We start from the raw sequence: 55816 nt of genomic DNA, 5'->3' as shown, positions 1-55816 counted from the left end.
TACCAATGCCAGCGCCTCCCCAATGCCCTGATAGCGGATGTCCTGACTGTGACCATCCCGCAGCACCACGGCCGAGGCGCTCGGCCCGTACTGGGTGATGGTGCCGATGGGCAGCCCCAGGATGGCGCGTACATGGAGGGCAAATTCGGAGAGATCCTGAGAGATCAGGGTCACCATGCCGGTGTCGTGGGGGCGGGGGGAAACTTCGCTGAACCACACCTCGTCGCCCCTGATGAAGAGCTCGACCCCGAACAGGCCATAACCGCCAAGCGCCCCGACCACCTTGGCGGCGACCTCCTTGGAGCGGGCCAGCGCCAGGGTGCTCATCGCCTGTGGCTGCCAGGATTCGCGGTAGTCGCCATCTTCCTGGCGGTGGCCTATGGGGTCGCAAAAATGAATGCCATCCACGGCCCGCACCGTGAGCAGGGTGATCTCGTACTCGAAGGGGACGAAGCCTTCGACAATCACCTTGCCGCGACCGGCACGGCCACCCTCCTGGGCGTAGGTCCAGCTTTCGTCCAGTTTGGCGAGATCCTGCAGCACGCTCTGACCCTTGCCCGACGAGCTCATCACGGGTTTTACCACGCAGGGCAGGCCGATGGCTTCGACGGCGGCGATGAACTCCTCCTTGCTCTGGGCAAAACGGTAGGGGGAGGTGGGCAGACCCAACTCTTCGGCGGCCAGCCGGCGGATCCCTTCCCGATTCATGGTGAGCTGGGTGGCGCGGGCGTTCGGCACCACCTTGACCCCCTCTTGTTCAAGCTGTGCCAGGGTATCGGTGGCGATGGCCTCGATTTCAGGAATGATGAGATCGGGTTTGACCAGGGTGACCAGGGCGCGCAGGGCATTGCCATCGAGCATGTCCAACACGTGGGCTTGGTGCGCCACCTGCATGGCGGGGGCATTGGGGTAACGGTCGGCGGCGATCACCTCGATCCCGAACCGTTGCAACTCGATGGCGACTTCCTTGCCGAGTTCTCCCGAGCCAAGCAGCAGGGCGCGGGTGGCGCTGGGACGGGTGGCGGTTCCAAACATACGATCTCTCCTGATGTCGATGGTCACAATGTCGCTGTCGCTATTGGCAGCAATAGCAGGCAAAAAAAGAGGCACGCATGGCGTACCTCAGGAAACAGATTGATGGGCGCGCTGCTCCAGATGGGTAAGCAGCGTGATGGCGCCAATGATGATGGCAGCGCCGAGCCACAATCGGCCGGGGGGCGCCCAGCCAAACACCAGCCAGCCTGCCAGCACGTTCATGGGCAGCTTGGCAAAATCAAAGGGTTGTACGAACGAAGCCTCGGCCACGCTGTAGGCGCGGGCGATGGACATCTGGGCCAGTGCCGACAGTACCCCTGACACCGCCACCAGCAGCCACTGGGTTTCGCTCGGCCACTGCCACTCCGGCAGGGCCAGCATGGCGTTGAAGGGGGTGCTGAAGATGAGCAGATAGACCACTATGGTGTGGGATGACTCGCTTGCTGCCTGATAGCGCACCAGCAGGGAGTAACCGGCCCAGAACAGGGCGGCCGCCACCGGCAGCAGGGAGGCCCAGCTGAAATCATCGGTCCAGGGGGCCAGGATCACCATGGCGCCGACAAAGCCCGCCAGGGTTGCCAGAATGCGGGCCCGGCTCACCTGCTCCTTGAGCAGCAGGGCAGAACCCAGGGTTGCGAACAAAGGGGAGGTCATCAAGAGCGCTATCCCCTGCCAGATGGGCACGGGCACCGCCAGCGCCCACAGCCAGAACTGAATGCCGACCACGGCCAGGGCGACTCGCAGCAGGTGCAGACGCAATTGGTTGGTCATCAGAGATTGACGCAGGCCGTGGCGCACCAGCCAGGGCAGCAGACACACCAGAGCGATCAGGTATTGATGAAAGGCAACCTGGGTCGAGGGGAGGCCGAGCTTGAAGCTGACATATTGGCTCAGACTGTTGACGGCGGCAAAGCAGAGGCCTGCCACCATCATCCAGACTGCACCGGCAAAAGGAGAGTGCCTGCGCGAGGGTACCATGGGATCCGGGTCGCTGGAAAAAAGTGCGGCGGATCATAACGGCAATCGTTTGTTCTGCCAAGCATTGGGCAGTTGGCCATGGGGCCGTTGGCGATAGAATGAACTAAGGTCAAAATTTTTGAACAAGTTGAGCATCTATTTTCGCTATCCGCAGAGAAGCTCAATGTTTAGAGTGACCTCCATCGACAGCCAAGCTGTTCAACCGACAACCAAATGGAGTTTCACCATGGCCAATATCCTCGTACTCAAGTCCAGCATCCTGGGCCAATATTCCCAATCCAACGCCCTGATAGACGGCTTCCTGGCTGACCACCCGTCCGACACTGTCACGGTGCGTGATCTGGCGACCCTGAACCTGCCGGTGCTGGACGGTGAGCTGGCCTCGGGTCTGCGCGGTGGTGACAACCTGAACGAACGTCAGCTGGCCGTCATGGCACAATCCGACGAGCTGATCGCCGAACTCAAAGGGAGCGATTTGGTGGTGATTGCCGCCCCCATGTACAACTTCAACATTCCGACCCAGCTGAAAAACTGGATTGACCTGATTGCCCGTGCCGGCGTGACCTTCCGTTACACCGAAACCGGTCCGGTCGGTCTGGTGGAGAACACCCGCGCCCTGGTGATCAGCCCCCGCGGCGGCATGCACGTCGGCAGCGCCACCGATCTGGTGACCCCCTACATGCGCACCGTGCTGGGCTTCATCGGCATCAAGGACGTGGACTTCATCTACGCCGAAGGCATGGGCATGGGTCCGGATGCGCAAGCCAAAGGCATTGAGCAGGCCAAAGGCCAGCTGGAAACCCTTGCACTCTGATCAAGAGACTGGCCATGGCGGGTAAGGCATGGCGCAGTGCCATGCCGTACCAAACAAAACAACGCAGCCCAAGGGCTGCGTTGTTTTTTCTGTGCGGGCGAAGATGAGGTCAACAGGGGCAAAGGGGGCGAGTCAATCCCGAATGAAGCGGCGACAGCCGCTGCCCACCATCAGGCACACGGCAACCAGAGAGCCCAGCAACAAGGTGCTGAGCCACTGCTCGGCGCTGTCAGGCAGACTGGGGGAAAACAAACTGATCATGAGAATGGCGCAGAGGGTGATCAGCGTGGTCTGTCGGGTCAGGATCATCATGGGTCGTCCTTGGCTGGCGTGTCACGGGTCAGAGGCTAACCGCCGTGTATGACAGCTTGATGTATCCATACATGTCGCTGGGTGTCATTCCACGGTGTCATCATCACCATATCAGCTTTTACCGCCGAGGCCAGTGCCGTTGGCCGGGTTGTGATCCGGATCCCTATCTGAACTGTTTCTGATCCGGCAGGTAGTGGAAATCGCCGCTGGCAAGCCTGGCGACCAGGGCCTCCTTGTCGAGATCCTGTGCCTTGCAGAGATCGTCCAGATCATCAAAACGATCACGCAACTGCATATTGACCAGGCTCAGCAGCATGTTGACATCCATGGTGGCGAAATTGTTCAGGTTCATGAGGTGTGCTCGCTATCCAGCAGGTGCAGTTGTTCGATGGCGTCGCTGACACTTTGCAGGTGCAGACGAATGGACTGGCGCGCCTCGGCAGGCAGGTAATCGGTGAGGGTATGCTGCCAGCTGCCCGCTTCGGTCTTGAGCTGCTGGAACAGGGTGAGCCCGGCATGGGTGAGAGAGACCAGGCTGACCCGCTTGTCCTGTTCGCTGCTCTCGGTAAACAGTATCCCCTTCTCCACCAGTCTGTGGATTTCGCGGGAGATCCGCACCTTGTCCATCCCGCTCGCCTCCACCAGCTCTTTCTGGCTGATGGGGTAGTTGGGGCCGAGCACCATCATGAGGCGCCATTGGGGCACCGTCAGCTGATAACGCTGCTGGTAAAACTGCTCAAAGGTATCGCGCACCATCTCGGCGGCGTGAACCAGCTGATAGGGGGGGTAGTGCGCAAGCAGCTCTATGATCTTTGACATATGACATCCTGCTGTGACGGCTGCATCGGGTGCAGTTTCTCTTGATACTTTGACCTTGATGATACGTAACACAAGGGCGTTTGTCTGAACATGCACCAGAGAAATGTGCGGTTGCGCACGTCATACGCCGCAACCGGGTCTGTTCGAAGCTTATTAATACGACTGGCTGCTCAGCCTTTACGCAACCAGATCAAGGCGTTGTGCTTGAGCCAGGCCTCTCGGCTCTGCAGTGTGTAGAGCGCCGCTTCATCGCGACTGCCCGCCTGCCAGCTCTGTGGCTCCTGTTTGGGCAGCTTGCGCTGACCCAGCAGACAGGCCGGAGTATGGGCATTGGCCTTGATGGCGGCGTCCAGCTGCGGCTGAGCCGCCTCGGGGCCGTTACAGACAAATGCCATCAAGGCCCTGTTGTAAAGCAGCCAGCTGGAAGCCTCGTCGAAGCGCACCAGCAAGGCGCGCAGGGCGGCCCAATCCCCTTGCAGGGCATAGAGACTGGAAAGAGGATAACGGCAGCCCAGCTCGTCGGCTACGCAAAGCGCCAACAAGGCCAGATACTCGCTTCTGGCTTGATCCAGTTGACCGAGGCGCAGCAGGCAATCGGCGCGGCCTGCCCTGGCGGCGAGCAGCGGGCGTGCCTCGTGGGCACTCCAGCCGTGGCCAGCCATCTGCTGCCAGAAAGCGGCATCAAACAGCGGCTCGGCATTGTCAATCACCTTGTCAAACCAGCCAAGACGAGCCAGGGGATCGCGGCAGGCATCGGCCAGCTCGAACCACTGCTGCCACTGCTCGGCCTGCTCGCTATCGAGGGCTGCCTGAGTGCCGGGCACAGCTTGATACTCATCCAGTTGCAGCAGCTGGTTGAGCGCCGCCTTCATGTTCTGACGCTGGCGTTTGCAAAATTCCATGAAGGGCAGCTCGCTGCCGGCGGCCGCGTGCAGCATCTGGGCCATGGGCTTGTCGCGAAACAGACTGAGTTCGGCGGCGAGGCTGAAACGGTACTGGGTGGTGGGATCGTTCAGATCCTTGGGCTTGGGCCAGCTGGCAAATCCCTGACTGAAGCCGTAGCACCACTGGCCGAGGGGGTGACTCTGCTCGAACACTTGCTCCGGGCCGTCGGTAGAGAGGCGGCACTGGCTTGGCAAGGCCAGCTGGGCCTCGTCGGCCTGAGCTTCCAGCTCGGCGATCAGATGGTGCAGCGCCTCTGCGCTCTTCTCATCCAGTTCGGCGTCATGTGGCAACAGACCGGCCAGCGGGGCCTGCCAGTCAGGGGCATCCGGCCCCACCAGACGGGCGCACAGAAAACCGTGCAGCGCCGGGTAGGTCATGTCCTGCCCACTGTGGGTCTGGATCCATTGATTGAGATGACGGGTACGAGTGGATGGATTCATCGACAGTTCCTCAGGATTTGAACAGCGGCGCAGTCTACCCAAAAGTGGGGGTATTTGCAGTAAAGCACCGGCCGAATGACGATTATATCGCCATAAACCGTGAAAACGGCCTCGAAAATCATGCGGGAGCAGGGCAAGGGGCTAGGCCCTGTTGCCGCTCTTGGGGTAACATGCGCGCCCATACGGGCAATGAAAAATTGACCATCCGGATAATGAAAGAAGAGATCAGCATGTTACAGATTGGCAAGATGAACACCCTCACCGTAATCGAGCTCGAAGACAGGGGCGCCTGGCTGGCGGCCGACGAATATGGCGAGCTGCTGCTGCCCAAGCGTCAGCTGCCGGAAGGGGTGGCTGAAGGTGACGGTGTGGAGGTCTTCCTCTATCTGGATGCCGACTGTGAGCCTGTGATCACCACCGACAAGCCGTTTGCCATGGTGGGCGACATAGTCGGTCTCAAGGTGGTCAATGCCAACAAGATCGGTGCCTTCCTTGACTGGGGCATGAAAAAAGATCTGTTTGTGCCGACCCGTGAGCAGAACAAGCCGATGCAGGTGGGCCACGTCTATCTGGTGCATCTGATGCTCGACAACGAAGGCCGCATGGTAGGTACCAGCCGGCTGGAGCGGTTCCTGCGCACCGATAACCCCCCCTTCAAGGCTGGTGACGAGGTAACAGCACTGCCGGGTGAGCATACTCCGCTTGGCATCAAGGCGATCGTCAACGGTGAATATTCCGGCATGCTGTTCAAGAACGAGGTATTTGGCCGGGTGATGACGGGCCGACCGCTGACCGCCTGGGTCAAGCAGGTACGTGACGACGGCAAGCTGGACTTGACCCTGCAAAAGCCGGGCATGGATCGGATGGACGATGCCGGTGGCCGGATCCTGACCCGGCTGATGAAGCAGGGTGGCAGTCTGGCGGTGGGGGACAAGAGCGAACCCGAGCTCATCTACAAGCTGTTCAACATGAGCAAGGGCACCTTCAAGAAGGCCATCGGCGGCCTCTACAAGCAGGGCAAAATCGTCATCGAAGACAACTGCATCACCCTGGTTGCCACAGATACCGACTCGGCAGTGGACAGCGAGTAAGTGCCGAGCCCCTGTATCGGCCATTGTCAGGCCAAGGACGGGCTTTGCCTCGGCTGTGGCCGTACCCTGACCGAGATTGGTCACTGGTCGGCTATGGAGAGCGACGCCCAGCTGGCCGTGATGGCAGAGCTGGATGGCTCGAAAAGCACCCATGCGTGCCCTGGTTGTGGCGAGCCGGCATTTTGCGCCGTGTCGGCCGGTGCAACAATCGCACAGTGCTGGTGCAGCCAGTTGCCTGCTCTGCCCATGAGCGAGGCCAGCGCCTGCTGGTGTCGCCGCTGTCTGGCCAAGGCCATTGCAGCGCAGCCCTGAGCGGGGCATACCAGAAAAGAGAAAGGCGCCGAGGGCGCCTTTTTTATGCCTGTTGCTGGCGATGCCAGCGCACATGGACACCGTGCTCGTTGAGATAGCGGGGCAGCAGGAAGGTGGCGTAGATCACCTCAAACTCATCCTGATGGTCCAGCAAACCAACCCACACCTCGACCCAAGACTCCATGTCGACTGGTACACCGAGTTCGGTTGACCAGTCTCCATTGGGCAGGGTCGCCTCGACGGCGCCACGCTGTTCGAACTCCAGTGTGATGTCGACGATTTGTTCGGGGGCCAGCATGTCTGCGGCCTGCTCAAGAAACTGATCATAGGCCCATTCGACCAGCTGATCCGGGGTACGTTGTTCCATGAAATCACTCCAGATACATCGAGGTTCGCTACTGTAGCAAGTATTGGCGGTGGCGGCCAGACCGGTGCGGATACCGATCCGCCACCTGTCCAACGGCGCGGGTAGAAGGTATGGTTGAAGGGGGATCCACTGGAGGGGTGTCATGAAGCGACGAGTGCGGCGGCAGCAGATCAAACGACGACGGGAGGCCTGGTGGTGGCACTATCTGCCGCTGCACCAGAGCACGGTGGGCGGTCATCTGGGCCCGCCGGCAGAGACATTGCCGGCTGACCCCGATCCCTGATAGATGACTCTGATGCGCTCAGGGGCGATGTACGGCCATCGGGCATTGGTAGAAGTGGCTCTGTGCCCGATGCTCAATCGTCCTTGTATACCTTGTTGAGGGTAGCCTGGCCAAGTTGACCCATCTGGCGACGGATCCAGGCAGAGCGTTGCTGAACATAGGGGGAGGGAGGCTGGACCCGGTAGCGCCAGGGATTGGGCAGGGCGGCAGCCAGCAGAGAAGCCTCGTAACGAGTCAAGCGGGCGGCCGATTTGCCAAAATAGTGCTTGGCGGCGGCCTCGGCGCCATAGATGCCGGGGCCGAACTCCACGATATTGAGATAGACCTCGAGGATGCGGGATTTGTCCCAACCCAGCTCCATCAGCAGGGTAAACCAGGCCTCGATCCCCTTGCGCAGGAAGCTGCGATCGCTCCACATGAAGAGATTCTTGGCTGTCTGCTGGCTCAGCGTGCTGGCGCCACGTACCCGCTTGCTGCGCTGGTTGTGCTTGAGTGCCGAGCTGATGGCATCCATGTCAAAGCCGCTATGGTCGGCAAAGCGCTGATCCTCTGCGGCGATCACCGCCAGTTGCAGTTCCCGCGAAATGCGAGCTATGGGCACCCAGTCATGCTTGACCACGGCTATCTTGGCGGGCGGAAACAGGGCCCGTTCGATGCGCCAGGTCCACATGGGGGGATCGATGAAGCGCAGCAGCACCACCGAGACGATGGAGCCGAGCAGGACTGCCGCCAGCAGCTTGCCGAGCCAGCTCAGCATGCGCCGTCCCAGAGCCGGACGTGCCGGCTCGGGGGCATAATAGCGGGGACGCAGATCATCGGGATCCGGAATTATTGGGGCAACCATTCGATGTGGCAGAACTTCTCGTCAACACGGCGGGAGAGCAGCATGCGGGCAAACAGGTGCTCATATTCTTGTTCGGCATTACCAAGCCCGATCCAGATCTCGGCATACTCGGTATCGCTTACGGCAAATCCCACGTCCGCTTCCCAGTCATCGGCCGGATCGGTTTCCGCCAGCAGGCCGCGACTGTTGAACTCCCGGTTGAAGACGGCAATCTCCTGCTCCGGCAAGTTGTCGGAGGCCAGCTCCATGAAAAGTTCGAGTGCGGTGTCGAGCAGTTCCTCGACGCTGTGCATTTCATCGTTCAAAGACATAGATCGTCCGTTCCAGATAATAAAAATGAGACGCCCCGTCGGCAAAGCCGAACAGTGGCGCGCGGTATTCTAGCTGGCCCCCTCTTCCTTGGCGAGATCAGGCGTGTGGCCCGCCCTGTTTGCGGCAATAAAAAACCGGACCCTGGTACAGGATCCGGTCTTCATTGGGGGAAGGGGTCACGCATGTGGCGTCAGCTCATCCCTTTTTGTCATCGGCGAAGGTGATGTTGAGCTCCAGCACAGACAGCTCATCACTCTTCTTGTCCAGCTGGACCGTGATCTTGTCAGGGTCGATCTGCACATACTTGCGGATCACATCCAGCAGGTCCTGCTTGAGCTGGGGCAGGTAATCCGGCCCCCCTCTGGATGAACGCTCGTGCGCGACTATGATCTGCAACCGCTCTTTGGCCAGTTGTGCGGTGTTTTGTTTCTTGTTGGAACGAAAATAATCCAATAATGACATGTTTAACTCCCGAACAGTCGGCTAAAGAAGCCCTTCTTTTCTTCTTCCAGAAAACGAAAATCCTTGGTGTCGCCCAACAGGCGGGCAACGGCATCCTCATAGGCCTGACCGGCATCGGACTCCTTGTCCAGAATGACCGGCTCCCCCGAGTTGGAGGCGCGCAGCACAGCCTGGGACTCCGGGATCACCCCGAGCAGCTTGATGGCCAGGATATCCTGTACATCCTGTACGCTCAGCATGTCGCCACGGTTGACGCGGGTCGGGCAGTAGCGGGTGAGCAGCAGGTGTTCCTTGATCGGGTCTTCGCCGCGCTCGGCACGACGGGACTTGGAGGCCAGGATGCCAAGGATGCGATCCGAGTCACGCACGGAAGAGACTTCCGGGTTGGTGGTGACGATGGCCTCGTCGGCGAAGTAGAGCGCCATCAGGGCACCCGCTTCGATCCCGGCTGGGGAGTCGCAGACGATGTAATCAAACTTCATTTCCGCCAGCTGATCCAGGATCTTCTCGACCCCTTCATGGGTCAGGGCGTCCTTGTCCCGGGTCTGGGACGCGGGCAGGATGAACAGATTTTCGCAGCGTTTGTCCTTGATGAGGGCCTGATTGAGGTTGGCCTCACCGTTGATCACATTGACGAAGTCATACACCACGCGCCGCTCGCAGCCCATGATGAGATCCAGATTTCTCAGACCGATGTCAAAATCGATGACCACAGTCTTGTGGCCACGCTGAGCCAAACCTGTACTCAGGGCCGCGCTGGTTGTGGTCTTGCCAACGCCACCTTTACCCGATGTAACGACTATGATTCGCGCCATTCTCGCTTCCTTGTAACTCTATTTGATATGGTCTATTCGGAGTTGTTCGTTATCCAGCCGGACATGCACCGGCTGTTGTATCAGGCCTGCCGGCAGTGCATCGCTCAGTTGGAACGTGCCTGCGATGGATAGCAGCTCGGCCTGCAATTGCTGGCAATAGATCCGTGCCTGGGTGTTGCCCTTGGCACCGGCAATGGCCCTGCCACGCAGGGCGCCATAAATATGTATGCTGTCGTCGGCGATGACTTCGGCCCCCTGGCTCACCGAGCCCAGTATCACCAGCGAGGTGCCGGCGGCGTAGAGCTGTTGGCCGGAACGCACGGGGCCCACGTGCACCTTGCTCGGCACCAGAGGCGCCGGCGCGGCCTTCACCTCGGCCACCGGAGACGGGGTGGGTTCCGGCAGTGGCAGCGGCTCGACCTTGCGGCTCTTGCCAGAGGCCATTACCGCCAGCCCCGCGGCCTTGGCTGCCGTCTTCATTGCCTCATCCCTGGCGCCCGTGATCCCGACCAGCACGAAGTCCTCTGATTCGACCAGCCCTTTGAGCTGGTCAAAATCGGGGATATCCGCGAGTCGTTCCACATTGATGACGAGGGGGGCACAATTAAAAAACTGAGGCGCTTGGGCGACTTTTGCCGCCAGTAACTGACGGATCCGCTCAGGCTTGCCATCGCTGATATGCAACACAGAAATAGTGAAGGTAGTCCCTTTCAATTCGTTATCGCGCTCAACCATGATCTTCCCCGAGACAGAGACGGTAATCCGTTATTGTTATTCAATTCCTGATGTTATAGTTTGCCACCATCAGAGGCAATAAACCCGTCGGATTATATCAACTTCCATGTTATGTGCAGTCTATAAAAGTCGTAAAAAAGCCGAGACCTATCTTTTTGTTGAAAGAAGAGAGGATTTCTCCCGCGTACCCGAGGTACTGATGAGTACATTTGGTCGTCCCGAGCTGGTATTGATGACCAAGCTGGATCCAGCCAAGCCCCTTGGGATCGCCTCGACCAGCCGGGTCATGGAGGCGCTCGGCAGTCAGGGCTTCTACCTGCAGGTGCCACCGCCGCCCGAAAATCTGCTGGAACAGCACAAGGCACAATTAAAGGTCAGCCGCTGATGAAGGGTCAGCTGGCACTGTTATTACTGGGGGGACTGTTAAGTACTCCGTTGCAGGCCAGCCCCGATTTTGAGCGTTACGTGATTGGCCTCAAACAGGAAGCACTGGCGGCCGGTATCAAGGCCGAGACAGTGGCGGCTGCGTTTGCCGATATTCGGGTCATCGAACCTGCCATCAAGCACGATAAAAACCAGCCGGAATTTAAAGTGACGCTGGACACTTATATTCCCCGTGCGGTCCCGCAGTGGAAAGTCAATCAGGCCAGGGCCCTATATCGTCAGCATTTGCCGCTGCTCACAAAAATAGGGGCAGAATATGACGTACAACCGCGCTTTATTGTCGCCTTGTGGGGCGTCGAAACCAATTTCGGTAAATTGACCGGTAAATTCCCGCTCATTTCTTCGCTGGCCACGCTGGCCTGGGATGGTCGACGTGAGGCATTTTTCAAAGGGCAGCTGTTTGATGCCCTGCATATCATAGAGCAGGGACATGTGACCCCTGCGGCCTTCAAGGGTTCCTGGGCCGGTGCCATGGGGCAGGTGCAGTTCATGCCATCTTCCTTCCTCAAATACGCAGTCGATCAGGATGGTGACGGCAAGAAGGATTTGTGGGGCAATCTCGCGGATGTGTTTGGTTCGGCAGCCAATTATCTGCATCAGAATGGCTGGCACGGGGATGAAACCTGGGGCCGTCAGGTCAAGGTGCCCAAGACGCTGGATCCCGCCTTGCTCGGGCTGGAACAGTCCAGGCCGTTATCGGCGTGGCAGACACTGGGCGTGAGGCAGCTCGATGGCACAGCCTTGCCCCGCGCCGAGATAGAGGCTTCCCTGGTTCGCCCCGACGATGTGGAAGGGCGCGCCTATCTGGCTTATCCCAACTATCTGGTACTGCGCCACTGGAATCGCTCCCACTATTTCGTGGTGGCGGTGGGAACTCTGGCCGATCGTATCGTGGAGTAGCTGGTTCAGATCCTGGTACTTCTTCTGATTGGGCATTTCATACGATAAACAAGGGATGCGATTGCAGAGTGAATAAATCGCAGCGGTAATCCAGATGGCGGGCGTCTCCAAATAACAGGCAACAAAAAGGCGGGAATTCCCGCCTTTTTGTGTTTTTGGCAAACACTGCTTATTCGCAGGCAACCTGCATCACCTTGATGGCAAGGCCACCACGGGAGGTTTCACGGTACTTGGAGTCCATGTCCTTGCCGGTGATGTACATGGTCTCGATGACCTTGTCCAATGACACGCGCGGCTTGGAGGTGCGACGCAGGGCCATGCGGGAGGCGTTGACCGCTTTCATGGCGGCGATGGCGTTGCGCTCAATGCAGGGGACTTGCACCTGACCGGCCACAGGATCACAGGTCAGACCCAGGTTGTGCTCCATGCCGATCTCGGCGGCTTCACACACCTGTTCCGGGCTGCCACCCATCAGTTCGGTCAGACCGGCGGCGGCCATGGAGCAGGAGACACCCACTTCACCCTGGCAGCCCACTTCGGCGCCGGAGATGGAGGCGTTCATCTTGTAGAGCATGCCAACGGCGGCGGAGGCCAGATAGAAGCGTGTGTATTCGTCACGGCCGACCGGCTGGATGAACTTGTCGTAGTAGGCCAGCACGGCCGGTATGATGCCCGCGGCGCCGTTGGTCGGCGCGGTCACCACGCGGCCACCGGCAGCGTTCTCTTCACTCACCGCTAGGGCAAACATGTTGACCCAGTCGACGATGCTCATCGGATCGTTGGAGAGATGTTCATTGGTGGTCAGCTGACGGTAGAGCGGGGCGGCACGACGGGGTACGCGCAGCGGGCCGGCCAGGATCCCTTCGGTACGGCAGCCGCGTTCGATCCCCTCCCGCATGGTGGTCCAGATCTTGCCAAGTTTCTTGTAGATCTCTTCCGGGGTGTTGAAGCACTTCTCGTTTTCCAGCATCAGGGCGGAGATGGAGAGACCGGTCTGGCTGCAGTGGGCGAGCAGCTCTGCCGCACTCTTGAACGGATAGCTCACCGACATGTCGCCGCTGTCGGCCTTGCCGAAGTTCTCTTCGTCGACGATGAAACCGCCACCGATGGAGTAATAGGTCTTGCTGTAGGTAGCCTCATCTTCGATGAAGGCGGTCAGCTTCATGCCGTTTTCGTGCAGCGGCAGCGCCTCGTCATGGAACACCATGGCGCCCTGCGGGAAGCTGACGGTGTGGCAGTGCAGGCCGATCGGCAGGCGGCCGGTCTGCTCGACACGGGAGATGAATTCGGGGATGCCGTCGATGTCGACGTTCTCGGGCAGGTTGCCCGCCAGACCCATGATGATAGCGGTATCGGTGTGATGACCTTTGCCGGTCCAGGAGAGCGAGCCATAGACATCGACCTGGATCCGGGTGATGTCACGGATCTTGCCGCCAGCACGCAGTTCATCCACGAACTGTTTGGCAGCTTTCATCGGGCCGACAGTGTGGGAAGAGGAGGGGCCAACACCGATTTTGAAGATATCAAAAACGCTGATCATGTAACAATTACCTCAGGATAGAAGGGGGCGCCATGCCCACTCGCAGAAACGGGGTGATCCATGGGACGAGGGCGTCGTCGCCGAGGTCAATGAACCAGATAACCCTAGTGTAACGATTCAAAGCCTAAAAAAAGTTGAAATAGATCTATTTTTGTTGAATCAGAGGGGCGAGTATAAAATTTATTTTGATGCTTATCCATTTTGTTAAGCACTTGGCAAACGTTTTGCAAAAAAATACCCGGCCAGGCCGGGTATTGCGGGAAAAAGTGGAGTCAATTGGCTGTTTTTAACATTCTGTAATGTTAACCGCCAGGCCGCCGCGGGCTGTCTCCTTGTACTTGGTCTTCATGTCGTTGCCGGTTTCCCACATGGTTTTGATCACCTTGTCCAGTGACACCTTGTGTTCACCTGTGCCACGCAGGGCGAGGCGGGCGGCATTGATGGCCTTGACTGCACCCATGGCGTTGCGTTCTATGCAGGGCACCTGCACCAGCCCTCCCACCGGATCGCAGGTGAGGCCCAGATTGTGTTCCATACCTATCTCGGCGGCGTTTTCGACGATGGCGGGGCTGCCGCCCAGGATCTCGGTCAGGGCGCCAGCCGCCATGGAGCAGGCGACGCCCACTTCTCCCTGACAGCCCACTTCGGCTCCCGACAGCGAGGCGTTTTTCTTGTACAGGATGCCGATGGCCGCCGCGGTGAGGAAGTAGCTCAGCAGAAGCTCGTCATCCACCTTGCGCACGAAGCGGTCATAGTAATGCAGCACGGCCGGAATGATGCCTGCGGCGCCGTTGGTAGGGGCTGTGACCACACGGCCACCGGCAGCGTTCTCCTCGTTGACGGCCAGCGCAAACAAGTCCACCCACTCGATCACCATCAGGGGATCCTTGTTGAAGTTGGTCTCGCAGTTGAGCTGGCGATGGAGGGCCGGGGCCCGGCGCTTCACTTTGAGGCCGCCCGGCAATACCCCTTCGCTGCGACAGCCGCGTTCGACACAGGCCTGCATTGCCTGCCAGATCTTGCGCAGACCGGCTTTGATTTCCTCTTCGCTACGAAATACCTTCTCGTTGGCCAGCATCAGACCCGAGATGGAGAGACCGCTCTCCTGGCAATGGGCCAGCAGCTGGGCGCCGCTCTCGAACGGGTAGGGGACGGGATGGGCTGCATCGAAGCGGGCCGCCTCTTCCTTGGCGTTGGCAAAATGGCTCTCCTCTATGATGAAGCCGCCGCCGATGGAGTAGTAGGTCTGTTCAAGCAGCAGAGCATTGCCTGCGAATGCGCGCAGCGTCATGCCGTTGGAGTGAGCGGCCAGGGTCTTGCGGCGATTGAAGATGATGGCTCCGACCCGGGCGAACTGGCTCGGCTGCTCACCCGCCAGCAGCAAGGACTGGCTGCGGTCCACTTCGCTCAGGAAGGCGGGAATGGCTTCGATATCCACCGATTCCGGTTCAAAGCCAGCCAACCCCAGAATGATGGCCTTGCCTGTGCCGTGACCCTTGCCGGTCTGGCCGAGAGATCCGTAGCACTCTACTTCCACCCGTTCTGTGCCGGGCAGCAGACCCTGCTGCTTGAGCGCGTTAACAAAGGCGTAAGCGGCCCGCATCGGCCCCACCGTATGGGAAGAAGAAGGGCCGATCCCGATGGAAAACAGGTCGAAGACACTGATCATGACACCACTCCGATTATGGGTTTCGTCTAAACATTGTAAATTTTTTGTAGTCGATGGAAAGCGGGGAAGCTGAGGCGTGTGATGGCGGCATACAAATGAGTGGCTGGCAGCGGGCAAAGAAGGTTGGAATGAGCGCACTGGCATCAAACAGAAGGAGCGAGACCCGGGCCCGCTCCTTTGCACTGTTCAGTCAATCATCTGCGTTCGGTCACTCAGTCGAGGAACTCGCACAGATAGGCGGTGGGGGTTTTCACTTCCAGCTTGAAAGAGGAGTGGCCGGCCACCTCGAAGTATTGGCCTTGACTGTAGGTGTGCCATTCGTCCTCATCGGCCAGCTGTATGGTGAGAGCACCCTTGACTACCGTCATTCGCTCGGGGGCGGCGGTATTGAACTGGTAGTCACCGGCTTCCATCACGCCAACGGTCGCTTTGTCACCTTTTTGCTCGAAACCGATGGATTTTACATTTCCGTCAAAATATTCGTTAACTTTCAGCATGTTTTCATCCCTGTATGCACGTTTGCCCAGCAAAAGTAGCACAATGTTTTGTCAGTTGTCATGAATAAAGCTGGAAAAATCGTCATGTTCCTTTTGAATCTTCACTTTGTCGCAAAGTTATCAATAAGTTCCGTTAACGATTTGTCGATTTAAAACAGCAGATAAATATGAGATAAAACGCGCGCTCAGGGGAATGAACAGGTGTTTTTCCCCTGTCTGGTTAATTGCACTGGGAAAGTGTGAATTTTTGCTAAATAAAGGAACATTCTGTGTTAACAAAAGGACTCATTAAGAACATTGGCTTCCAGGTTGTGGTTGCCATGGTGCTGGGCGCATTGGTGGGGGCGTTCATGGGTGAACAAGCCAGCATCTTTGCACCGCTTGGTACCCTCTTTATCCAGCTGATCAAGATGCTGGTGATCCCGCTGGTGGCAGTTGCCATCCTGTCGGGGGCCGCCAATCTGGGCGCCAGCCCGGCTGCGGGCAAGATAGGCGTCACCACCCTGGCTTTCTTCCTCGGCACGTCGGCACTGGCCGTGCTGCTGGCGCTGGTGATGGGGCAAGTCTTCAAACCCGGTGTCGGCGTCGAATTTGGCTCCATGGCCTCCATGTTCTCCGGCGACTACGCCGACAAGGGCGCCCTGCCGGATGCGGTATCTACCTTGCTTGGCATGATCCCGACCAACGTCTTCCAGTCATTGAACGAAGCCAACATACTGCAGATCCTGGTGTTCTGCATGTTCCTTGGCATCGCACTGGCCAAGCAGCCCCGTGAGCGAGCCAAACCGCTGATAGATGGGCTCAACACCCTGGTGGACGCTTTCGTCTGGATGATCAACAAGGTGATGCTGATTGCACCGCTCGGTGTGTTCGGCCTGATGGCCGAGGCCATTGGGACCTACGGCTTCGACGTACTGACTCTGGTGCTCAAGTTGTTCGTGGTCTATGTGGCTGCCATCCTGATCTTCGGGTTCGTGGTCTACCCGCTGCTGGTTGTGCTCTTCTCCAACACACCGGTGCGCAAGTACTTCTCCGCCATGAAGAAGCCGCAGATCGTGGCTTTCTCCACCGCCTCTTCCATGGCGACCCTGCCGGTGACGCTGCAGACCTGCGAAAAAGATCTAAAGGTGAGCAATGCCACCGCCTCTTTCGTACTGCCACTTGGCGCCACCATCAACATGAGTGGCAACGCCATCTATTACGGTCTGGTTGCCATCTTCTTTGCCCAGGTGTTCAACGTTGACCTCGGCGTGGGGGCCTGGGTGGCCATCATCCTTACCTCTACTCTGGGGGCGATTGGTCAGGCCGGTGTGCCGGGCCCGAGCTTCCTGGTGGTGGCCGTGTTGCTGGCTGCCGGTATCCCCATCGAGGGTCTGCCGCTGTTGTTCGCTCTGGATCGTCTGTTCGACATGATCCGTACCGCGCTGAACATCACAGGGGATGCGGCCTGCGCTGTCATCGTCGACCGTTACAGCCCGGATTACGACCCGGATCGCTGGTCAAAATAACAGCTACACAGACGAGTCAATGACAAAGGGGCCTGCCGGCCCCTTTCTTTATGGTGTCTCACCCGTGTTTCGCTGCAACTGGGCCAGCGCCTGCTGGCAGCGCTGCTCGGCTGCGTCGAGCTCCAGCAACACCATCTTGATGTCTTCCAGCTGCTGTTGCAGCGTTTCCCGCTTGTCGGCCACCAGTCCCAGCATGGTTTGCAGCTGGGTACGGCTGCTCTTGTCTGCATCATAGAGATCAAACAGATCCCGGATATCTGCCAGGCTGAAGCCCAGCCGCTTGCCGCGCAGGGTCAGTTTGAGGCGCACCCTGTCCTGCTTGCTGTAAATCCGTGTCTGTCCCTGGCGGGCAGGATTCAACAGTCCCTGATCTTCATAAAAACGAATACTTCGGGTCGTAACATCAAATTCACGGGCCAGTTCACTGATGCTGTAGGTCCGCGAGTCATCCTTGTTTCGGTTCATGGCGCTATCTTGACTGTCATTTTGTTGTCAATGCAGGCTGGCACCTTACCCAAACGTCAACTGCCCCGCAAGTCTTGTTCCAACAGCGGGAGCAGCATATGTTATGTCCATGTAACAAGGAGAGTGCAATTGATGGATATTGTGATTGTTGCGGCCAAGCGTACCCCCATGGGGGCCTTCCAGGGAGCCTTGGCCAACCTGACGGCCCCCGAGCTCGGCGCTTGCGCCATTGCTGCCGCCATGGCACAAGCCGGGCTCAAGGGGGAGCAGATCGATGAAGCCTACATGGGCAATGTGCTCAGTGCCGGGGTGGGGCAGGCGCCCGCCCGTCAGGCTGTGTTGAAGGCAGGTTTGCCGGAGAGTGTGCCATGCACCACTGTCAACAAGGTGTGTGGTTCCGGCATGAAGGCGGTGATGCTGGCGGCAGACAGCTTGCGTCTGGGTGACACCGACATAGTGATCGCCGGCGGCATGGAGAGCATGAGCCGGGCGCCTTACCTGCTCGACAAGGCGCGCAGCGGTTTTCGCATGGGGCATCAGAGCGTGCTGGATCACATGTTCCTCGACGGCTTGCAGGATGCTTACGAAGGCCAGTTGATGGGGCATTATGCCCAATTGAGTGCGGATCGCGCCGGTCTGGCTCGCTCCGACATGGACGCTTTTGCCATTGCTTCCCTGACGCGTGCGCTGGCGGCCCAGCAGAGCGGTGCTTTCAAGGCCGAGCTGGCCCAGGTTACTGTCGGTGACACCCTGCTGCTCGCCGAGGATGAGCAGCCTGCCAAGGCCAGGCCCGACAAGATCCCCCATCTGAAACCGGCATTCAGCAAGCAGGGCACCATAACGGCGGCCAATGCCAGCTCCATCTCGGACGGAGCGGCGGCGCTCATCCTGATGCGAGCCGAGACGGCGGCGCAGCTGGGCCTGCCCGTGCTGGCCCATCTGGTGGGTTATCAAAGTCATGCCGCTGCGCCCGCCGAGTTTACCAATGCGCCCATCGGCGCCATCAATGCCTTGCTATCCAAGATCGACTGGCGGGCGGAAGAGGTCGATCTATTCGAGATCAATGAGGCGTTTGCCATGGTCAGCATGCTGGCCATGGCGGGTTGCAACCTGCCTCATGACAAGGTGAACGTGAACGGCGGGGCCTGCGCACTGGGGCATCCACTGGGGGCGAGTGGTGCCCGTATTCTGGTTACGCTCATTCATGCGCTGCATGCGCGCAGTCTGAAACGGGGTGTGGCAAGCCTGTGTATCGGTGGAGGGGAGGCGACTGCCGTCGCCATCGAGTTGAGCTAATCTGTTTCCGCCATGGCCTGGAATTGCTGATTGACCCAGGCGGTGGCGGCCAGATAGAGCTGGCTGACCTTCTCTTCATTGAGCCCGAGTCGGGCCGTTCTGGCGGTAATGCGCTGCCAGTTCGCACTCTCATAATCTTCACAAAACGAGAGATAGAAACCCAGGTTGCCCTTGCGTTCCAGCAGGGCGACCCGGATCTCCTCGATCAGGGGGATAGTGCCGAGCAGCCTGTCCATCGGCTGCTCCATCAAGACATCCAGCAAAGAGAACAGACCCGTGATAAAGGCTTGCTGCGCCTCCTGGGTGGGGGCATGGGTGTGCGCCAGCAGCTCGCAAAAGCGGGCCCGGATCATGGACATCTGATAGAGCTCGGCACTCTTGCCATGGCCCGCGCTGGTGGCGGCGACCAGGGTCACGAAGCGCTTGAGCTGGGTGTGACCCAGATAAACGGCCGCCTGGCGAAACGAGGAGATGGGGTTGGCGTGGCTCTTCAGGTGATTGACGTAACGCAACAGCTTGAGGGATAGCGAGATATCCTGACTCAGCAGCTGTTCGATACGATTGAGATCCGGCTCCTCCTGGTTGACTACATTGAGCAGTTGCATCACCACCACCTGGGCGGGCTGCATTGTGGTCTGCCTCACCATTTCGGGACGGCTGAAGAAGAACCCCTGGAACAGATCGATACCGAGCCGCTTCACCCGTTCAAACTCCGCCTTGTCTTCGACTTTCTCCGCCAGATAAGTGAGCTTGAGATGCTGGTGTTGCTGGATGAACACCTTGATCCGCAACAGCGAGGTGGCGCGCAGATCGAACTTGATGATGTGAATATAGGGCAGGAAGCGCTCCCATTCGTCCGACATGGTGAAGTCGTCCAGCGCCAGCTGATAACCAAGCTCATGCAACTGCTGCACTTTGGCCAGCAAAGCATCGTCAGGATCTGCATCTTCCAGGATTTCGATGACGACCTTCTCTTGTGGCAGACATTCCGCCAGCCCTTCGAGCAGAAGGGAGTGGGGAAAGTTGATAAAGCAGGGCCGCCCGCCAAGCAACTGATCGATGTTCTGTTGCAAAAACTGCTCGACCACCAGTCTGGCCGTGGCCTGCTGTGAGGAGATCACCGGAAACACATTATCCAGACTGTCGCGAAACAGCAGCTCATAGGCATAGGTGTTCAATTCCCGATCCAGAATGGGCTGCCTTGCTACGTATGAATACATGCATCTCTCCAGCGTGAGTACTGGATTGATTTTATTGTGAAGATGAGCACTATGCCAGCGCGGCGGGACCGGAAACAGTCAATAACTGGCATAGTGCTTGAATGGAAGGGCCGGGGTTGGAAGAGCCGGGTTAGAAGAGCGGGGTTAGAAGAGATAGTTCAGCTGCAGGCCAGCCAGCCAGGCATCCCCTTCCGAGGTGCCCTGGAAGGTAGAGGTGGTTTGCGGGATCCCGGGCTTGAGCTCCATGGTCTCGGATACATCCACTTTCTTGCCGTCGATCAGCGTCAGGCCCAGATCCAGCGAGAGGTTGCGATCAAACTGATAGCCCACACCGGCGCTGTACCAGACCCGGTCCGAGTCAGGGATGGAGATGGTGCGGCGATCGGCCGGGACCGGGCTGCGATCGTAGGCAATACCTGAGCGCAGTTGCCATTGTGGTGCCAGCTGATAGGTCAGGCCCAGCGCATAGCGCCAGCTGTCTTCCCAGTGCTCATCCTTGATGTGCATGATGCCGTGATTGTCGAGCTCGGATTCGAGCTGCACGAATTTACTCCAGTTGGTCCAGTTGATGCTTGAGTGCAGCGCCAGGGTCGGGGTCAACTGATGGAACAGAGCCAGCTCGGCCGTGGCGGGCAGGGGCAGATCCAGGCTGCCGGTGTCGGTAAACGCCTGACCATTTTGCTCGATGCCGATGGCATCGCCGGAGAGTGTCAGGGTCACATCATGCCGGTAAGAGAGACCAAGGCGGGTTGTTTCTGACAGCTCCAGCAAAGTGCCAAGGTGCCAGCCCATGGCCCAGCCATCCCCTTTCAGGTGTTTGGCTATCTTGTTGTTGGAAGGGAAGGTGCCACCCACTTCTCCCTCACCCTGAATGGCGGAAAGGCCGCCGCCGACAGACCACATCTGATTGATGCGATAGGCCAGCGAAGCACTCAAATCCAGGGTCTTGATGTCCGAGATATTGCCGAAGTGACCGGCATTGTAATTATCCGGCATCTCGACGCCGAGGCCGTAGTAGGAGGTGGCTGCCAGCCCCAGTCGCCACTGCTCATTGAGCGGCACTATCAGATACGCGTTCGGGACCCAGGCATCGCCAGCAATATCGTGGGCTGCTGCATCCAGATTGACCGGACCCATGGCGGTAGGCACCCGGGTGGTCCCCTCTATGTTGACGTCGGGGCGGACATAGATGAAACCACCAGAGAAAGCCACTGTATCGAAACGAGTCATGGCGGCCGCATTGCGGGAGAGCACGCTGGCGTTGTCAGCGATGGCTGCCTCGCCTGCGAAGGCGCGGCCCATGCCGGTAGCGGATTGTTCGGCCAGCTGGAAACCTGCTCCCTGGGCCTGGCTTGACAGTACCAGCAGGGCGACAAGAGATGGCTTCATAAAGGAGTGCATTGCGTTGTCCTTGAAAATGAACGCTGGGTTCAATCGGTCTTATGGTCGGGTGCAGGATTTTATATGGTATGACCAGTAAGGCAACGGGCTCAGCCCTGTAGGGTGTAAAACAAGATTAAATGCTGAGAAGTAGGGGGCTAACGGCTTGATAAAAAAGGAAATGTGAACAGGTGTTTGCTACAGCTGTACGCTGAAAACAGGATGTTGAATAAAAAAAGAGCGCCCGTAGGCGCTCTTTTAGTTCTGCAGATAATCAGAATTTCATGTTGAACTGAGCGGAGGCCAGCAAAGCAGTACCGCTAGAAGTACCCTTCCAGCGTACCGGATCGGAGTGGCTGGTAAGGCCCTCGTTCACGTCCACTTTCTTGCCGTCCAGATAGGCCATGCCGAAATCGACACTCATGTCCTTGTCGATGTTGTAGGTGGCACCAGCGCTATACCAGACGCGGTCGGAGTCCGGAATGCTCAGGCTGCGATATTCAGCCTCGATCGCGGTCTTGTCATAGGCGAAACCGATACGGGCTTCCCAGGACGGATTGATGTACCAGGTTCCGCCCAGAGCGTAACGGGTGGAGTCCTTGAACTTCTCGTCTTTTTGCAGACAGACGCCGCCGGCGCAGGAGTTGCTGGTGGCCTTGAGCTCCTGGAAGGCGCTCCAGTCAGTCCAGTTGACGGAGTAGTGCACGGCGAACTGCTGATTCAGACGGTGGTAACCGGCGAACTCGGCCTGTGCCGGCAGATCCAGTTTCAGATTGCCATCAACGGTGTTGTAGCCTGAGCTCAGGCCCTTGAAGTCACCGTCAAAGCTCAAATCCACCTGGGAGCGATAGGTCAGAGCGAAACGATGATCCTCGTTTACCTCGTACATGGTACCGACGTTCCAACCAAAGCCCCAAGTGTCGCCTTTCAGGTGCGCTATGGCGGTGTCACTGTTGTGGACTATACCTGTCTTGGCAGTCAGGGCCGGGGCGAGGGCACCGGCATAACGGTTTAGCTCGGCCTTGGCGTAGACTGCGTTGATGCCAGCACCGACGCTGAAGTTTGAGTTGATGCGATAGGCGATATTCGGGTTGATGTTGAAGGTCAGCAGCTCGGTATCACCGGCACCTGCACCGGCAGCGAAGTTCTTGGAGTACTCGGTCGCCAGACCGTAGTTGGAGAACATGCCGATACCCCAGGCCCACTGATCGTTCAGTGGTTGGATAAAGTAGGTAGCAGGGACGAAGGCATCCGGTGCGATATCAGACTGGCTGGCGCTGGCCATTTTAGCGGGGCCTGCATAGATATCACCTTCAACATCCACATCCGGTTTGATGTAAGTACCGGAAACGGAGAGTGCCATCTTGTCAAAACGGGTCATGGCTGCCGGGTTGCGTGACAACACGGAGGCGTTGTCGGCAATGGCGGCTTCCCCTGCATACGCACGACCCAGACCGGAGGCCGAGTGTTCGTTCAGCTGGAACGCGGCAGCGAAGGTTTGGGTACTGGCCAGAGTAACGGCGGCCGCGATCAGGCTTTTTTTGAAAAAGGCAGTTGTCATAGTGTTCTCTCTTGTAGGCAGATTTTCTGTCAGCATCAGGGCTTTTTTGCCACCGTATACGACAAGATCTGTTGTTATTTCAGCTTCTTCCCATTCAATTCTGGCGTGATTCTATGGATCTGGTAGGAGGTAAGAAATCAGACCAGTGACAGCAGAATACATAAAAGTGTCTATTGTGTTAATCATTTGTTTTAACTTGGCGTTTAAACAGTCTCTTTTGCCAGTTATTGAGTGAAAATTGAACGTTGATGCTGATCTGCATCACAAAAATAATTTTGGCTATTTGTGGTGATTGGGCGCTAATGGGTGAGGATTGTGGCGTTAAAGGAGAAGAACGAGCAGACAACCGGATTGTCTGCTCGTATAACGGACACTATGCCGCCTGAGTCGGGATCGCGTTAAACCCGGTTAAATCGACCAGTGCAAACGGGACTCCAGTTCCTGCGCCACCGGGTTCAGTGACTCCTGCATATCCCCGATCAACACCATGTTGGCTCCCTTGAGCGGTACTATCTCTCCCTTGAGCTGGCCATCATCGAAGTTAGGCTCAAGGGTCAGTGGCACATGCTTGGGTACCAGAAACAGGGTGACAGGCCCCATCTTGCCTTGGATCACCATGTGCAGCGCCGGCCCCTGGTAGAAAGCACAGTGATTGACATAGGTTACTTTCATGCCGTCCATGCCCATCAGGGTGGCGCCATATTTTTCCATCTTGGCGTTGATGGTACGCAGGCTTACCTTCTCATCCACATCCTTGATGAAGGGCTCCTCCCCATAGACGTGAGCCATGGCGACCTGACCGAGGGAAAGCTCTCCCGGTGTTGTCAGTGGCCAGCTTAACCAGCGGGTACTCATGCCAAGCAGGAAGGCGACCGACGCGGCCATGGCCAGCATACGCCAGCTGGTGCGTGGGCGAGATGGCAGCGGGACAACCGTTTCTGGCTCTGCCTCCAGCGCCTGCCTGAGCAAAATACGTTCGGCCAACCCTGCCGGCACCTCGACTTCTATGGCCTGGTGCAGGTGGCGATCCAGCTGTTTCATCTCGTCCATGTGCTTGCGATTGGCAGGGGAAGCCTGCGCCGCCTCAAGAAACTCGGGAGTCTGTTCCAGTGGATGGGTGATGGCTCGACGGCGAAATTCCAGCTCATCCATGGGTATGTCCTCTTTGTTGTGTCTTTGACTCTATGGCCTCTTTGATCTGGTTGCGGGCCCGAAACAGGCGAGTCATGACGGTATTTTTGTTCAATCCCAGCTGCGTCGCTATCTCGTCGCCGCTGAATCCCCCCAGCACCTGCAGCAGCAAGGGTTCCTGATATTCGGCGGGCAGACGGGCGATATGGCGTCTAAGCCATTCGTGCTCCATCTCCTGCTCGCTGTGCAAGGCATCCGGATCGCTCTGGGGATGCTCGTCGAGATCGATGAGATCAAATTGCCTGCGCTCGAAACGACGGGCGTTCTCCCGCCGCAATATGGTGATGAGCCAGGCCTTGGCGGCTTTGTCATCGACCAGCGTATCAATGGCCTTCCAGGCGCGCAGGAAGGTCTCTTGCACCAGATCTTCCGCCACCTGGGGATCCCGGCACAGCCAGTAGGCGTAGCGGTAGATGTCCCCGTGCAGGGCATGCACCAGAGCCTCGTATTTGGTTTGTTTGTCTGCCATGCCTTCATAGACCGGAGCAGCCGTTGGATCCTTTCCGACCGTGGCACCTTTTTTTCTGAAAAAACCTAACGCCATCGCTGGGCTTCCTTTTAAATGGGGGATCCTGAGGGATCAGTGGCCTCGTCGTGCCAGCTGCCTGAGGCCATAGGCTATCGCAAATGTCTCGTACGCGCACAGCGGGCCGGCGAGCCCTTGCCAACAAGCCAGGTTGTCAGGTGACGTCCCATGGGCGGTGAAACAGGCCCGTTCCAGCGCGGCAAGTCTGGCTGCCAGGTGGGGATCCTGGCGACAGGGCAGGGCGGTGAGGTGGGCATGGCGCCGGTGCCAGCGCAGACCGGCCCACTTTAGCAGAGCCTGTCTGGCATGGTTTGCATCTGCGCGCTGCAGCGTTTGTTGCAAGCGGTAGAAGGCGTGCCAACGTGGCCACCCTTGCCAGAGTGCGCGCAGCAGCAGAGCCCAGATAACCCAGTAGAGGCTCTCATCACTGGGGCCAACAGGTCCGCGTTCTGCAGGCGTGGTCTCATCCATGTGCACCGATATGGCGGGTAGCCGAGCATGTTCGATGCGCCCGTTTTGAGTGTTGAACCAGGGCACTTCTATGGCTGGCAGCAGATAGTCGCCAGGCTCGGTGGCCGTGAGGGCCTGACGCCACTGGCGCTCGAAACGCAGCGCCCCTTTGGCCAGAAAACGCTCCTGTTGTTGCTCTCCGTCTGGTCTTGCCTGCATGCCAGCAGGCATATTCGCAGAGATCCCCGCCAGTTGGGACAAGGCTCGCGTGCCATCACCCCCTTCCATTGTCAGCGTCAGCGTGCGGATCACCGGCTCGCCGGCCCTGGCGCCCGAAGCGGGACTCAACTGCTGGTTCAGGGTCAGCTGGCTTGCCACGGGTTGCACCGGCGCCTTGTCAATCTTCACAAACAGGGTAGCGGCTCTGGCCGAGAGGGGGTCGCTGGTGCCGTTATCCTGCGGTAAACGGCCCTGAAAACGCGGCGAGGCCAGTGGGTGGAGCCCGGGGGCTCTGGCTTGCAACAGCCAGCTGCGGGTCAGCCGACCCGGCAATCCCGGTCCTGCTGGGGCTTGCCATTGATCATCCCCGAGTCGACGTATGGTAAAAGCGTCACTGTCGGGTTCGGTGAGATTGGGGGCCTCCATGTTGGCTGGCAGCCAGAGGCTGAGCTCATAGATGAAGGGCTGACCGGGATAGAGGGGCCCCTGATGCAGCACCCTGGCCTGCAATTCGATGGGTGAGAGGGCAGCCTGGCTGGGTGCGGGTACAAGAGTCCCGGTCTGGCTGCGTTGTGGCAACGGCACCTCAGGGGTCTGTTCCGATCCCAGCGACAGTGCGGGAACAATATGGGGACCGGCATCCAGGGTATGCAGCGGGATCTGCCAGCGGGTCAGGCTGTGGACTGGCGTTGTGACCCGGCTGATGGTCACCTTGCCCACCGCAAACTGGCGTAGCAGGGGGGTGATGATGAGCTCGTTGCTCTGACGCTCCCCGTCCGCTTCTATGATAAGCAACCAGTCGCGGCTGTCTGCACCCGGCAGCAGATCGGCCCGTGGCGGCGCTGCCAGCACTGGGTGTGCAAACAGCCAGAGCAGCAGCCAGCAAGGGAGCAAGAGGCGAAGAAGAGGCGCGCTCTTTACCAAGGCTCTTCTCCTTTGTACTCCTGGCCCCATTCTGTCTTGAGCAACTGACGGCGCTGAGCCTCTTTGCGCAGCCGCTGCTCCAGCAGCAACACTGGTGGCGAGGGAGGGAGCGGGCTGTCCGGCGAGGCCGCTTGCTCGGGAGCGTCTATGGGGTCGGGATCCTGCGCCTGTGGGGTCGCTTGCGGTGGCTGAGCCCGCAGCAGAGCAAGGTTGTAGCGTGCATCCTCGTGATTGGGCTCCTTCGCCAACGCAGCCAGATAGGCTTGCTCGGCAGCGACAAGGTTACCGAGTTGCACCAGTGCGTTGCCCCGGTTGTAGTGAGCAGTGGCACTGGTTGCACTCGCATAGGCGGCTGCGGCCTGGGCATAGTCGCCGGCTCTGTACCAGGCATTACCACGCCAGAGCGGATCCTTGAAGTCGCGTGCCGCAGCCAGATAGCGTCCCTGCTGATAGGCTTGCCAGGCCAGGTTCTCCTGCACGGATAAAGAGGCGGTGGGAGCGGCCTGCAAGGGCTGCGGGTTGAGGATCCCAAATCCTGCCCCCAGCAACAGCAGCCAGAGTGTGCCGACGCGGGCCAGGAGAGCCAGCGGCAGCAGGGGCAGCAACAACCAAGGGCCGAGATCCTGCGACTGATTGGCCGTCAATGTCTGGGTCATGGGGAGCGGTGCAAAGCGTGGCAGCCCCGCCTGCAACCACTGCAACTGGCCACCCAGCTCGCGGGCAAGCTGTTGCATGATCGTCACATCGGGTGCTGGCAGCTCGCGGCCGAGTGCTGCACCAAAGCCCTGCACCTCGCCGGAGGCGGGGGGCAACCGGCTGGCCTTGCCGCCGCTGGCGAGCAATATATCCAGGCGTGGCGCTGCACCTTCATGGCAAAACAGCTCGCCCTGGCAGGGCCAGAGTGCGCGGATCCGGTCAGCTTGTCTTGCCGAGAGGCCGTCGCTGATCAGCAGCAGTCGTGCACGCTGGCCAGGGGCTATCTGGCTGAGGGCCAGCGCCACGGCGCGCTCGGGGGCGCTCCCCTGCTTGGGCATGATGGCCGGCCGCAGGTCGGGCAACAGCAGCGCTATGGCCTGATGATCCCGGGTGGCAGGCATGGCGAGGTAGGCATCACCGGCAAACAGAATAAGGGCGACGGGGCGCCCCTCTTTGTTCGGGAGGGCCTCGGCCAGCATATCTTGCAGCAGCAGGCGCACCCGGGTTGCCCGGTCCGGTAGCAGATCGGTGGCCAGCATGGAGCGGGAGAGATCCAGCAACCAGATGTCGAGGGCGGGGGATGCAATGGACTGGCTCTGCTGGCGCAGGGCGGGGCCACTCAAAGCCAGTATGACGGGCAGACAGGTCAGCCAGAGCCAGGGACGGGGGCGATGGCGTCCCGGCAGCAGGTAGGCCTGCATGGCGGGAGCAATCAGAGGGGCCTGTTTGCGACGACGCCAGCCCTGCCACAACCAGGGCAACAGGGCCAGCAGCCAGAGCGGGCGTAGCAGTATCAGTTCCATGACGGCCATCCGGGGCCATGGCGATCAATCATGGGCGTCTCCCCGTTGCAGTTGGGGGCGCAAGCGCAGCAGGCGTGGCCAGTGCAGACGGTCAGGCCACATCAGCAACAGCCAGGCGAGTGCCAGGGGCCAGGGATAGAGCTCCCGGTTCGGCAGATAGCGGGTCCGGGCCGTGGCGGCAGGCTCCAGGGTATCCAGTGTCTGGTTGATGGCATCGAGATCGCCCTGGGTCCTGGCGCGGAAATAGCGGCCCTGACCCACCTTGGCCAGTTGTTGCAGCAGGGCCTCGTCCAGCTCTGCACTGGGGTCGCTCTGTGCCGGTTGCAGCGCGTCGACGAAGGTATCGGGGTCGGCACCCACCCCCAGGGTGTAGAGGGTCATGCCGCTGGCGGCAGCCCGCCGGGCCTCACTCAGGGGATCGGCGCTGCCCGCCGTGTTGCGGCCATCTGTGACCAGCAGCAGGGCGGTGGGGCGTTTGGGATCTGCATGCTGGCGAGCCAGCAGTATGGCTTCTCCCAGCGCAGTGGTGCGGCCAACCAGATCAAAATCGAGCTCACGGGTCAAGGTCAGCAGGGCCTTGGTCTCCTGGGTCAGGGGGGAGAGCAGGTAAGCGTGATCGGCGAACACAACAAGGGCGATGCGATCGCCGGGGCGCGTCTCGATCAGTCGGCTTATCTGCTGGCGCACCGCGCTGAGCCTGTCCCGCTGTTCCCCCTCATCCAGCATGTCCTGGGTGCGCATGCTGTCGGAAAGGTCTATCGCCAAAATGAGATCCCGGCTGCTCTGGTAAGTGACCAGGGGGGGTTCCTGCCATTGAGGACGGCACAGGGCCAGCACCAGGGCGCACCAGCACAGCGTCATCCGCCAGAGTGGCTGGCCGGCGTGGGGCCGCAGCAGGGGAAAGCCGTCGTGCAGCAGCAGGGTTCGGTTTTGTTTGTCAGCAGAGAGCGGCGGCAGGCCGAAGCGCACCAGCAATGGCAGCACCAACGCCAGCGCAAACCAGGGCCAGGCGAGGATCATGATGGCCTCCGGTCACGCAGGTGCCTGACACCTTGCTGCCAGCGGTTGAGCAAGACGGCCATCCCGGATGGTAGCCAGATGCAGGTGCGCCCCCAACTCAGGTAGGCGCAGCGCAGTGCCTTGAGTTGCCTGGCGTTTGGCGCCCCCTGGCCGTAGAGCCATTGGGGCCACTGGAGGGCAAATTCACTGAAGCGGCAGCCCCCTTTGCTGTCCAGAAACGCGAGCCAGACATCCCCTTGCAAGGTGCGCACCTCGGGCCAGCGGCGCAGGGCTGCCTCGCGCAGCACGGTTTGCAATCGGGGCACCAGATCCGGCGCCTCCCAGTCAATTTGTCGCTGCCAGCGGCGATAGAGTCCAAGGTTTTTCAGCGTCATGCCGACCAGCACGGCAATCAGAAGCGTGATCAGCAGCCCCCACCAGCCCTGAATACGGGGATCGGATGCTGCGACCAGCATGGGGCCCGGGTGTATGTCACGCAGTTGCGCCGCCAGAGGTGAGAGGGGCGGGATTGTGGCCACGGCAGTGGATGCGCTGGCGAGCAGCATGCTCAAAACAGACGACATGCACCCTCCTGCCACTGCTGTTGCAGCGACTGGCCGTTGTCGAGCCGGTAGAGGCGTTGTACCAGCGGCAGTAATTGCTGGTGGCACTGGTGGGCCAGACGTTCGGCAGCCAGCTGGTAGCGATGAGCAAAGCCAGGCTCAGTGGCATCGAGCCAGCCGTTCTGCCTGACTGCCTGCACGGCGAGCCGTCCCTGGCTTGGCAGGCTCGCCTCCAGCGGATCCCGGATCTGCCAGCAGTGGATGTCGTGGCGCCGCCCGAGCAGTTGCAACTGCTGGCTGAGCGGCTCATCGCAGGGTTGGTGGTCGGTGATCAGTGTCAATCTGGCGCCGTGAGGCAGGCTGAGTCGCGCCAGCGTCCGGGCCAGGGATTGCGATTGCAACGGCGTGCGATCCAGCCCCTCGTCATAGTGATGGCAAAGCGCTTCCAGCAAGGGCACCAGAGAGCCGCGCTGGGGATGGATATGAAGCTCGGCGCCGTGGCAGATCAGGGTGTTGGCCTGTTTCTCTCCCTGCCACAGCAGGGCCGCGGCCAGCTCACAGCCAAGCCGGGCCTTGAGTTGCATCCGTGAACCAAAGTACATGGCAGGGGAGAGATCAATCAGCAGCCAGTGGGCCTGATCTTGCTCCTCGCTGTAGAGTCGGGTGTAGGGGCGTCCCAGCCGGGCAGTGACCCGCCAGTCGATGTGGCGCACCTCATCCCCCGCCTGATAGGCGCGCAGCTCGCGAAAGGTGAGCCCCGGCATGCGGCCAAGTCTGCCCTGCTGGGCCGGTTGGACGCGAGCCCTCGGCCCCTGTCTCGCCCACAGCCTGATGGCCAGCAACTGGGCCAGGGTGAGGGCAATATCGGGGTGTGCGCGGGGCTCGTCCGGTCTGGTCATGGGCATGGGGTTGCTAGGGGCATGGTATCGCGTCCAGTAGCCGGGCGATCAGGGTGTCGTTATCAAGATTGTCGGCCAATGCCTGATAACTGGGAATGAGGCGGTGGCGCAGTATGGCGGGGGCCAATTGCTGTATGTCCTCCGGCAGCACGAAATCCCGTCCGGCGAGCCAGGCCTGGGCGCGGGCGGCGCGGGCCAGGCCTATGCTGGCCCTGGGACTGGCACCGACGGCAATGAAGGGTTCAAGCTCGGGGCACAGGCCGCTACCCGGGCGGGTGGCGCACACCAGTTGCACCAGATAGTGCTCGAGCCGCCCCTGCATCTGTACCTCTTGAACGCCGGTGCGGGCTGCCAGCAGATCGGCCTGACTCAGGGTCACTGGCGGGGGGGCTAGTTGCTCGCCCCGGGCGTTGAGCTGCAAGATGGCGAGCTCCATGGCGGGGCTCGGGTAATCCACCATCAATTTAAGCAAGAAGCGGTCGAGCTGGGCCTCCGGCAACGGATAGGTCCCCTCCTGTTCGATGGGGTTCTGGGTCGCTGCGACCATGAACAGCGGCGGCAGGCGCCAGCTCTTCTTGCCTACCGTTATCTGGTGCTCGGCCATCGCCTCCAGCAACGCGGATTGCACCTTGGCGGGAGCCCGGTTGATTTCATCGGCCAGCACCAGGTGATTGAACAGGGGGCCGGGCTGGAACACGAAGCTGGCATCTTGCGGGTGAAACACCTCGCTGCCGGTGAGATCGGCAGGCAGCAGATCGGGGGTAAACTGGATACGGGCGAAGCGCCCCTCCACCGCACTGGCCAGTGCCTTGACGGCGCGGGTTTTGGCAAGACCGGGCGCCCCCTCGATTAACACATGTCCTTCACATAGCAGGGCGATCAGTAGCCCCTCGATGAGGGCGCCCTGTCCCAGGATCTGGCTTGCCAGATAGTCTCTCAGTTGTCTGAACTCGGCAGCTGCCATGGGATGAACCCGTTGTTTTTATGGACGTTGTTCTTTTTATACTCCAGTTGTTCCAAGAGGGCGAGGGAGGGGGCCAAGATGACGGCAATTTAGTTTCAATCAGCCGTATGAAATTTGTGAGTGGATTGTTAAGATGTGGCCCAATGAGGTCAGACCTCTGCCTTTTAACCCAAGGAGCCAGGATGAAACAGCCATTGAAACTGACGACTCGCCAGGGCGAACGGATTGCCGTCGTGGCGGGTCTGCGTACCCCTTTTGCCAAACAGGCCACCGCCTTTCACGGCGTGCCTGCGGTGGATCTTGGCAAGCTGGTGGTGAGTGAACTGCTCGCCCGTACCAGCCTCGATCCCAAGCTTATCGACCAGCTGGTGTTCGGCCAGGTGGTGCAGATGCCGGAAGCGCCCAACATAGCCCGCGAAATCGTGCTCGGTACCGGCATGAGCGTCACCACGGATGCCTATAGCGTGTCCCGTGCCTGCGCCACCAGTTTCCAGGCGGTGGCCAACGTCACTGAATCCATCATGGCCGGCACGGTCGACATCGCCATTGCCGGTGGTGCCGACTCCTCTTCCGTGTTGCCCATCGGGGTCAGCAAGAAGCTGGCCCGCGCCCTGGTGGATCTCAACAAGGCGCGCAATCTGCAGCAGCGCTTCAATATTCTGCGTGCACTGCGACTCAAGGACCTGATGCCGGTTCCCCCTGCCGTGGCTGAATACTCCACCGGCCTCTCCATGGGACAGACCGCCGAGCAGATGGCCAAGAGCCACCAGATCAGCCGCGAGGCGCAAGATGCGCTGGCCCATCGCTCCCACACCCTGGCGGCGCAAGCCTGGGCCGATGGCAAGCTGAGCGGCGAGGTGTTCACCGCCCACGTGCCCCCCTACAAGTCGCCGCTGGAGCGGGACAACAACATCCGCGAGAGCTCGGATTTGGCGAGCTACGCCAAGCTCAAACCCGTGTTTGACCGGGTCCATGGCACAGTCACTGCCGCCAACGCCACCCCGCTGACCGACGGTGCCGCCGCCGTGCTGTTGATGCGGGAAGGGCGAGCAAAAGAGCTGGGGCTGGAGCCGCTCGGCTATATTCGCAGCTTCGCGTTTTCCGCCATCGACGTATGGCAAGACATGCTGATGGGCCCCTCCTATGCGACGCCGTTGGCGCTGGAGCGCGCTGGTATCACACTCGCGGACCTGACCCTGATCGACATGCACGAAGCCTTTGCCGCCCAGACCCTGGCCAACCTCAAGATGTTTGCGAGCGCCGAGTTTGCCCGTGACAAGTTGGGGCGCAGCCAAGCCATCGGTGAAGTGGACATGGACAAGTTCAACGTCCTCGGCGGCTCCCTGGCCTATGGTCATCCTTTTGCCGCGACCGGTGCGCGCATGATTACCCAAACGCTTCATGAGTTGCGTCGTCGGGGTGGGGGATTGGGGCTCAATACCGCCTGTGCGGCGGGCGGGCTCGGTGTGGCCATGGTGTTGGAGGTGGAATGATGAGTGCGAAGACTTTTTCCCTGACGGTACGTCAGGATGGCATCGGTATTCTCACCATGGACGTACCGGGCGAGAGCATGAATACCCTGAAGGCCGCCTTCGTGGACGAGATCCGTGCCGTGCTGGCCGAGGTGAAAAATAACAGCGAGCTGATCGGGCTGGTGGTGGTCTCCGGCAAGAAGGACTCCTTCATCGCAGGTGCCGACATCAGCATGCTGGCGGCCTGTACCAGTGCCGAAGATGCCCAGACCCTCTCTCGCGAAGGGCAGATCATCTTCGCCGAGCTCGAGTCGCTGGCGATTCCGGTGATCGCCGCCATTCACGGCCCCTGCCTCGGTGGCGGGCTGGAGCTGGCACTGGCCTGCCATGGCCGTGTGGTGACCGACCACGGCAAAACCGTGCTGGGATTGCCGGAAGTACAGCTCGGCCTGCTGCCGGGCTCTGGCGGGACCCAGCGTTTGCCGCGCCTCATCGGCGTGGCCAAGGCGCTGGATCTGATGCTGACCGGCAAGCAGGTGCGGGCCAAACAGGCCAGGAAACTGGGGCTGGTGGATGATGTGGTGCCGCCTTCTATCCTGCTGGAGGCTGCCATCAAGTTGGCCAAGCAGGGCAAGCCCCGCCATCAGTTGAAACGGGATCTGCAGGGCAAGGTGCTGGAGACCAATACGCTGGGTCGCAAGGTGCTGTTCGATCAGGCACGCAAAGGCGTCATGAGCAAAACCCGCGGCAACTATCCGGCGCCGGAGCGGATCCTGGAGGTGGTGCGCATCGGCGTGGAAGAGGGGATGCAGGCTGGTCTGGCCGCTGAATCCCGCCACTTTGGCGAGCTGGTGATGACGGCAGAATCCGCTGCCCTGCGCTCCCTCTTCTTTGCCACTACCGAGATGAAGAAAGAGGTCACCTATCAGGGTGCCGGGCCACGTAAGGTCACCCATGCCGCCGTGCTGGGCGGGGGCCTGATGGGGGGCGGTATCGCCTTCGTCACCGCCACCAAGGCGGGGGTGCCGGTGCGGATCAAGGATGTGGCGAGCGCCGGCATTGGCAATGCCATGCGCTATAGCTACGACATTCTGGCCAAGAAGCTAAAGCGCCGTCACATTCTGCGCAGCGAGCTGGAAAAACAGATGAGCCTGCTCTCCGGCACCCTGGATTACTCCGGGTTCCATCGGGTAGACATGGTGGTGGAGGCGGTGTTTGAAGATCTCGCCCTCAAACACCAGATGGTGAAGGAGGTGGAGCGCGAATGCGGTGAACACACTGTGTTTGCCTCCAACACCTCCTCCCTGCCCATCCATCAGATAGCGGCAGAAGCGGCGCACCCAGAGCGGATCGTGGGGCTGCACTATTTCAGTCCGGTGGACAAAATGCCGCTGGCCGAGATCATCCCCCACGCCGGCACCAGCGCCGAGACGGTGGCCACCACGCTGGCGTTTGCCCGTGCCCAGGGCAAGACCCCAATTGTGGTGAAAGACGAGGCCGGTTTCTACGTCAACCGCATCCTGGCGCCCTACATGAACGAGGCGGCCCGCCTTGTGCTGGAAGGGGAGCCGGTGGAGGTACTGGACAGTGCCCTGCTGGACTTCGGCTTCCCGGTCGGCCCCATTACCCTGCTCGATGAGGTGGGGATAGACGTGGGGGCCAAGATCTCCCCCATCCTCGAGAAAGAGCTGGGTGGCGAGCAGTTCCAGGCACCCAAGGCATTCGACAAGCTGCTGCAAGACGATCGCAAGGGGCGCAAGAACGGCAAGGGTTTCTACCTCTATGGCAAGGCTGCACCACGCAATCGGCTCACCGGCAAAGAGGGCAAGAAAAAGGTCGATGAGAGCGTTTACGCCGTGCTCGGGGTCAAGCCTGCGCCCAAGCAATCCAGGATGGAAATTGCCGAGCGCTGCGTGCTGATGATGCTCAATGAAGCAGCCATGGCGCTGGACAGCGGTGTGGTAGCCTCGGCGCGAGATGGCGACATTGGTGCCATCTTTGGCATCGGCTTCCCACCCTTCCTCGGTGGCCCGTTCCGTTACATGGACACCCTCGGCATCGACCATCTGGTGGAGCGTCTCGAGCACTACCAGAAACGCTATGGCGACCGATTTGCCCCCTGCGATCGCCTCAAGGCAATGGCTGCGGAGCAGCAGCGTTTCTACGGGTAACGCTTGTCGGAAACCTGATCCATGCTCTGCCTAATGGCCCGAGCAGGATGAAAGTGGTGGCCGGTTGCCTCGGATAACAAAAGACCCCCCTCAATGACATGAGGGGGGTCTTTTTGTATTGCTATCCCGCTAGGGGGGCTTGCACGGGATGTGGCTGCGATCGGCTAGATCCTCAAGCCGAGGAGTCAGGCCTTTTTCAGGTAGGCGGCGACCAGCACTATCTGTACGCCGTTGACCTTGCCTTCGATGTGCAGCGGGTTGTTGGTCAGGCGGATGCCCTTGACCAGGGTGCCGCGCTTGGCGGTGAATCCGCCGCCCTTGACGTCCAGATCCTTGATCAAGGTGACCGAGTCCCCTTCGACCAGCACGGCGCCGTTGGAATCCAGGGTCGGTACGCTGTCGTCATCGTCGCCAGCCTGGCCGGCTTCGGCCCAGGCCTTGGTCTCGTCTTCCATATACATCATGTCCAGCATGTCCTGCGCCCACACTTCGCCCTGTCCGGACAGGGCTTTCAGCTGACGCCACGCCATGACCTGCACGGCAGGAACCTGGCTCCACATGCTGTCGCCCAGGCAACGCCAGTGATTGACCACTGTGGTGTCCGGCTGTTCCAGCTGGCCACGGCAGGTGTCACACAGGGCAAGGCTGTGATCATCATCGCTGGCCGGTGAGTGGGGCACAGCGAAGGCAGTCAGTGCCTGTTCGGCGCCGCACAGTTCACACTTGGCGCCTGCGCGCGCTTGCAGGATGGCATTGATGGTCATGTTTTGGTTCCATTCATGTTGGTAAAATGGCCCGCCTTGAGCGAACCAGGGTAAAGAGGGGGCGGAATATAGCATAAAACCCCTCTCTTTGTCAGGCCAACGCCCAGGCTCCGGGTTGTTTGCCTGGTTGACGCCTGTGCTTATAGTCGCCTGCCGGGGCAAGGCCTGGGTTAATGACCGCCGGTCAGGCCCAAGCCCGGTCTCATGGCGGCCGATCCGCATTGGCGAGTGCTTTTTGGGAAGGGATCGCTAAAATGAGCCTCTTTTTTGACTGCAAGGCAGGGGCAAGCGTGCTGGCTCAACGTTTTCAACAACTGGATAGATTGCTGACCGAGACTCGGCGCTGGTGGCAATACCAACCCTATCATCACCTGAACCTGGCTTTTGCCGACGAGGCTCCCGCGCTGGCCGCACAGCTCAACGCCATGCCCCTCGAGCAGATCAATCGGCTCGATGGTGACATGGGGGCCCTGTGCGACCTGCTCGCCCCCTGGATCCCGGCGGGGGAGACGCTACACGCCTTGAGTGAACTTGCGCTATTTACCCCGGAGCCCATCCAGTGCGCCAAGGAGATGGCGCTGCACATGCCGGGGCGCAAGCAGGCGCAGATAGAAGCCTTTACTGGCTGCCTGCCACCCCATCAAGGCCCCTATCTGGAGTGGTGCGCAGGCAAGGGCCATCTGGGGCGGCTGGTCTCCCTGCATCGCCGGGCAGAGATCCTGAGCCTGGAGCTGCAAGGCCCGCTTTGTGAAGAGGGCCGTCGACTGGCGTCCCGCGACGGAGCTCGCATGCATTTCGTGCAGGCGGATGCCTTTGCGGCCGATGCCGGCCAGTTGCTCGTCACGGATCACCACGCCATGGCGCTGCACGCCTGTGGCGAGCTGCACACCCATTTGTTGACGCTGGTGGCAGAACGTGGTGCCCAGGGGGTGACCATCTCCCCTTGTTGCTATCACTTGATCCGCGGCACCCACTATCGCCCCTTGTCTGCTGCTGCCAAGGCCAGCGCGCTTGCGCTTGCCAAGGCGGATCTGCGGCTGCCGCTGCAGGAAACAGTCACGGCCGGCGCGCGCATCTCCCGCCTGCGCGAGCTGGAGGTGGTGTGGCGGCTCGGCTTTGACTGCCTGCAGCGTCAGGTGCGCGGGGTGAACGAATACCTGCCGGTGCCCAATATGCAAAAAAGCCTGCTCACCGGCAGCTTCGAGGCGTTTTGTGAATGGGCGGCCGAGCGCAAGGGGATAGCCCTGCCTGCGGGGATGGATCTTGCTGCTTTTCTGGCGCAGGGGGAGGCGCGTTATGGCGATGTCGCCCGCATGGAGCTGGTGCGCCATCTGTTTCGTCGTCCGCTCGAGATCTGGTTGGTGCTCGATCGGGCGCTCTTCCTGCAAGAGCATGGCTACCGGGTGGAAGTGGGCGAGTTTTGCGACAAGCCCATGACGCCGCGCAATGTTTTGATCCGTGCCGTGCGATCCTCGCTCGCATGAACCTGTGAGTGGTCTGCCCCGGATTACCCTGCTGCCAGCGGGGCAATCCGGGGATCATCAGACAAGTCATTGTCATGACCAATGGCCAGGATAAGAGGCTTAGGTCGGGCGATTATCATGCTGCTCTTGTCTTTCTCTATTCTGTTTCGACATACCAGTGGTATGCCCACGTATCAGGCCGACATTCAGTCTCTCTTTTTATATGCTTTTCATGGCCCACTGCCACTAAGTGAAATGGCTCACAGAATCGTTTTATTTCTTAATTTTTGATGAGAATTTAGTTATAAAAAGGCCTATTCTCGGGATGAACTTCTCCGAGACAAGGACTGTACCCCATGTTCAAACCCAAGCACTCTGCCTGGTTAGTTGCTGCTGCCTGTGCATTGCCAAGTTATGCCGCCATGAATATTCAGCCCGATCCACAAAATGCCGGTGGATATGTGATTGCTGCGCCAGAATTGGCCGTCGTTGAAAAAAGCAAAACTGCCAATCCCATGTATGGCGTCTGGTCAAAAGCATTGGCAACTCGGCCAAATAATATTGTCGATGCCATCATGCCAAGAGCGGCCAGCAATCCGGATAACGTCAAGCGGGTGGAGCGGGTGTTCACGGAGTCTGACTGGGAATATTTAACCCAGATGGCAGCGCCGGAATATACCTATGAACGATTCTTGCGGGCCATAGGCAAATTCCCGGCTTTTTGTGGTGAATATACCGATGGTCGGGATTCGGATGCCATCTGCAAAAAATCCATAGTGACCGCCTTTGCCCATTTTTCCCAGGAGACGGGTGGTCATATCAGCAAAGACAATATTTCTGATAATCCGCTGGCGCTGGAGGAGTGGCAACAGGCATTGGTGCATGTGCGTGAAATGGGCTGGTCAGAGGGGCAGGCGGGTTACACCACTGGGTGTGGGCAAAATGACTGGCAGAACAAGAAGTGGCCCTGCAGTACGGGTCAGGGCTATTTCGGTCGCGGCGCAAAGCAGCTCTCTTATCACTTCAATTACGGCGCCTTCTCCGAGGCGATGTTTGACGGCGATGCCTTTGTGCTGCTCAACAACCCGGGGCTGGTGGCCGACTCCTGGTTGAACCTGGCATCCGCCATCTGGTTTTTCCTCACCCCCCAGGCGCCCAAGCCCGCCATGCTGCATGTGATTGATCGCACCTGGGTGCCCTCCCAGCGCGAGATAGCGGCCGGCATCGGCTATGGCTTTGGCACCACCATCAACGTCATCAATGGCGGCATAGAGTGCGGTGAACAGAACAAGGACAAGGGCCAGCCGGTCAACCGGATCCGTTATTGGGAGGGGTTGGCCGAGCATTACCAGATCCCCGTCAAGGCCGACGAGAAGAACACCTGCTGGCAGCAGACCCCCTACGGCAGCCTGAATCTGAACGGTGCCACTGATGTGCTTTATACCAACTGGGATGGCAACTGGAAGTACTACCCGGACAGACCCGGCGGTTACTCCTTCGAATGTGAGCTGGTGGGTTTTCAGACCGCCTATTCTGCCCTGGTGCCGGGAGACTACGAGAAGTGTGTGACCAACTTTTACGGCTCCCATGCCAACTGGCCGAAAGTGCGCATTGTCGCCAAGCTCGATCCCGCACCGGTCGATCCGGTTGACCCGCCCGTTGACGGGCATGCTGCTTGGGATATCACCAAGGTTTATACGGCGGGGGCCAAGGTCAGTCATAAGGGTGCTGTTTATCAGGCCAAATGGTGGACTCAGGGTAATGAACCCGGCAAGGGCGACCCCTGGACGCTGGTGCCGGCCAAATAATGATGGCTAGGCTCCGTCACTGGAGCTAACGAGATCAATACAAGGGATCCTTTATATATCTGGTTGGACGGCAAGGGGGAGGCATATTGCCTTCCTCCTTTCATGATATAGAGGCAATTTATTCATCCGGGAGGAAGATGCATTACCATGCTTGCATATCCTGTTTATCAAGATATAACCCGTCATCTGACGGTGGCTGTTCATTTACCCTCTGTTAATATTCAGCATATTATGGTTGTTTCGTGTCGTGACTATATGTCTGGCGGGACGCCATTTTCCTGTTTGGTGATGGGCTCTAGACACTAGATTGATGATGCGCTGGCAGAAACGGGATAAACAAGGAGGGGTACACGATGAATATCGCCATGCATTTTGAAATTCCGGTGACAGATATGACACGAGCTATCGGGTTCTACTGTCGCGTATTTGGCATCACGTTCGAGCGAGCCGAGATAGATGGCAACGAAATGGCGTTATTCCCGCTCTCTGGAGGGGGTGAGGGGTGTTCCGGTGCGCTGGTCAGGGGAGAGACGTATGTTCCGAGCCTGGATGGTACGCGGATTTATCTGGCGGTGGCCGACATCGAGCAGGTGATGGCGAGCGCCTTGCTGGCCGGTGCCCAACGTTTGTATCCCGTTACCCGGGTTGGCGACACCATCAGGGTGGCGGAATTCCAGGATCCCGAGGGCAACCGGATCGCCCTGCAGGAAACTGCCAGGCGCTTATGCAATGGCTGAATGGCGGATTGCATTCAGGACACTGGATAAGTGTGCTTCAAGAAATGTTTGCGGGAGTATGGGTGAAGAGCAGGACGTGGCGAGCGTGTCCCTCTTTGGTAGACAGATAGAGGCGCCGCCACCCCAGATGCGGTGAATAGGCCGGATCCGTGCCACGTTTTGTGAGGCAGTTAATGGCGAGGGTGCGACAGGCATGGTACTCATCTGATGCGAAATCTGGCCGAAGAACGGCTTGGATCCATCTTGTTAGGGAGGCGTTATGCAAGGACATTGTTTGTGCGGCGGCATCGTTGTGTCGACCGGAGATCACCAGGAGGTCAATCTCTGCCACTGCACCACCTGCCGGCGCTGGTCGGGTGGGCCGCTGTTTGCGGTGCATTGCGGTGCGGACGTGCGCTTCACCGGGATCGCCCCTGTCGCCTATCGATCATCGGAGTGGGCGGAGCGTGGATTTTGCCCCACCTGCGGCACTCACCTCTTCTATCATCTGCTGCCGACGGATGAGTACATAGTGCCAGCCGGTCTTTTCCAGATGGAAAGGTTCCAGCTAACGAGCCAGATCTTCATCGATGAGAAGCCTGACTTTTACGAGTTGAAGAACGAGACGCCCACCCTGACCGGCCAGCAGGTGTTCGAGCAGTTTGCGCCCAAGCCATGATGTCGCCTTCTTGATCAGCTCATGTGTTATGACGTGCCGGGTGCGGATCACTCAGCCACCTCATTGGTGCAGGCTCGGCAGGACTTCCCTGAGCAGGTCTGGATCGAGGCAGGTATTGAAAATGATCAACCCGCAGGGCCTTTCGATGGGGTGGTTATCTGGGATTCACTGTTTCATCTGCCAAGAGCTGCGCATCAACCCTTGTTGCAAAAAGCGTGTGAGGTGCTGGCAGGTGCAGGTGGGCGGATCCTTTCCAGTGGTGGGCGGGACAAGGTCCGGTTAGCTGTGCTGCTGCGTCAGACCTGAATTTAGCATCATTCAGGTCTGACGCGGGGAGTCTTTGGTGTGGTCACATTCCGGCTTACGGCTGCTCAGTTGCCTCTTTGATGCAGCAGTTTCGCCCCTGTTTTTTGGCCAGATAGAGCGCTGTATCGGCCCGGCGCACCATGTTGTCGACGTTATCTTGTGGGCCTTGACTGGCGCTGATGCCGATACTGACGGTAAGCGGGATCTCGATGTCGGCGCCCAATGGGTGGCTCTCTGACGCTATGGCTAGCCGGATCCGCTCTGCACTGGCCCAGGCCAGATCCAGCGAGGTTTCCGGCAGCAAGATGATGAACTCCTCGCCACCCCAGCGGCCCAGTATGTCCACCTCCCGCAGTTGCTTGGCAATACGCCTCACCAGACTGAGGATCGCCTGATCCCCTTGCTGATGGCCGTGTGTGTCGTTGACTTGCTTGAAGTGATCGATGTCGAGCAGCAGCAGACTCATGGTATGGCCGAAACGCTGGCAGCGCTGCACTTCCTGCTTGACCAGCTCATCGAAGCGGCGCCGGTTGGCGATCCCGGTCAGGGGATCCGTGGTGGCCGCCACTTTCAGCTCTTCCACCAGACGGGCCCGCTCCGAAATGTCCCGCAGTATGGCGGTCATCTCAGTGGTTTGGCCCAGATTGATCTTGGCGATGGTCACTTCCAGCGGAAATTCGCTGCCATCACGGCGTAGACCCATGACGGAGGCGCGGGCGTGCATGGGGCGCGAGTTGATGGGGGAGTTGCTGAAGGCTCTGAAATAGCTCTCGTGGTTGGAGCGAAAGCGCAGGGGCAACAGGGTTTCCAGCCGTTTGCCCACATAGCTCTCATCGACCCCGAACATCTCGCAGGCGGCGGTATTGATGAGCTCGATACGGGATTCGCTGCTGACGCTGATGATGCCGTCATAGGCCGAGTTCACCACGGCTTCAAAACGCTTTCGACTCATTTTAAGTGCATCTTCCAACTGCTTTTTGGCCGTGATGTCGATGGCGGTGACTATGATGCGGGTGATCCGGGACTGTTCGGGAATGATGATGGGGGAGAGGATGAAACGCCACCAGCTGGTACGCGACAGAGTATCGATGGGGAGCTCGCTCTCCAGCCCGGTTTGCTGGCTGACACAGTCATGCATCGGCTGCTCTATGCTGCCGGTGATGTAGCGGGGAAACATCTCGTTGAGTCGTTTGCCTATGGTGCCCGGCACATCCAGCTCGAATGCCTGGGCAAAGGTATCGTTGGCCGAGACCAGGATGAAGCGATCATCCGCATCCAGGGAAAACACCGCCACCGCCGCACCGATGGCATCGAGAGATGATTTGATCTCGGCATGAGAACCCTTTGTAAACATGCAACCTCCATGACGAATAACACATTGATATTCAGTATAGTGCTGCCGATTTACTCGTTGCGGGAGGCATATGGAGCTTTGGTGTGAAGGTGGAGGCCGGGTGCCTTGCTGACGTCACCCAGACGGCAACGGCAGCTCGTCGAGAAGTGAGCGCTATTCCTCTATGTCCAGCAGCACCAGGATGGCGCTGTCGCCGCCCCATTCACGGGGGGCTTGATGGAAGGCGCGCACATTGGGGTGCTGGGCCAGCCAGCTCGGGATCCGCTGCTTGAGGATGTGTTTGCCGATGCCGTGCATCACGGAGGCGACATGGATGTTCTCTTTCTGGCAGAGGGTGAGCAGGGCGGCCAGCTCCTGTTTTGCCTGATTCTGGTTCATGCCGTGCAGATCCAGATAAATCTCCGGCGGATAGATGCCGCGTTTGAGTTTTTTCAGCTCGAATTTTGACACATCGTCACGCACGTAACGGGTCGGGCCATCCTCGTCGAGATGGGGCTGGTACTCGTCGCTGAAAAAGTGGCCAACCCCAAGCTTTTCGCGGCTTTCCCGCAGTTCGCGTTTCTGCTTGACCGGGCGCAGGTCGGCCCTTATGGTATCTTGCTTAATTTTCCGGGTACCTTTGACAGCATCGCGAAACAGCAGGCTTTCCTCGATCGTCGGTGAGGGCGTTTTTTTCATCAGAGGCTCATTTGTCAGGTATGCGTCTTGCCCGCTATACAGTGGGTGCTCGGGCCGGATATTACTCGACTTGGAGGTGGATTTGGACAAGATATTTATCGATGAGGTGGTTGCCGAGATGCACACCATCCAGGACATGTTGCGCTGGGCCATGAGTCGTTTCAACGACGCCGGGATCTTCTACGGACATGGTACGGACAACGCCTGGGATGAGGCCGTGCAGCTGGTACTGCCCGCGCTACATCTGCCGCCTGACGTGGATCCGGGCATGCGCCACTCCCGTCTGACCACCAGCGAGCGTCATCGCATCGCCGAACTCATCATTCGCCGCGTGCAAGAACGCGTGCCGGCCGCCTACCTGACCAACAAGGCCTGGTATGCCGGTTGGGAGTTCTACGTGGATGAGCGGGTACTCATTCCCCGTTCGCCGATTGCCGAGATGGTGGCCAACCGCTTCGCCCCCTTCCTCAAGCATGAACCGACCCGGATCATGGATCTCTGTACCGGTTCAGGTTGCATCGCCATCATCATGGCTCACGAATTCCCGGATGCGGAAGTGGACGCCATCGACATCAGCGTCGATGCACTGAACGTGGCCGAGCGCAACATCACCGATCACGGTCTGGAGCAGCAGGTCATTCCGATCCGCTCCGATCTGATGCGCGATCTGCCCGCCGGTGACAAGTACGATCTCATCGTCTCCAACCCGCCCTATGTGGACTCCGAAGACATGTCGGATCTGCCGGAAGAGTTTCGTCACGAGCCGGAACTGGCGCTGGCCTCCGGCTCCGATGGCCTCAAGCTCACCAAGCGTCTGCTGGCCAATGCCGCAGACTTCCTCAAGGATGATGGCGTGCTGGTGGTCGAAGTGGGCAACAGCATGATCCACCTGGAAGCCCAGTTCTCGGAAGTGCCCTTTACCTGGGTCGAGTTCGAGAACGGCGGTCACGGCGTGTTCGTGATGACCAAGGCGGAACTGGAGCAGTACCAGGATCATTTCGCGATTTACAAGAGCTAAGCAGGAGCACTCATGGCAGGGAACAGTTTTGGCCAACTCTTTCGGGTCACCACCTTTGGCGAGAGCCATGGCCTGGCGCTGGGCGCCGTGGTCGATGGTTGCCCGCCCGGACTCGAGATAAGCGAAGCGGATCTGCAGATAGACCTGGATCGGCGCAAGCCGGGTACTTCCCGCTACACTACGCCGCGGCGCGAGCCGGATGAGGTGAAGATCCTCTCCGGGGTATTCGAGGGCAAGACCACGGGCACCTCCATCGGGCTGCTCATCGAGAATACCGATCAGCGCTCCAAGGATTACTCCGACATCAAGGACGTGTTCCGCCCGGGCCATGCCGATTACACCTACCACCAGAAATATGGTCAGCGGGATTATCGGGGCGGTGGTCGCTCCTCCGCCCGTGAAACTGCCATGCGGGTGGCGGCGGGTGCCATCGCCAAGAAATATCTCAAGCAGATGCATGGCATCGAGATCACCGGCTTTCTCTCTCAGCTCGGCCCCATCAAGGCCGAGGCGTTCGATGCGGCGCAGATTGAGCAGAACCCCTTCTTCTTCCCCGATGCGGGCAAGCTGGAGGCGCTCGATCAGTACATGCGCGATCTGAAAAAAGAGGGCAACAGTGTCGGTGCCAAGGTTCAGGTTGTTGCGACCAAGGTGCCTGTGGGCCTCGGCGAGCCTGTCTTCGACCGGCTCGACGCCGACATCGCCCACGCCATGATGGGCATCAATGCCGTGAAAGGGGTGGAGATAGGTGACGGCTTCGCCGTGGTGGAGCAAAAAGGCTCGGAGCACAGGGACGAGATGACCCCGGCCGGCTTTGCCAGCAACCATGCGGGCGGCATTCTGGGGGGGATTTCTTCCGGTCAGGATATCGTGGTGAGCATGGCACTCAAACCGACTTCCAGCATTACCGTGCCGGGCAAGACCATCAATACCGAAGGTGAAGCCATAGAGATGATCACCAAGGGTCGCCACGATCCCTGTGTTGGCATTCGCGCCGTGCCCATCGCCGAAGCCATGCTGGCGCTGGTGTTGATGGATCACCTGCTGCGCCATCGTGCCCAGAATCAGGGTGTGCTGACCCAGACGCCGCAACTGCGCTGATCGGTTTTTCGAGTGCCCGGCTGATCCGGGGGCACGATCAAGAAGCACTGTCAAAAACAGAGCAAGAAGGCGACCTCAGGGTCGCCTTCTTTATGGGTTTGCGTTTAATGCTTCGGGACTGTCAGCCTGGCTGGGGTTGTGCAGATGCTGGTCGAGGCATTGCTTCGTCCTCTGGATTGCCAAAGCGACAGGGAGGCGGGGCAAAGCGAATGTTTGGCGGGGGCAGGGTGGCGATGGCCTCATTGACTCGAGTTATCTCGGCCTCGCTTACCGCCTCTTTGGCAAACATCAGGCTGACGGGCTGGTGGTGCAGCAACAACTGACAGCTGATAACCTTCTCGGCCCCCAGCTTTGTCAGGCGATAGCGTGCGTATTGCCACTCCATGATGACCCCGTCCAGACGGCGGGCCAGCAACAGATCGATCAACCTGTCGTCGGCATTGTATTCGGTGGCGCTCTTGAGGGCAGGGCAGTCCTCCATCTGCTGGGTGGGGCGGGTGCCGCGCAGCTTGCCCAGACGTAGTGCTGTCTGCTGGCACAAGTCGGGGAGGCTCTGGATACGCTGCCAGGGATTGGCATGGCCCGGTATGGGGTTGTTGCTCAAGAGCACGAAGGTGCTGCGCCGGTAGGGGACAGAGAAGCGCGCGAACTGGCGTCGCTCCGGCGTATCGAGCGCTCCCATGGCCAAGTCCAGCTGTTGCAGCTCAATGAGATGCAGGGCGCGGGCCCAGGGCAGATTGCGAAAACGCGTCTCCAGCCCCGCTTGACTGAGGATCTGGCTGGTCAGGGTGACGTCCAGCCCATCCAGAGTGCCTTGTGGATTGATGTAACTAAAAGGGGGCCAATGATTCCAGGCGACCGTCAAAGGGGGCTTGGCGCCAAGGGGCAGACTTGCCCCCAGCGCTATGATCAGCAGGGCAACGGGTCGCCATGCCCTGTGGATGCGTGTGATATGAACTGCCATGAGCCTGAACCTCCTTGTTCCGGGACTGAGATGATGGTCGCATCTTATCTGGCATCCAGCATAGCTTGATTCGAATGAGTTCTGAGGTGTGCGGGCTGAATAGGACGCTGACCCACTTTTTGGGTTTGTGCTGGGATGAATATCACATTTTTCTCGTTTATCCACAGCAACTCCGTTAGACTGCGCCTCTATTCTTTCCCCTTTGCTCTGCTCCCCGGGGAAATCGTTGTTTTCTCAATAGGCCCAGTTCTTGTGAGATGGCATCGGCTCAGCAGAGGAGCCCCACCACAGATCCCCGGCGCCACTATCCCTAGCAGGTAATTATGAGTTTTTCTTCCCTCGGTCTGGCCGAACCCTTGTTGCGTGCCGTTGCCGAGCAAGGCTACGACACCCCGTCTCCCATTCAGCTGCAAGCGATCCCCGCCGTTCTGGCTGGCCGCGACCTGATGGCGGCGGCCCAAACAGGGACTGGCAAGACCGCAGGCTTTACCCTGCCGATGCTGCAGCGTCTGATGGAGAGCAAGCGCAAGGTTTCTCCGAACCGTATTCGCGCTCTGGTACTGACCCCGACCCGTGAGCTGGCTGCCCAGGTGGGCGAGAGCGTGCGCAATTACGGCAAACATTTGCCGATGCGCAGCCATGTGGTGTTTGGCGGCGTCAGCATCAATCCGCAGATGATGGCGACTCGCCGTGGTCTGGACGTGCTGGTGGCCTGCCCGGGCCGCCTGATGGACCTCTACAACCAGAATGCCGTCAAGTTCGATGAAGTCGAAATACTGGTGCTTGACGAAGCGGATCGCATGCTCGACATGGGTTTTATCCGCGATATCCGCAAGATCCTGGCCCTGATGCCCAAGCAGCGTCAGAACCTGCTCTTCTCCGCGACCTTCGCCGAAGAGATCCGCGATTTGGCCACCGGCCTGCTCAACAATCCGGCCGTGATCGAAGTGGCGCCGCGCAACAGCACGGCCGAGCGTATCGAGCAGCTGGTGCACCCGTGTGACAAGGCCAACAAGATAGGTCTGCTTAGCCATCTGGTCACCAGCAATGACTGGCAGCAGGTACTGGTCTTCACCCGTACCAAGCACATGGCCAACCGTGTTGCCGAGACACTCGACAAGAACGGCGTCAGCGCCGCCGCCATCCACGGCAACAAGAGCCAGGGTGCCCGTACCCGTGCCCTGGCCGGTTTCAAGGATGGTAACGTCAAGGTGCTGGTGGCGACCGACATCGCTGCCCGCGGTCTGGACATCGACAAGTTGCCGCAAGTGGTCAACTTCGAGCTGCCCAACGTGGCGGAAGACTATGTTCACCGCATCGGCCGTACCGGTCGTGCCGGTGCTGCCGGTCATGCCATCTCCCTGGTCGCAGCCGACGAAGGCAAGCTTATCAAGGCGATCGAGCGTCTGACCAAGCAGAACATACCGTGCGAGCAGGTGGCCGGTTTTGAAGCCTCCCGCGAAACCCTGGACAACATTGCCCGTGGTATCGGCGCGCCCCTGCGCAAAGAGCCTCGTGACCCGAGCGAGCCGCGCCGTGCAGCGCCGCGTCCGCAAGGTCAAGGCCAGCGTCAGGGCGCCGGTCGCTCTGCCAATGGTGGCAACGCTGGCGGTGCTCGCACCGGCAACAGTGGCAAGCCCAAACCGCAAGGTGCGCAGCGTCCGGTTGATGCTGCTGGCAAACCTGCCCAGGCTCGTCGCCCCCGTCGCGCTACCCACAACCAGTAAGCAGGTGAGGGGATACCCTCACGCTGCATCGGTTGATGTAAAAAGCCCTGCCAATCCGGCAGGGCTTTTGTCATTTCTGGCGGGCAGTTTATTGCCGTTTCGTCTCGATATCACTCCCCATACAGCTTGATCTCCAGCACATTGGCGATGGCACTGCCATTCCAGTGGTACTCCAGATGCTGGGCCTGATGGATCCGGGTAATGAGACAGGGGCGGTAGAGTACATGGCAATTGTGGCCGCTGTGACGCACCGAGCGGTAGTGGATGCCATCCACCCCCCGGGTTTTCTGCTCCAGGGCAAAGACTTGAGACTGGCTATAGCTGGTGGCGTGATAGAGAGGGGTGGAGAGAAATGCGTCCCCTGTGATATCGACCAGGTTGGCACTGAACTCGGCACAGAGCACCCGCATCTGCACTTTCTGGGCTGGTTCTCCGGTGTAGCCGAAGATCCGCTCCTGATGGTAGACAGTCTCCTTGACGGCGGTATCGAGCAAGGGGGCACAGTAATAGCCACCGAAATCGCCCGTGGTAAAACGGGCCCCTTCCGGATTGATATGGGTAAAGGCGGCCATCACATAGCTGCCCCCGTGCAAGCCCACCAGCCAATCTGCCCTGGGCACGCGAGACAAGTCTCCCGCCTCCTCCCGCAACCTGTCGTTGGTCAGTGCCTCCATGGCCCATACCGCCTCCAGTTCGTCCGCATTGGCCACATCTTCATAGACACAGATAGTGGGGTAGCGGCTCGGAATGATCCGGTAGGCCCGCTCTCCCTGGAATGGGGTCAGTGGCGGCTCCTGCATCAGGCCATACCCCCGCGCCAGGCGTGCAATCGGGTCGCCACTTCATAAAGATCGGCCACCCGACCACCCTTCATGATCTCCATCGCGCTGCGACCGGCAAAGAAGGGGTGGCTGTTGGGCTTGCGTACCCAGCCATAGATGCTGTCATCGGCGCTGAACAGCACCCTCAGGCTCTTGTGGATGTTGAGGAGGTAGCTCATTCGCTCCTGCATATCCACGCTGAGACGGATCCCGCCGTTTGACTCCTTGTATTTGTTCAATGTTGAACGAGATGAAATGCCGAGCAGTGTCAGTTGTTCATCTGTGTTGCACTGCCACTTGTCCAGGATGCGGAATACCACAGGCAGCGCCTTGCTGGGGTCTATGGCGCCTTCTTTCATTGCTTTTTGTGCTGTTGCGGCCATATCTCCTCCTTGTATTGTTCACGCCGGATAAGAGGGCGTGAAGGGTGAATCTGCACTCAGTGTAGAAGACTTGTACATATATGTACATATTTACGTGGCTAGTGATGAGTATGTACATCGATGTATGTGCTGAAGAGAGCGGCATGACGGGGCTAAGTGATACCGACCACGATAAGGAGTCATCATTGGGTTTTACTGTACTCCTGCTGGCAAAAAGCCCCGCCAACGGGGTTGGCAGGGCTTTCGTTATCCATCATGGAGCCAGGGTTACAGAGCTGGCAGTAATCCCAGGCTGACACTCACCTGTACACCGACGATCAGCACCCCCATGGCACCGGCAAGGCCCAGAGCCAGTACGCCACCCGGGGCGCGGTAGTGGTGCGCCTCTGCCTGCTTGCGGCTCTGCCACACCAGGGTGACCGGTAGCAGTACCGCCAGTACCGCCAGTGCAATGGCGGCGTAGCCCAGCGCCATGATGAAGCCTTGCGGGAAGTAGAGGGCAAACAACAGGGGCGGCACGAAGGTGATAAGCCCGGTCTGGCTGCGGCCCTGCCAGTTGTCCTTGCGACGAGTCACTTTGGCCATGAAATCAAACAGCCCAAGGGTCACGCCGAGGAAAGAGGTCGCCAACGCCAGATCGGCAAATAGATGCATCGCCTGATTAAATGCAGGCCAGCTCACCAGATTGCCGACGCTGGCCAGGAGGCTGTCGAGCGCGCCGCCGCTCTGGATCAGGGTCTGCTGACCGAGCAGCCCCAAAATGGCCACTTGCCACAGCACGTAGAGGATGAGCGGCAGGGCGGAGCCCCAGACAAAGACCCGGCGCAGCTGCTTGGGGCAATCCCCCAGATAGAGCATGACGCTCGGGATGGAGCCGTGAAAGCCGAACGAGGTGAAGATGACCGGCAAGCCTGCCAGCAGCAACCCCTGGCCGAGCGGCAGGGAGAGCAGGTGCTGCCCTTCTGCGCGGGGCAGCAGCAGCCCCAGTACCGCCACCATGATCACCAGTTTGACGGCGAACATCAGTCGATTGAGGTAATCCACCGAGCGGGTACCGACGCAGACCATGCCACCGAACAGCAAGGTAAAGGCCCAGGCAGCCTGCTCCTGGCTAATGGTCATGCCCGCATCGGCCAGCGCCTGGGCCAGCAGGCTGCTGCCGCCACTGATGTAGGCGGAGGCCAGGGAGTAAAACAGCATCAGGATACAAAAAGAGGCGATGCCCTTGCCCCAGGGGCCGAGCAGGTGATCCGCCAGCTGGTGCAGGTACCACTTGCCGGTGTTGAGGCTGGCTTCCACCTGCAACATGGCGGTGAAGGCCATCAGGGCCCAGAGCCCTATCATCAGCAGCAAAGTGGCAGGGCCGCCCAGAGATGAGGAGGCCAGCGGCAGGGCCAGCATGCCGGCGCCTATGGTGGTGCCGGCAATCAACAGGGTACAACCCAGGGTTTTGGTGTTCATTGTGTCCATCCGGATCGAGAAACTGCGTGTTCAAAAAGAGTGAAAGTGGCGGTGTCATCAAGACGCCTCCGGGGTTGAAACCGGAGGCTAGCAATATCGGAGTGGACGCATCGTTACGAAAAACCCGTTGGTTGTAAAAGTTGGTTGCCAAGTTAACGGATCAAAATAGTGTAAACAAGCCTGTAAAGTCGGATTTTGTACTGGAAGGGCGCAATAGGTGGAAATAAAAGATGACAGAACTATGTGCCGGGGAGTGAAAAGGGCTGGCAAGCCAATGGAGGAAAAACGCGCTGGCGAAGATGGCGGTCGCCGCCAGCGCGTGAGGGGGCTGCTTAGCGACGACGCTTGAGGGTCCGGCTTACGTAGTGCAGCCTGCATTGGTACTCGCCATTGATGGCCTTGAGGGCGAGCTCCAGCGCCTGGCTGGCCAGTGCATCGTGTTGCTGGGGCAGGGAGTTGATGCCAAAGGGGAGGAAATCGAGCAGGCGATCGTCGCCGAAGGTGGCCATGGCGAGCTGGCTCATGTCGGTCTCTTGTTCCAGCAAATAATCCAGTACCCCCTCCATCAATATGTAGGAGGTGGCAACCAGTGCTTCGGGCAGCTGGCCGAGTTGATGATGAAGTTCCTTGATCAGGCGATAGCCTTCGACGCGGGAGAAATGTGCCCCCTCGCACAGGTGGCGGGCCGTGGTATGGCGGGAGACGGCCTGCTCGAAGCCTGCTTTTCGTTCCTGACTGATCGTGAGTGCCGGTAGCGCGGTGATCAAGGCGATGTGCTTGAGCGCTGGGGTGAGCAGGGAGGCGGTGAGATCAAAGCTCGCCTTCTGGTTTTCACTGGCGACGGTCACGAACTTGTCGGCGGCCATGGCCCGGTCGATGGCCAGCACATGGATGCCACGCGCCTGCTGGCGCAGATAGAAGGGATCGTCCGGCGGCAGGCAACTGGCCACCAGCAGGGCGTCCACATGGCGACTGGCCAGCATCTCGGCCAGTTCTTTCTCGGTGGCGGGTTCATCTTCCGAGCAGACGATCAACAGCTGATAACCCTGGGCTCGGGCCCCCTGTTCGAGGCGCTTGGCGAGTTTGGCATAACTGGCGTTCTCGAGGTCGGGCAGGATAAAGCCGAGGGTCTTGGTCTGGCCGCCGCGCAGGGAGGCGGCGCGGCTGTCAGGTTGGTAGTTGTGGGCGGTCACCACCGCCATCACTTTGTCACGGGTTGCCTGACTGATGCGGTATTGATCGGCCTTGCCATTGATCACATAGCTGGCCGTGGTGCGCGAGACACCGGCGAGGGCGGCGATTTCATCCAGTTTCATCATATCGGCTCTGTTTGAGTTGCAAGGCCCACGGTCACTGCCAGGTGAGGGCACCGAAAAGTGTGCGCGGGATCATATCATTGAAAAGCACTCTTTGCGGGTACTTGATCAATTGGCTGAAACGATTCAGTCTGAGTGTAAGTGAAACGATTCAGCTTGTCAGTAGGCAATCGATGTCCGGGTATAAAAATGCGATATCGCTCCGGCGGGATGCAATCCGGTCTATTGTCAGCAGGCAAATTACCCGAATTTTCAATTGTATTGATCCGGCGTGCCGCACGGCCAGCCCGGAACCTGATGGAGAATATCTATGTTGAAGTTGGCACAGCAGCAGATTTTGCTGGGGCAGTCGGTGGCGACCAAGGCGGATGCCATCGCTCTGCTGGCAAGCAAACTGACCGAGGCCGGTCTGGTGGAAGCAGGCTATGTGGACGGCATGCTGGCGCGGGAAGCCCAGCACGCCACCTACCTTGGCAGCGGCATCGCCATTCCCCACGGCACCACGGATACCCGCCATCTGGTCAAGAGCACGGGTGTCATGGTGGCCCAGTTCCCCAAGGGGATCGAATGGGACGAGGGGCAGATCGCCTATGTGGCCATCGGTATCGCCGCCAAATCCGACGAGCATCTGGGCATTTTGCGCCAGCTTACCCATGTGCTGGGTGACGAGCAGGCGGCAGCTGCGCTGAAAAATGCCACAGATGCCGATACCATCATCAATATTCTGACCGGTGCCAGCGGGGCGAAAGAAGTGCAGTTCCTGACCCTGGCCGACTTCCCTGCAGACGACCGTGACCAACTGTTGCTGGGGGCTGCCGCTCGCGCCAAATCCGCCGGTTGGGGCGAGGCCGCCATGGTCAGCTCCCTGCTGGCAAGTGACCCTGCCTATCTGGGGGAGGGCGTCTGGCTGGCCCGTACGCAAGCTGCCCAGACCGGCTGGGTGTTGGCAACCCCGAGTAGCGCACTCACCGTGGGTGAACTGCCGGTCAGCACCTTGTTGCTGCTGTGCGCCAGCGATGCGAGCCATCTGCCACAGCTGGACAATCTGGCCAAGCTGGCCGCTGCAGGCCAACTTGCGACGCTGGCTGGCGCCGAGGGCCTTGCCATGTTGCAAGCAGGGCCGGCGAGCGGTCTGTCTGATACCTTCACCATCATCAACCCCCATGGCTTGCACGCCCGTCCGGGCGCCATGCTGGTCAAGGTGGCCAAGGAGTTCGAATCCGACATTCGTGTTGCCAACCTCGATGGCAGCGGTGAAGCCGTCTCTGCCAAGAGCCTGATGAAGGTGATCGGCCTTGGGGTCAAGTGCGGTCATCGCCTGGCATTTCGCGCAGAAGGGGCGGATGCCGAAGCGGCCCTCAAGGGCATTGGTGCCGCCATTGCCGCAGGCCTGGGTGAGGGGGCGCACTGATGGATATCGTCACCATCACCCTCAACCCTGCGCTGGATCTCACCACTCGTCTCGAGGCCATGGCCCTTGGCGAGGTGAACCTGGTGAGCGAAGCCAATTTGCGCGCCGCAGGCAAGGGGATCAACGTTGCCATGGTCTTGAAAGATCTGGGCCGTGACGTCGGGCTGACCGGCTGGCTCGGCGCTGACAATCAGCAGAGCTTCGTCTCGCTGTTTGCCGAGCGAGCCCTGGGTGATCACTTCGTGCGCGTGGCGGGCAATACCCGCATCAACGTCAAGATCTCCGAGCAATCTGGCAGGGTCACCGACCTCAACTTGCCGGGGCTCATCATTGACGAGCGTGAAGTGAAGGTCCTTGAGGCCGCAATTGACGAGTTGGCACCACAGGCAAACTGGTTTGTGCTGGCGGGCAGTCTGCCCAAAGGGGTGGCGCCTGATTATTGCGCCCGCCTCATTACCTTGCTCAAGGCCAAAGGCAAGCAGGTGATCTTCGATTGCAGCGGCGTGGCTCTGAAAGAGGGCATCAAGGCTGCACCGACCCTGATCAAGCCCAATCTGGAAGAGCTGAGTCAGTGGGCCGGTCGCCCCATCAAGACTCTGAGCGAGCAGGCCGAGTGTGCCCGCGAGCTGCAGGCCAGCGGGATCCCCCATGTGGTGATCTCCAACGGTGCAGATGGCCTCGTCTGGTTTGGTCCGGATGCCACCTGGCAGGCCATACCACCCCGTATGCAGGTCGTCAGTACCGTCGGTGCTGGTGACTCCCTGGTAGCGGGGCTGGCCCATGGCCTCAGCCTCGGCTGGGCGCCGGAGCAGACCTTGCGTCTGGCCACCGCCGTTTCGGCGCTGGCCGTCAGTCAGGTGGCAGTCGGTTTTAACGATATGAACGTGTTGACACCCTTACTCGAGCAGGTGCGTGTGCAACGTCTGGATGACCTTGCCCCTGCTCAACTCAATACCCATTCCCCTTCAATGGAAAACTCAGGAGATGCCCAATGAAAGCAATCTTGGTCACGGCTTGCCCGGCGGGCATTGCCACCAGCTTTCTCGTTGCTAAACGGATAGAACAACAGGCCAAACTGGCGGGTTGGGAGCTCACACTCGATGTTGGCTCCAGCGTACAACCGCGCCAGATCCCCTCAAAAGAGCAGATAGCCGCCGCTGATCTGATCCTGGTGGTGGCAAGTGCCCCCGTGGATCTCGCCGCCTACGACGGCAAGCGTCTCTATCAGGGGAGCATGGATCTGGCCTTGCAGGATCCGGCCGCAGTGCTTGACGTCGCCGCCAGTGGTGCCAGTGTCTATCATCATCAGGCTGCGCCGGTCGCCGCCGCCCAGCCGGCCTCGGCCAAACGTATCGTCGCAGTCACCGCCTGTCCGACCGGGGTGGCCCACACCTTTATGTCGGCGGAAGCGCTCGAGACCATGGCCAAGCAGCTGGGTTACCAGATCCGCGTCGAGACTCAAGGATCGGTCGGTGCCCAGAATGCCCTGACCGCCGATGAAATTGCCGCCGCCGATCTGGTGTTCCTCGCCACCGACATCGAAGTGGACATGACCCGTTTCGATGGCAAGCAGGTGTATCGCACCAGTACCGGTGCTGCGCTGAAGAAGACCCGCGCCGAGCTCGACAAGGCGTGGCTGGAAGCCAAGGTCTATCGCCACAGCGGCGCCAGTCAGCCCAAGAAAGAGGAGAAGGCGGGCCCCTACAAGCACCTGCTGACCGGTGTCTCCTTCATGTTGCCCATGGTGGTGGCCGGTGGTCTCATCATTGCCATCTCCTTCATCTTTGGTATCGAAGCGTTCAAGGTGGAAGGCAGCCTGGCCGCCGCCTTGATGACGATCGGTGGTGCCTCAGCCTTCGCCCTGATGATCCCTGTGCTGGCCGGTTACATTGCCTACTCCATCGCCGATCGTCCGGGTCTGGCACCAGGCATGATTGGCGGTATGCTGGCAAGCTCCCTGGGCGCCGGTTTCCTCGGCGGTATCGTCGCCGGTTTCCTGGCCGGTTACAGTGCCAAGTACCTGAGCGACAAGGTGCGCCTGCCGGTGACCCTGGAAGCGCTCAAGCCCATCCTCATCATCCCGCTGTTTGCCAGCCTGTTCACCGGTCTGGTGATGATCTACGTGGTGGGTGGTCCGGTTGCGGGCATCATGAGTGCAATGACAGCGTTCCTCAACAACATGGGCTCTGCCAACGCCGTGCTGCTGGGTGTCATCATAGGTGCCATGATGTGCTTCGACATGGGTGGTCCGGTCAACAAAGCGGCCTACGCCTTCGGTGTCGGCTTGCTCGCCTCCAAAACCTATGCCCCCATGGCTGCCGTGATGGCCGCCGGTATGGTACCGGCACTGGGGATGGGGATCGCCACCTTCCTGGCGCGCGCCAAGTTCATCAAGACGGAGCAGGAAGCAGGCAAGGCCTCCTTCGTACTGGGTCTGTGCTTCATCTCCGAGGGGGCCATTCCGTTTGCCGCCAAGGATCCGATGCGCGTCATTCCGGCCTGCATGGCGGGTGGCGCCCTGACTGGCGCGCTCTCCATGCTGTTCGGCTGCGAGCTGGTTGCACCTCACGGTGGTCTGTTCGTGCTCTTCATTCCGAACGCCATCAGCCACGTGTTCATGTATATCCTGGCAATCGCCGCCGGTTCCCTGGTGACAGGGGTTGGCTACGCCATGCTCAAGCGCGGCGAAGAGCAGGCCAAGCTGGCGACGACCTGACAACGTCAAGGGTGTAAATGACAAGGCGACCTGCGGGTCGCCTTGTCTGTTTCTGATGGGGGTAAACAAGCGGAAGAAGAGAGCTAGCTGTGATCTCTCTGTAGGTTGTTCACTCGGGGCATTCCCGGAGAATTGGAGGCGCCAACCAAACCAATCATCCGAGGTGCCCCAGTGAACAACCATAAAAATGCCCGATTAACCGTCTTTGG

55 protein-coding genes (1 of these 55 cut by a window edge) are annotated in these 55816 nt (G+C 59.6%); 20 read left to right on the top strand and 35 right to left on the bottom strand.

From position 1 onward, the window contains the following. Positions 1–1035: the 5' portion of a formate-dependent phosphoribosylglycinamide formyltransferase gene (gene purT, locus GWQ29_RS18200; protein WP_265421744.1), read on the bottom strand. The gene continues 144 nt to the left of window position 1, outside the view; 1035 of the gene's 1179 nt are visible here — the first part of the coding sequence; its start codon is at positions 1033–1035; the stop codon falls past the left edge of the window. Between the two features lie 87 nt (positions 1036–1122). Next, complete coding sequence (locus GWQ29_RS18195; protein WP_234576949.1) at positions 1123–2013, bottom strand: DMT family transporter; 891 nt, start codon at positions 2011–2013, stop codon at positions 1123–1125. A gap of 226 nt (positions 2014–2239) precedes the next feature. Here GWQ29_RS18195 and GWQ29_RS18190 point away from each other — a divergent pair, with 226 nt between their 5' ends. Continuing rightward, the gene (locus GWQ29_RS18190) at positions 2240–2827 is read left to right on the top strand and encodes an FMN-dependent NADH-azoreductase (RefSeq protein ID WP_162626193.1); all 588 of its coding nucleotides are present in this window, start codon (positions 2240–2242) and stop codon (positions 2825–2827) included. A gap of 132 nt (positions 2828–2959) precedes the next feature. Here the strand turns inward: GWQ29_RS18190 and GWQ29_RS18185 are convergent, their stop codons facing one another. From GWQ29_RS18185 to GWQ29_RS18170, 4 genes are all read right to left on the bottom strand, one after another. Further along, positions 2960–3139, bottom strand: coding sequence for a hypothetical protein (locus tag GWQ29_RS18185; protein ID WP_275920007.1), 180 nt, complete (start codon positions 3137–3139; stop codon positions 2960–2962). 163 nt (positions 3140–3302) lie between these two features. Beyond that, on the bottom strand, positions 3303–3491 hold the full coding sequence (locus GWQ29_RS18180) for a DUF4250 domain-containing protein (protein WP_005311248.1): 189 nt from the start codon (positions 3489–3491) through the stop codon (positions 3303–3305). Continuing rightward, positions 3488–3958: a MarR family transcriptional regulator gene (locus GWQ29_RS18175; protein WP_265462130.1), complete on the bottom strand. Its 471-nt coding sequence runs from the start codon at positions 3956–3958 to the stop codon at positions 3488–3490. Before GWQ29_RS18175 ends, GWQ29_RS18180 begins: the two co-directional genes overlap by 4 nt. Before the next feature lie 170 nt (positions 3959–4128). Continuing rightward, positions 4129–5343 (bottom strand): UPF0149 family protein, encoded by a 1215-nt coding sequence (locus tag GWQ29_RS18170; protein ID WP_275920006.1) that lies wholly within the window; start codon positions 5341–5343, stop codon positions 4129–4131. A 212-nt stretch (positions 5344–5555) separates the two neighbouring features. Here GWQ29_RS18170 and GWQ29_RS18165 point away from each other — a divergent pair, with 212 nt between their 5' ends. Continuing rightward, the gene (locus tag GWQ29_RS18165) at positions 5556–6434 is read left to right on the top strand and encodes a S1-like domain-containing RNA-binding protein (protein WP_005311254.1); all 879 of its coding nucleotides are present in this window, start codon (positions 5556–5558) and stop codon (positions 6432–6434) included. After that, positions 6435–6746 carry a DUF1289 domain-containing protein gene (locus GWQ29_RS18160; RefSeq protein ID WP_021139268.1) on the top strand — a complete coding sequence of 104 codons (312 nt, stop codon included), beginning with the start codon at positions 6435–6437 and terminating at the stop codon, positions 6744–6746. Positions 6747–6789: 43 nt separating this feature from the next. Here the strand turns inward: GWQ29_RS18160 and GWQ29_RS18155 are convergent, their stop codons facing one another. Further along, complete coding sequence (locus tag GWQ29_RS18155; RefSeq protein ID WP_265462126.1) at positions 6790–7113, bottom strand: HI1450 family dsDNA-mimic protein; 324 nt, start codon at positions 7111–7113, stop codon at positions 6790–6792. Positions 7114–7255: 142 nt separating this feature from the next. Here GWQ29_RS18155 and GWQ29_RS18150 point away from each other — a divergent pair, with 142 nt between their 5' ends. Further along, positions 7256–7396 (top strand): hypothetical protein, encoded by a 141-nt coding sequence (locus GWQ29_RS18150; protein WP_162829730.1) that lies wholly within the window; start codon positions 7256–7258, stop codon positions 7394–7396. Between the two features lie 73 nt (positions 7397–7469). On the opposite strand, the gene mtgA is transcribed toward GWQ29_RS18150, so the two are convergent. From mtgA to minC, 5 genes are all read right to left on the bottom strand, one after another. Then, on the bottom strand, positions 7470–8240 hold the full coding sequence (gene mtgA / locus GWQ29_RS18145; protein ID WP_275920005.1) for a monofunctional biosynthetic peptidoglycan transglycosylase: 771 nt from the start codon (positions 8238–8240) through the stop codon (positions 7470–7472). Then, the gene (locus GWQ29_RS18140; protein WP_005311263.1) at positions 8225–8551 is read right to left on the bottom strand and encodes an HI1450 family dsDNA-mimic protein; all 327 of its coding nucleotides are present in this window, start codon (positions 8549–8551) and stop codon (positions 8225–8227) included. The genes mtgA and GWQ29_RS18140 overlap by 16 nt, the downstream gene beginning before the upstream one ends. Before the next feature lie 196 nt (positions 8552–8747). Beyond that, positions 8748–9014 (bottom strand): cell division topological specificity factor MinE, encoded by a 267-nt coding sequence (gene minE / locus GWQ29_RS18135; protein WP_005311265.1) that lies wholly within the window; start codon positions 9012–9014, stop codon positions 8748–8750. 2 nt (positions 9015–9016) lie between these two features. Next, on the bottom strand, positions 9017–9829 hold the full coding sequence (minD, locus tag GWQ29_RS18130; protein ID WP_005311266.1) for a septum site-determining protein MinD: 813 nt from the start codon (positions 9827–9829) through the stop codon (positions 9017–9019). A gap of 18 nt (positions 9830–9847) precedes the next feature. Beyond that, entirely contained in the window at positions 9848–10564 is a 717-nt protein-coding gene (gene minC, locus GWQ29_RS18125; RefSeq protein ID WP_005311268.1) for a septum site-determining protein MinC, read from the bottom strand. 106 nt (positions 10565–10670) lie between these two features. On the opposite strand from minC, the gene GWQ29_RS18120 reads away from it, so the two are divergent. Together GWQ29_RS18120 and GWQ29_RS18115 are read left to right on the top strand one after the other, a co-directional pair. After that, positions 10671–10949 carry a YcgL domain-containing protein gene (locus GWQ29_RS18120; RefSeq protein WP_059167725.1) on the top strand — a complete coding sequence of 93 codons (279 nt, stop codon included), beginning with the start codon at positions 10671–10673 and terminating at the stop codon, positions 10947–10949. Further along, positions 10949–11908 carry a lytic murein transglycosylase gene (locus GWQ29_RS18115; protein WP_275920004.1) on the top strand — a complete coding sequence of 320 codons (960 nt, stop codon included), beginning with the start codon at positions 10949–10951 and terminating at the stop codon, positions 11906–11908. The genes GWQ29_RS18120 and GWQ29_RS18115 overlap by 1 nt, the downstream gene beginning before the upstream one ends. Before the next feature lie 169 nt (positions 11909–12077). On the opposite strand, the gene GWQ29_RS18110 is transcribed toward GWQ29_RS18115, so the two are convergent. The 3 genes from GWQ29_RS18110 to GWQ29_RS18100 all read right to left on the bottom strand — a co-directional run bounded on the left by GWQ29_RS18110 (position 12078) and on the right by GWQ29_RS18100 (position 15614). Beyond that, positions 12078–13448, bottom strand: coding sequence for an L-serine ammonia-lyase (locus GWQ29_RS18110; protein WP_021139264.1), 1371 nt, complete (start codon positions 13446–13448; stop codon positions 12078–12080). A 286-nt stretch (positions 13449–13734) separates the two neighbouring features. Next, positions 13735–15117 carry an L-serine ammonia-lyase gene (locus GWQ29_RS18105; RefSeq protein ID WP_275920003.1) on the bottom strand — a complete coding sequence of 461 codons (1383 nt, stop codon included), beginning with the start codon at positions 15115–15117 and terminating at the stop codon, positions 13735–13737. 212 nt (positions 15118–15329) lie between these two features. Next, positions 15330–15614, bottom strand: coding sequence for a pyrimidine/purine nucleoside phosphorylase (locus tag GWQ29_RS18100; RefSeq protein WP_265462122.1), 285 nt, complete (start codon positions 15612–15614; stop codon positions 15330–15332). Between the two features lie 269 nt (positions 15615–15883). Between GWQ29_RS18100 and GWQ29_RS18095 the strand changes: the two genes are divergently transcribed. Then, positions 15884–17122, top strand: coding sequence for a dicarboxylate/amino acid:cation symporter (locus GWQ29_RS18095; protein ID WP_099993332.1), 1239 nt, complete (start codon positions 15884–15886; stop codon positions 17120–17122). A gap of 48 nt (positions 17123–17170) precedes the next feature. On the opposite strand, the gene GWQ29_RS18090 is transcribed toward GWQ29_RS18095, so the two are convergent. Then, positions 17171–17587, bottom strand: coding sequence for a MerR family DNA-binding transcriptional regulator (locus GWQ29_RS18090; RefSeq protein ID WP_265421753.1), 417 nt, complete (start codon positions 17585–17587; stop codon positions 17171–17173). A 132-nt stretch (positions 17588–17719) separates the two neighbouring features. On the opposite strand from GWQ29_RS18090, the gene GWQ29_RS18085 reads away from it, so the two are divergent. Further along, positions 17720–18883 carry an acetyl-CoA C-acyltransferase gene (locus tag GWQ29_RS18085; protein ID WP_059167729.1) on the top strand — a complete coding sequence of 388 codons (1164 nt, stop codon included), beginning with the start codon at positions 17720–17722 and terminating at the stop codon, positions 18881–18883. On the opposite strand, the gene GWQ29_RS18080 is transcribed toward GWQ29_RS18085, so the two are convergent. The 11 genes from GWQ29_RS18080 to GWQ29_RS18030 form a co-directional block, all read right to left on the bottom strand. Further along, positions 18880–20103, bottom strand: coding sequence for an EAL domain-containing protein (locus GWQ29_RS18080; protein ID WP_034524016.1), 1224 nt, complete (start codon positions 20101–20103; stop codon positions 18880–18882). The two genes, GWQ29_RS18085 and GWQ29_RS18080, sit on opposite strands and share 4 nt — an antisense overlap. 144 nt (positions 20104–20247) lie before the next feature. Then, positions 20248–21504 carry an outer membrane protein transport protein gene (locus GWQ29_RS18075; RefSeq protein ID WP_275920002.1) on the bottom strand — a complete coding sequence of 419 codons (1257 nt, stop codon included), beginning with the start codon at positions 21502–21504 and terminating at the stop codon, positions 20248–20250. A gap of 253 nt (positions 21505–21757) precedes the next feature. Then, on the bottom strand, positions 21758–23044 hold the full coding sequence (locus tag GWQ29_RS18070) for an outer membrane protein transport protein (protein WP_265462119.1): 1287 nt from the start codon (positions 23042–23044) through the stop codon (positions 21758–21760). A gap of 408 nt (positions 23045–23452) precedes the next feature. Continuing rightward, positions 23453–24196, bottom strand: coding sequence for a DUF3379 domain-containing protein (locus GWQ29_RS18065; protein ID WP_275920001.1), 744 nt, complete (start codon positions 24194–24196; stop codon positions 23453–23455). Continuing rightward, a complete protein-coding gene (locus GWQ29_RS18060; protein WP_275920000.1) occupies positions 24189–24779 on the bottom strand; it encodes a sigma-70 family RNA polymerase sigma factor in 591 nt (196 codons plus the stop codon). The genes GWQ29_RS18065 and GWQ29_RS18060 overlap by 8 nt, the downstream gene beginning before the upstream one ends. Positions 24780–24815: 36 nt before the next feature. Beyond that, positions 24816–26324 (bottom strand): hypothetical protein, encoded by a 1509-nt coding sequence (locus tag GWQ29_RS18055; protein WP_275920033.1) that lies wholly within the window; start codon positions 26322–26324, stop codon positions 24816–24818. A 23-nt stretch (positions 26325–26347) separates the two neighbouring features. Then, complete coding sequence (locus GWQ29_RS18050; protein ID WP_275919999.1) at positions 26348–27853, bottom strand: tetratricopeptide repeat protein; 1506 nt, start codon at positions 27851–27853, stop codon at positions 26348–26350. Between the two features lie 24 nt (positions 27854–27877). Beyond that, on the bottom strand, positions 27878–28873 hold the full coding sequence (locus tag GWQ29_RS18045; protein WP_275919998.1) for a VWA domain-containing protein: 996 nt from the start codon (positions 28871–28873) through the stop codon (positions 27878–27880). Next, on the bottom strand, positions 28870–29436 hold the full coding sequence (locus GWQ29_RS18040) for a DUF4381 domain-containing protein (RefSeq protein WP_275919997.1): 567 nt from the start codon (positions 29434–29436) through the stop codon (positions 28870–28872). The genes GWQ29_RS18045 and GWQ29_RS18040 overlap by 4 nt, the downstream gene beginning before the upstream one ends. Next, on the bottom strand, positions 29421–30314 hold the full coding sequence (locus GWQ29_RS18035; RefSeq protein WP_275920032.1) for a DUF58 domain-containing protein: 894 nt from the start codon (positions 30312–30314) through the stop codon (positions 29421–29423). Before GWQ29_RS18035 ends, GWQ29_RS18040 begins: the two co-directional genes overlap by 16 nt. Positions 30315–30327: 13 nt before the next feature. Next, positions 30328–31278 carry a MoxR family ATPase gene (locus tag GWQ29_RS18030; RefSeq protein WP_021140047.1) on the bottom strand — a complete coding sequence of 317 codons (951 nt, stop codon included), beginning with the start codon at positions 31276–31278 and terminating at the stop codon, positions 30328–30330. A gap of 182 nt (positions 31279–31460) precedes the next feature. Here GWQ29_RS18030 and fadI point away from each other — a divergent pair, with 182 nt between their 5' ends. Both fadI and fadJ read left to right on the top strand, forming a co-directional pair. Then, positions 31461–32771: an acetyl-CoA C-acyltransferase FadI gene (gene fadI / locus GWQ29_RS18025; protein WP_005311309.1), complete on the top strand. Its 1311-nt coding sequence runs from the start codon at positions 31461–31463 to the stop codon at positions 32769–32771. Beyond that, the gene (gene fadJ, locus GWQ29_RS18020) at positions 32771–34921 is read left to right on the top strand and encodes a fatty acid oxidation complex subunit alpha FadJ (RefSeq protein WP_275919996.1); all 2151 of its coding nucleotides are present in this window, start codon (positions 32771–32773) and stop codon (positions 34919–34921) included. Before fadI ends, fadJ begins: the two co-directional genes overlap by 1 nt. A 185-nt stretch (positions 34922–35106) precedes the next feature. Here fadJ and GWQ29_RS18015 read toward each other — a convergent pair whose 3' ends face one another. Then, positions 35107–35685, bottom strand: coding sequence for an alkylphosphonate utilization protein (locus GWQ29_RS18015; RefSeq protein WP_017412092.1), 579 nt, complete (start codon positions 35683–35685; stop codon positions 35107–35109). 254 nt (positions 35686–35939) lie between these two features. On the opposite strand from GWQ29_RS18015, the gene GWQ29_RS18010 reads away from it, so the two are divergent. The 4 genes from GWQ29_RS18010 to GWQ29_RS17995 all read left to right on the top strand — a co-directional run bounded on the left by GWQ29_RS18010 (position 35940) and on the right by GWQ29_RS17995 (position 40351). Further along, entirely contained in the window at positions 35940–37169 is a 1230-nt protein-coding gene (locus GWQ29_RS18010) for a methyltransferase (RefSeq protein ID WP_275919995.1), read from the top strand. Between the two features lie 335 nt (positions 37170–37504). Continuing rightward, positions 37505–38956 (top strand): chitinase, encoded by a 1452-nt coding sequence (locus GWQ29_RS18005; protein WP_275919994.1) that lies wholly within the window; start codon positions 37505–37507, stop codon positions 38954–38956. Positions 38957–39309: 353 nt separating this feature from the next. Continuing rightward, the gene (locus GWQ29_RS18000) at positions 39310–39693 is read left to right on the top strand and encodes a VOC family protein (RefSeq protein WP_275919993.1); all 384 of its coding nucleotides are present in this window, start codon (positions 39310–39312) and stop codon (positions 39691–39693) included. A gap of 259 nt (positions 39694–39952) precedes the next feature. Then, positions 39953–40351, top strand: coding sequence for a GFA family protein (locus GWQ29_RS17995; RefSeq protein WP_011898674.1), 399 nt, complete (start codon positions 39953–39955; stop codon positions 40349–40351). Positions 40352–40712: 361 nt separating this feature from the next. Here the strand turns inward: GWQ29_RS17995 and GWQ29_RS17990 are convergent, their stop codons facing one another. Both GWQ29_RS17990 and smrB read right to left on the bottom strand, forming a co-directional pair. Continuing rightward, positions 40713–42011, bottom strand: coding sequence for a diguanylate cyclase (locus GWQ29_RS17990; protein WP_058393944.1), 1299 nt, complete (start codon positions 42009–42011; stop codon positions 40713–40715). A 153-nt stretch (positions 42012–42164) separates the two neighbouring features. Then, positions 42165–42689 carry an endonuclease SmrB gene (gene smrB / locus GWQ29_RS17985; protein WP_005315464.1) on the bottom strand — a complete coding sequence of 175 codons (525 nt, stop codon included), beginning with the start codon at positions 42687–42689 and terminating at the stop codon, positions 42165–42167. Between the two features lie 82 nt (positions 42690–42771). Here smrB and prmB point away from each other — a divergent pair, with 82 nt between their 5' ends. Together prmB and aroC are read left to right on the top strand one after the other, a co-directional pair. Next, positions 42772–43707, top strand: a complete 936-nt coding sequence (prmB, locus tag GWQ29_RS17980) for a 50S ribosomal protein L3 N(5)-glutamine methyltransferase (RefSeq protein WP_275919992.1) — start codon at positions 42772–42774, stop codon at positions 43705–43707. Between the two features lie 12 nt (positions 43708–43719). Continuing rightward, complete coding sequence (aroC, locus tag GWQ29_RS17975; RefSeq protein WP_275919991.1) at positions 43720–44808, top strand: chorismate synthase; 1089 nt, start codon at positions 43720–43722, stop codon at positions 44806–44808. Positions 44809–44929: 121 nt separating this feature from the next. On the opposite strand, the gene GWQ29_RS17970 is transcribed toward aroC, so the two are convergent. Continuing rightward, positions 44930–45772 (bottom strand): transporter substrate-binding domain-containing protein, encoded by an 843-nt coding sequence (locus tag GWQ29_RS17970; protein WP_275919990.1) that lies wholly within the window; start codon positions 45770–45772, stop codon positions 44930–44932. Between the two features lie 323 nt (positions 45773–46095). Here GWQ29_RS17970 and GWQ29_RS17965 point away from each other — a divergent pair, with 323 nt between their 5' ends. Continuing rightward, positions 46096–47499 carry a DEAD/DEAH box helicase gene (locus GWQ29_RS17965; RefSeq protein ID WP_275919989.1) on the top strand — a complete coding sequence of 468 codons (1404 nt, stop codon included), beginning with the start codon at positions 46096–46098 and terminating at the stop codon, positions 47497–47499. Positions 47500–47609: 110 nt separating this feature from the next. Here the strand turns inward: GWQ29_RS17965 and GWQ29_RS17960 are convergent, their stop codons facing one another. The 4 genes from GWQ29_RS17960 to cra all read right to left on the bottom strand — a co-directional run bounded on the left by GWQ29_RS17960 (position 47610) and on the right by cra (position 51483). Next, positions 47610–48299 (bottom strand): RES family NAD+ phosphorylase, encoded by a 690-nt coding sequence (locus GWQ29_RS17960; RefSeq protein ID WP_005315475.1) that lies wholly within the window; start codon positions 48297–48299, stop codon positions 47610–47612. Continuing rightward, positions 48299–48703, bottom strand: a complete 405-nt coding sequence (locus GWQ29_RS17955) for an MbcA/ParS/Xre antitoxin family protein (protein ID WP_005315478.1) — start codon at positions 48701–48703, stop codon at positions 48299–48301. The genes GWQ29_RS17960 and GWQ29_RS17955 overlap by 1 nt, the downstream gene beginning before the upstream one ends. A 267-nt stretch (positions 48704–48970) precedes the next feature. Beyond that, a complete protein-coding gene (locus tag GWQ29_RS17950; RefSeq protein WP_021140545.1) occupies positions 48971–50164 on the bottom strand; it encodes an aromatic amino acid transport family protein in 1194 nt (397 codons plus the stop codon). A gap of 332 nt (positions 50165–50496) precedes the next feature. After that, positions 50497–51483, bottom strand: a complete 987-nt coding sequence (cra, locus tag GWQ29_RS17945) for a catabolite repressor/activator (RefSeq protein ID WP_275919988.1) — start codon at positions 51481–51483, stop codon at positions 50497–50499. A gap of 307 nt (positions 51484–51790) precedes the next feature. Here cra and fruB point away from each other — a divergent pair, with 307 nt between their 5' ends. From fruB to fruA, 3 genes are read left to right on the top strand one after another with little or no spacing between them, the layout of a single operon-like run. Beyond that, positions 51791–52891 carry a fused PTS fructose transporter subunit IIA/HPr protein gene (gene fruB, locus GWQ29_RS17940; protein ID WP_275919987.1) on the top strand — a complete coding sequence of 367 codons (1101 nt, stop codon included), beginning with the start codon at positions 51791–51793 and terminating at the stop codon, positions 52889–52891. Beyond that, complete coding sequence (gene pfkB / locus GWQ29_RS17935) at positions 52891–53886, top strand: 1-phosphofructokinase (RefSeq protein ID WP_275919986.1); 996 nt, start codon at positions 52891–52893, stop codon at positions 53884–53886. The genes fruB and pfkB overlap by 1 nt, the downstream gene beginning before the upstream one ends. Beyond that, complete coding sequence (gene fruA, locus GWQ29_RS17930; RefSeq protein WP_275919985.1) at positions 53883–55607, top strand: PTS fructose transporter subunit IIBC; 1725 nt, start codon at positions 53883–53885, stop codon at positions 55605–55607. The genes pfkB and fruA overlap by 4 nt, the downstream gene beginning before the upstream one ends. The last annotated feature ends 209 nt before the right edge of the window (positions 55608–55816 follow it).

This window comes from Aeromonas sp. 2HA2, assembly GCF_029237345.1.
Taxonomy (GTDB): domain Bacteria; phylum Pseudomonadota; class Gammaproteobacteria; order Enterobacterales; family Aeromonadaceae; genus Aeromonas; species Aeromonas salmonicida.
The sequence above is the reverse complement of the archived record's forward strand: the minus strand, read 5'-3'. Positions and strand labels throughout refer to the sequence as shown.

Bases quoted from the DNA above. Each gene is read 5' to 3' on its own strand.
- GWQ29_RS18030 (WP_021140047.1), bottom strand. From the start codon at position 31,278: ATGGCAGCTGCCGAGTTCAGACAACTGAGAGACTATCTGGCAAGCCAG.
- GWQ29_RS18010 (WP_275919995.1), top strand. From the start codon at position 35,940: ATGAGCCTCTTTTTTGACTGCAAGGCAGGGGCAAGCGTGCTGGCTCAA.
- GWQ29_RS18000 (WP_275919993.1), top strand. From the start codon at position 39,310: ATGAATATCGCCATGCATTTTGAAATTCCGGTGACAGATATGACACGA.
- GWQ29_RS18015 (WP_017412092.1), bottom strand. From the start codon at position 35,685: ATGACCATCAATGCCATCCTGCAAGCGCGCGCAGGCGCCAAGTGTGAA.
- GWQ29_RS18185 (WP_275920007.1), bottom strand. From the start codon at position 3,139: ATGATGATCCTGACCCGACAGACCACGCTGATCACCCTCTGCGCCATT.
- GWQ29_RS18190 (WP_162626193.1), top strand. From the start codon at position 2,240: ATGGCCAATATCCTCGTACTCAAGTCCAGCATCCTGGGCCAATATTCC.
- GWQ29_RS17970 (WP_275919990.1), bottom strand. From the start codon at position 45,772: ATGGCAGTTCATATCACACGCATCCACAGGGCATGGCGACCCGTTGCC.
- GWQ29_RS18080 (WP_034524016.1), bottom strand. From the start codon at position 20,103: ATGTATTCATACGTAGCAAGGCAGCCCATTCTGGATCGGGAATTGAAC.
- GWQ29_RS18045 (WP_275919998.1), bottom strand. From the start codon at position 28,873: ATGATCCTCGCCTGGCCCTGGTTTGCGCTGGCGTTGGTGCTGCCATTG.
- minD (WP_005311266.1), bottom strand. From the start codon at position 9,829: ATGGCGCGAATCATAGTCGTTACATCGGGTAAAGGTGGCGTTGGCAAG.
- GWQ29_RS18120 (WP_059167725.1), top strand. From the start codon at position 10,671: ATGTTATGTGCAGTCTATAAAAGTCGTAAAAAAGCCGAGACCTATCTT.
- fruA (WP_275919985.1), top strand. From the start codon at position 53,883: ATGAAAGCAATCTTGGTCACGGCTTGCCCGGCGGGCATTGCCACCAGC.
- minC (WP_005311268.1), bottom strand. From the start codon at position 10,564: ATGGTTGAGCGCGATAACGAATTGAAAGGGACTACCTTCACTATTTCT.
- pfkB (WP_275919986.1), top strand. From the start codon at position 52,891: ATGGATATCGTCACCATCACCCTCAACCCTGCGCTGGATCTCACCACT.
- GWQ29_RS18150 (WP_162829730.1), top strand. From the start codon at position 7,256: ATGAAGCGACGAGTGCGGCGGCAGCAGATCAAACGACGACGGGAGGCC.
- cra (WP_275919988.1), bottom strand. From the start codon at position 51,483: ATGATGAAACTGGATGAAATCGCCGCCCTCGCCGGTGTCTCGCGCACC.
- GWQ29_RS18175 (WP_265462130.1), bottom strand. From the start codon at position 3,958: ATGTCAAAGATCATAGAGCTGCTTGCGCACTACCCCCCCTATCAGCTG.
- GWQ29_RS18085 (WP_059167729.1), top strand. From the start codon at position 17,720: ATGGATATTGTGATTGTTGCGGCCAAGCGTACCCCCATGGGGGCCTTC.
- GWQ29_RS18035 (WP_275920032.1), bottom strand. From the start codon at position 30,314: ATGACCAGACCGGACGAGCCCCGCGCACACCCCGATATTGCCCTCACC.
- GWQ29_RS18180 (WP_005311248.1), bottom strand. From the start codon at position 3,491: ATGAACCTGAACAATTTCGCCACCATGGATGTCAACATGCTGCTGAGC.
- aroC (WP_275919991.1), top strand. From the start codon at position 43,720: ATGGCAGGGAACAGTTTTGGCCAACTCTTTCGGGTCACCACCTTTGGC.
- smrB (WP_005315464.1), bottom strand. From the start codon at position 42,689: ATGAAAAAAACGCCCTCACCGACGATCGAGGAAAGCCTGCTGTTTCGC.
- GWQ29_RS17965 (WP_275919989.1), top strand. From the start codon at position 46,096: ATGAGTTTTTCTTCCCTCGGTCTGGCCGAACCCTTGTTGCGTGCCGTT.
- GWQ29_RS18105 (WP_275920003.1), bottom strand. From the start codon at position 15,117: ATGATCAGTGTCTTCGACCTGTTTTCCATCGGGATCGGCCCTTCTTCT.
- minE (WP_005311265.1), bottom strand. From the start codon at position 9,014: ATGTCATTATTGGATTATTTTCGTTCCAACAAGAAACAAAACACCGCA.
- GWQ29_RS18110 (WP_021139264.1), bottom strand. From the start codon at position 13,448: ATGATCAGCGTTTTTGATATCTTCAAAATCGGTGTTGGCCCCTCCTCT.
- GWQ29_RS17950 (WP_021140545.1), bottom strand. From the start codon at position 50,164: ATGAACACCAAAACCCTGGGTTGTACCCTGTTGATTGCCGGCACCACC.
- GWQ29_RS18115 (WP_275920004.1), top strand. From the start codon at position 10,949: ATGAAGGGTCAGCTGGCACTGTTATTACTGGGGGGACTGTTAAGTACT.
- fadI (WP_005311309.1), top strand. From the start codon at position 31,461: ATGAAACAGCCATTGAAACTGACGACTCGCCAGGGCGAACGGATTGCC.
- GWQ29_RS18070 (WP_265462119.1), bottom strand. From the start codon at position 23,044: ATGACAACTGCCTTTTTCAAAAAAAGCCTGATCGCGGCCGCCGTTACT.
- GWQ29_RS18005 (WP_275919994.1), top strand. From the start codon at position 37,505: ATGTTCAAACCCAAGCACTCTGCCTGGTTAGTTGCTGCTGCCTGTGCA.
- GWQ29_RS17990 (WP_058393944.1), bottom strand. From the start codon at position 42,011: ATGTTTACAAAGGGTTCTCATGCCGAGATCAAATCATCTCTCGATGCC.
- GWQ29_RS18140 (WP_005311263.1), bottom strand. From the start codon at position 8,551: ATGTCTTTGAACGATGAAATGCACAGCGTCGAGGAACTGCTCGACACC.
- GWQ29_RS18165 (WP_005311254.1), top strand. From the start codon at position 5,556: ATGAAAGAAGAGATCAGCATGTTACAGATTGGCAAGATGAACACCCTC.
- GWQ29_RS17955 (WP_005315478.1), bottom strand. From the start codon at position 48,703: ATGGCCGCAACAGCACAAAAAGCAATGAAAGAAGGCGCCATAGACCCC.
- GWQ29_RS18195 (WP_234576949.1), bottom strand. From the start codon at position 2,013: ATGGTACCCTCGCGCAGGCACTCTCCTTTTGCCGGTGCAGTCTGGATG.
- fadJ (WP_275919996.1), top strand. From the start codon at position 32,771: ATGAGTGCGAAGACTTTTTCCCTGACGGTACGTCAGGATGGCATCGGT.
- GWQ29_RS18040 (WP_275919997.1), bottom strand. From the start codon at position 29,436: ATGTCGTCTGTTTTGAGCATGCTGCTCGCCAGCGCATCCACTGCCGTG.
- GWQ29_RS18050 (WP_275919999.1), bottom strand. From the start codon at position 27,853: ATGGAACTGATACTGCTACGCCCGCTCTGGCTGCTGGCCCTGTTGCCC.
- GWQ29_RS18090 (WP_265421753.1), bottom strand. From the start codon at position 17,587: ATGAACCGAAACAAGGATGACTCGCGGACCTACAGCATCAGTGAACTG.
- GWQ29_RS17995 (WP_011898674.1), top strand. From the start codon at position 39,953: ATGCAAGGACATTGTTTGTGCGGCGGCATCGTTGTGTCGACCGGAGAT.
- GWQ29_RS18065 (WP_275920001.1), bottom strand. From the start codon at position 24,196: ATGGATGAGCTGGAATTTCGCCGTCGAGCCATCACCCATCCACTGGAA.
- GWQ29_RS18100 (WP_265462122.1), bottom strand. From the start codon at position 15,614: ATGCTGAAAGTTAACGAATATTTTGACGGAAATGTAAAATCCATCGGT.
- GWQ29_RS17960 (WP_005315475.1), bottom strand. From the start codon at position 48,299: ATGCAGGAGCCGCCACTGACCCCATTCCAGGGAGAGCGGGCCTACCGG.
- fruB (WP_275919987.1), top strand. From the start codon at position 51,791: ATGTTGAAGTTGGCACAGCAGCAGATTTTGCTGGGGCAGTCGGTGGCG.
- GWQ29_RS18075 (WP_275920002.1), bottom strand. From the start codon at position 21,504: ATGCACTCCTTTATGAAGCCATCTCTTGTCGCCCTGCTGGTACTGTCA.
- GWQ29_RS18155 (WP_265462126.1), bottom strand. From the start codon at position 7,113: ATGGAACAACGTACCCCGGATCAGCTGGTCGAATGGGCCTATGATCAG.
- mtgA (WP_275920005.1), bottom strand. From the start codon at position 8,240: ATGGTTGCCCCAATAATTCCGGATCCCGATGATCTGCGTCCCCGCTAT.
- GWQ29_RS18170 (WP_275920006.1), bottom strand. From the start codon at position 5,343: ATGAATCCATCCACTCGTACCCGTCATCTCAATCAATGGATCCAGACC.
- GWQ29_RS18060 (WP_275920000.1), bottom strand. From the start codon at position 24,779: ATGGCGTTAGGTTTTTTCAGAAAAAAAGGTGCCACGGTCGGAAAGGAT.